Annotated in this window: 55 protein-coding genes (1 of these 55 cut by a window edge); 27 read left to right on the top strand and 28 right to left on the bottom strand. The window is 54.1% G+C overall.

Going from position 1 to position 55,653, the window contains the following annotated elements; all coding sequences use genetic code 11:
* The first annotated feature begins 30 nt into the window (after positions 1-30).
* Positions 31-1,008: a universal stress protein gene (locus JMJ04_RS26145; protein ID WP_201373356.1), complete on the top strand. Its 978-nt coding sequence runs from the start codon at positions 31-33 to the stop codon at positions 1,006-1,008.
* A 99-nt stretch (positions 1,009-1,107) separates the two neighbouring features.
* Here the strand turns inward: JMJ04_RS26145 and JMJ04_RS26140 are convergent, their stop codons facing one another.
* Together JMJ04_RS26140 and JMJ04_RS26135 are read right to left on the bottom strand one after the other, a co-directional pair.
* Positions 1,108-1,449 carry a hypothetical protein gene (locus JMJ04_RS26140; protein WP_201373355.1) on the bottom strand — a complete coding sequence of 114 codons (342 nt, stop codon included), beginning with the start codon at positions 1,447-1,449 and terminating at the stop codon, positions 1,108-1,110.
* 4 nt (positions 1,450-1,453) lie between these two features.
* Positions 1,454-1,855: a hypothetical protein gene (locus tag JMJ04_RS26135; protein ID WP_201373354.1), complete on the bottom strand. Its 402-nt coding sequence runs from the start codon at positions 1,853-1,855 to the stop codon at positions 1,454-1,456.
* A gap of 487 nt (positions 1,856-2,342) precedes the next feature.
* Between JMJ04_RS26135 and JMJ04_RS26130 the strand changes: the two genes are divergently transcribed.
* Positions 2,343-3,035: a response regulator transcription factor gene (locus JMJ04_RS26130; RefSeq protein ID WP_201373353.1), complete on the top strand. Its 693-nt coding sequence runs from the start codon at positions 2,343-2,345 to the stop codon at positions 3,033-3,035.
* Positions 3,032-4,528, top strand: a complete 1,497-nt coding sequence (locus tag JMJ04_RS26125; protein WP_201373352.1) for a sensor histidine kinase — start codon at positions 3,032-3,034, stop codon at positions 4,526-4,528. The genes JMJ04_RS26130 and JMJ04_RS26125 overlap by 4 nt, the downstream gene beginning before the upstream one ends.
* On the opposite strand, the gene JMJ04_RS48875 is transcribed toward JMJ04_RS26125, so the two are convergent.
* The gene (locus tag JMJ04_RS48875; RefSeq protein ID WP_201374491.1) at positions 4,525-4,692 is read right to left on the bottom strand and encodes an SDR family oxidoreductase; all 168 of its coding nucleotides are present in this window, start codon (positions 4,690-4,692) and stop codon (positions 4,525-4,527) included. The two genes, JMJ04_RS26125 and JMJ04_RS48875, sit on opposite strands and share 4 nt — an antisense overlap.
* Positions 4,626-5,243: an SDR family oxidoreductase gene (locus JMJ04_RS26115; protein ID WP_201373351.1), complete on the bottom strand. Its 618-nt coding sequence runs from the start codon at positions 5,241-5,243 to the stop codon at positions 4,626-4,628. The genes JMJ04_RS48875 and JMJ04_RS26115 overlap by 67 nt, the downstream gene beginning before the upstream one ends.
* A 163-nt stretch (positions 5,244-5,406) precedes the next feature.
* On the opposite strand from JMJ04_RS26115, the gene JMJ04_RS26110 reads away from it, so the two are divergent.
* Positions 5,407-5,988, top strand: coding sequence for a TetR/AcrR family transcriptional regulator (locus tag JMJ04_RS26110; protein ID WP_201373350.1), 582 nt, complete (start codon positions 5,407-5,409; stop codon positions 5,986-5,988).
* A 68-nt stretch (positions 5,989-6,056) separates the two neighbouring features.
* On the opposite strand, the gene JMJ04_RS26105 is transcribed toward JMJ04_RS26110, so the two are convergent.
* The 3 genes from JMJ04_RS26105 to JMJ04_RS26095 all read right to left on the bottom strand — a co-directional run bounded on the left by JMJ04_RS26105 (position 6,057) and on the right by JMJ04_RS26095 (position 7,692).
* Positions 6,057-6,491, bottom strand: coding sequence for a hypothetical protein (locus JMJ04_RS26105; protein WP_201373349.1), 435 nt, complete (start codon positions 6,489-6,491; stop codon positions 6,057-6,059).
* Positions 6,492-6,663: 172 nt separating this feature from the next.
* Positions 6,664-7,209 carry a DUF6036 family nucleotidyltransferase gene (locus JMJ04_RS26100; RefSeq protein WP_201373348.1) on the bottom strand — a complete coding sequence of 182 codons (546 nt, stop codon included), beginning with the start codon at positions 7,207-7,209 and terminating at the stop codon, positions 6,664-6,666.
* Between the two features lie 111 nt (positions 7,210-7,320).
* On the bottom strand, positions 7,321-7,692 hold the full coding sequence (locus tag JMJ04_RS26095; RefSeq protein ID WP_201373347.1) for a DoxX family protein: 372 nt from the start codon (positions 7,690-7,692) through the stop codon (positions 7,321-7,323).
* Between the two features lie 187 nt (positions 7,693-7,879).
* Between JMJ04_RS26095 and JMJ04_RS26090 the strand changes: the two genes are divergently transcribed.
* Both JMJ04_RS26090 and JMJ04_RS26085 read left to right on the top strand, forming a co-directional pair.
* Positions 7,880-8,455: a TetR/AcrR family transcriptional regulator gene (locus JMJ04_RS26090; protein ID WP_201373346.1), complete on the top strand. Its 576-nt coding sequence runs from the start codon at positions 7,880-7,882 to the stop codon at positions 8,453-8,455.
* 462 nt (positions 8,456-8,917) lie between these two features.
* Positions 8,918-9,832, top strand: a complete 915-nt coding sequence (locus tag JMJ04_RS26085) for a DMT family transporter (RefSeq protein WP_201373345.1) — start codon at positions 8,918-8,920, stop codon at positions 9,830-9,832.
* Positions 9,833-10,054: 222 nt separating this feature from the next.
* Here the strand turns inward: JMJ04_RS26085 and JMJ04_RS26080 are convergent, their stop codons facing one another.
* On the bottom strand, positions 10,055-11,299 hold the full coding sequence (locus tag JMJ04_RS26080; protein WP_201373344.1) for an MFS transporter: 1,245 nt from the start codon (positions 11,297-11,299) through the stop codon (positions 10,055-10,057).
* Between the two features lie 133 nt (positions 11,300-11,432).
* On the bottom strand, positions 11,433-13,274 hold the full coding sequence (locus JMJ04_RS26075; protein ID WP_201373343.1) for a PAS domain-containing sensor histidine kinase: 1,842 nt from the start codon (positions 13,272-13,274) through the stop codon (positions 11,433-11,435).
* Positions 13,275-13,727: 453 nt separating this feature from the next.
* On the opposite strand from JMJ04_RS26075, the gene JMJ04_RS26070 reads away from it, so the two are divergent.
* A complete protein-coding gene (locus JMJ04_RS26070; RefSeq protein ID WP_236038405.1) occupies positions 13,728-14,324 on the top strand; it encodes a dihydrofolate reductase family protein in 597 nt (198 codons plus the stop codon).
* Between the two features lie 134 nt (positions 14,325-14,458).
* Here the strand turns inward: JMJ04_RS26070 and JMJ04_RS26065 are convergent, their stop codons facing one another.
* Positions 14,459-15,010: a dihydrofolate reductase family protein gene (locus tag JMJ04_RS26065; protein WP_201373342.1), complete on the bottom strand. Its 552-nt coding sequence runs from the start codon at positions 15,008-15,010 to the stop codon at positions 14,459-14,461.
* Between the two features lie 574 nt (positions 15,011-15,584).
* Between JMJ04_RS26065 and JMJ04_RS26060 the strand changes: the two genes are divergently transcribed.
* Complete coding sequence (locus JMJ04_RS26060) at positions 15,585-16,079, top strand: GNAT family N-acetyltransferase (RefSeq protein ID WP_201373341.1); 495 nt, start codon at positions 15,585-15,587, stop codon at positions 16,077-16,079.
* Between the two features lie 127 nt (positions 16,080-16,206).
* On the opposite strand, the gene JMJ04_RS26055 is transcribed toward JMJ04_RS26060, so the two are convergent.
* Both JMJ04_RS26055 and JMJ04_RS26050 read right to left on the bottom strand, forming a co-directional pair.
* Positions 16,207-17,664 carry an RNA-guided endonuclease InsQ/TnpB family protein gene (locus tag JMJ04_RS26055; RefSeq protein WP_236038489.1) on the bottom strand — a complete coding sequence of 486 codons (1,458 nt, stop codon included), beginning with the start codon at positions 17,662-17,664 and terminating at the stop codon, positions 16,207-16,209.
* The gene (locus JMJ04_RS26050; RefSeq protein ID WP_201373339.1) at positions 17,633-18,241 is read right to left on the bottom strand and encodes an IS607 family transposase; all 609 of its coding nucleotides are present in this window, start codon (positions 18,239-18,241) and stop codon (positions 17,633-17,635) included. Before JMJ04_RS26050 ends, JMJ04_RS26055 begins: the two co-directional genes overlap by 32 nt.
* A 616-nt stretch (positions 18,242-18,857) precedes the next feature.
* Between JMJ04_RS26050 and nagB the strand changes: the two genes are divergently transcribed.
* Entirely contained in the window at positions 18,858-19,634 is a 777-nt protein-coding gene (nagB, locus tag JMJ04_RS26045; RefSeq protein WP_236038403.1) for a glucosamine-6-phosphate deaminase, read from the top strand.
* Positions 19,635-19,814: 180 nt separating this feature from the next.
* Here the strand turns inward: nagB and JMJ04_RS26040 are convergent, their stop codons facing one another.
* Positions 19,815-20,249, bottom strand: a complete 435-nt coding sequence (locus JMJ04_RS26040; protein ID WP_201373338.1) for a pyridoxamine 5'-phosphate oxidase family protein — start codon at positions 20,247-20,249, stop codon at positions 19,815-19,817.
* 228 nt (positions 20,250-20,477) lie between these two features.
* On the opposite strand from JMJ04_RS26040, the gene JMJ04_RS26035 reads away from it, so the two are divergent.
* Positions 20,478-21,074: a TetR/AcrR family transcriptional regulator gene (locus JMJ04_RS26035; RefSeq protein ID WP_201373337.1), complete on the top strand. Its 597-nt coding sequence runs from the start codon at positions 20,478-20,480 to the stop codon at positions 21,072-21,074.
* A gap of 8 nt (positions 21,075-21,082) precedes the next feature.
* Here JMJ04_RS26035 and JMJ04_RS26030 read toward each other — a convergent pair whose 3' ends face one another.
* Positions 21,083-21,787, bottom strand: coding sequence for an MBL fold metallo-hydrolase (locus JMJ04_RS26030; protein ID WP_201373336.1), 705 nt, complete (start codon positions 21,785-21,787; stop codon positions 21,083-21,085).
* A 200-nt stretch (positions 21,788-21,987) separates the two neighbouring features.
* Between JMJ04_RS26030 and JMJ04_RS26025 the strand changes: the two genes are divergently transcribed.
* The 3 genes from JMJ04_RS26025 (at position 21,988) to JMJ04_RS26015 (ending at position 27,677) form a co-directional block, all read left to right on the top strand.
* Positions 21,988-22,611, top strand: a complete 624-nt coding sequence (locus JMJ04_RS26025; protein ID WP_201373335.1) for an HAD family hydrolase — start codon at positions 21,988-21,990, stop codon at positions 22,609-22,611.
* 324 nt (positions 22,612-22,935) lie between these two features.
* A complete protein-coding gene (locus JMJ04_RS26020; RefSeq protein ID WP_201373334.1) occupies positions 22,936-26,295 on the top strand; it encodes an NACHT domain-containing protein in 3,360 nt (1,119 codons plus the stop codon).
* Positions 26,296-26,369: 74 nt separating this feature from the next.
* Positions 26,370-27,677 (top strand): phosphotransferase, encoded by a 1,308-nt coding sequence (locus tag JMJ04_RS26015; protein ID WP_201373333.1) that lies wholly within the window; start codon positions 26,370-26,372, stop codon positions 27,675-27,677.
* A gap of 43 nt (positions 27,678-27,720) precedes the next feature.
* Here the strand turns inward: JMJ04_RS26015 and JMJ04_RS26010 are convergent, their stop codons facing one another.
* Together JMJ04_RS26010 and JMJ04_RS26005 are read right to left on the bottom strand one after the other, a co-directional pair.
* Positions 27,721-28,182 carry a GNAT family N-acetyltransferase gene (locus JMJ04_RS26010; protein WP_201373332.1) on the bottom strand — a complete coding sequence of 154 codons (462 nt, stop codon included), beginning with the start codon at positions 28,180-28,182 and terminating at the stop codon, positions 27,721-27,723.
* A gap of 113 nt (positions 28,183-28,295) precedes the next feature.
* A complete protein-coding gene (locus tag JMJ04_RS26005) occupies positions 28,296-28,931 on the bottom strand; it encodes a class I SAM-dependent methyltransferase (RefSeq protein ID WP_201373331.1) in 636 nt (211 codons plus the stop codon).
* 950 nt (positions 28,932-29,881) lie between these two features.
* Here JMJ04_RS26005 and JMJ04_RS26000 point away from each other — a divergent pair.
* The 4 genes from JMJ04_RS26000 to JMJ04_RS25985 all read left to right on the top strand — a co-directional run bounded on the left by JMJ04_RS26000 (position 29,882) and on the right by JMJ04_RS25985 (position 34,882).
* Positions 29,882-32,182 carry a hypothetical protein gene (locus JMJ04_RS26000; protein ID WP_201373330.1) on the top strand — a complete coding sequence of 767 codons (2,301 nt, stop codon included), beginning with the start codon at positions 29,882-29,884 and terminating at the stop codon, positions 32,180-32,182.
* Between the two features lie 157 nt (positions 32,183-32,339).
* The gene (locus JMJ04_RS25995; RefSeq protein ID WP_201373329.1) at positions 32,340-33,287 is read left to right on the top strand and encodes an alpha/beta hydrolase; all 948 of its coding nucleotides are present in this window, start codon (positions 32,340-32,342) and stop codon (positions 33,285-33,287) included.
* A gap of 115 nt (positions 33,288-33,402) precedes the next feature.
* Positions 33,403-34,167, top strand: coding sequence for a phytanoyl-CoA dioxygenase family protein (locus JMJ04_RS25990; RefSeq protein ID WP_201373328.1), 765 nt, complete (start codon positions 33,403-33,405; stop codon positions 34,165-34,167).
* Positions 34,168-34,258: 91 nt separating this feature from the next.
* Complete coding sequence (locus tag JMJ04_RS25985; protein ID WP_201373327.1) at positions 34,259-34,882, top strand: type 1 glutamine amidotransferase family protein; 624 nt, start codon at positions 34,259-34,261, stop codon at positions 34,880-34,882.
* A gap of 100 nt (positions 34,883-34,982) precedes the next feature.
* On the opposite strand, the gene JMJ04_RS25980 is transcribed toward JMJ04_RS25985, so the two are convergent.
* Together JMJ04_RS25980 and JMJ04_RS25975 are read right to left on the bottom strand one after the other, a co-directional pair.
* Positions 34,983-35,381, bottom strand: a complete 399-nt coding sequence (locus JMJ04_RS25980; protein WP_201373326.1) for a PPOX class F420-dependent oxidoreductase — start codon at positions 35,379-35,381, stop codon at positions 34,983-34,985.
* Between the two features lie 406 nt (positions 35,382-35,787).
* On the bottom strand, positions 35,788-36,669 hold the full coding sequence (locus JMJ04_RS25975) for a sigma-70 family RNA polymerase sigma factor (RefSeq protein ID WP_201373325.1): 882 nt from the start codon (positions 36,667-36,669) through the stop codon (positions 35,788-35,790).
* A gap of 325 nt (positions 36,670-36,994) precedes the next feature.
* On the opposite strand from JMJ04_RS25975, the gene JMJ04_RS25970 reads away from it, so the two are divergent.
* The 4 genes from JMJ04_RS25970 to JMJ04_RS25955 all read left to right on the top strand — a co-directional run bounded on the left by JMJ04_RS25970 (position 36,995) and on the right by JMJ04_RS25955 (position 41,344).
* A complete protein-coding gene (locus tag JMJ04_RS25970; protein ID WP_201373324.1) occupies positions 36,995-38,563 on the top strand; it encodes an FAD-dependent oxidoreductase in 1,569 nt (522 codons plus the stop codon).
* Between the two features lie 87 nt (positions 38,564-38,650).
* Complete coding sequence (locus tag JMJ04_RS25965) at positions 38,651-39,556, top strand: SDR family oxidoreductase (RefSeq protein ID WP_201373323.1); 906 nt, start codon at positions 38,651-38,653, stop codon at positions 39,554-39,556.
* A gap of 92 nt (positions 39,557-39,648) precedes the next feature.
* On the top strand, positions 39,649-40,278 hold the full coding sequence (locus JMJ04_RS25960; RefSeq protein ID WP_201373322.1) for an LUD domain-containing protein: 630 nt from the start codon (positions 39,649-39,651) through the stop codon (positions 40,276-40,278).
* A gap of 82 nt (positions 40,279-40,360) precedes the next feature.
* Positions 40,361-41,344 carry an NAD-dependent epimerase/dehydratase family protein gene (locus tag JMJ04_RS25955; protein ID WP_201373321.1) on the top strand — a complete coding sequence of 328 codons (984 nt, stop codon included), beginning with the start codon at positions 40,361-40,363 and terminating at the stop codon, positions 41,342-41,344.
* An 81-nt stretch (positions 41,345-41,425) separates the two neighbouring features.
* Here JMJ04_RS25955 and JMJ04_RS25950 read toward each other — a convergent pair whose 3' ends face one another.
* Positions 41,426-41,656 carry a hypothetical protein gene (locus tag JMJ04_RS25950; RefSeq protein ID WP_201373320.1) on the bottom strand — a complete coding sequence of 77 codons (231 nt, stop codon included), beginning with the start codon at positions 41,654-41,656 and terminating at the stop codon, positions 41,426-41,428.
* Positions 41,647-42,246, bottom strand: a complete 600-nt coding sequence (locus tag JMJ04_RS25945; RefSeq protein ID WP_201373319.1) for a TetR/AcrR family transcriptional regulator — start codon at positions 42,244-42,246, stop codon at positions 41,647-41,649. The genes JMJ04_RS25950 and JMJ04_RS25945 overlap by 10 nt, the downstream gene beginning before the upstream one ends.
* 181 nt (positions 42,247-42,427) lie before the next feature.
* On the opposite strand from JMJ04_RS25945, the gene JMJ04_RS25940 reads away from it, so the two are divergent.
* Positions 42,428-43,123: a class I SAM-dependent methyltransferase gene (locus JMJ04_RS25940; RefSeq protein ID WP_201373318.1), complete on the top strand. Its 696-nt coding sequence runs from the start codon at positions 42,428-42,430 to the stop codon at positions 43,121-43,123.
* 97 nt (positions 43,124-43,220) lie between these two features.
* On the opposite strand, the gene pdxR is transcribed toward JMJ04_RS25940, so the two are convergent.
* Complete coding sequence (gene pdxR / locus JMJ04_RS25935) at positions 43,221-44,684, bottom strand: MocR-like pyridoxine biosynthesis transcription factor PdxR (protein WP_201373317.1); 1,464 nt, start codon at positions 44,682-44,684, stop codon at positions 43,221-43,223.
* A 133-nt stretch (positions 44,685-44,817) separates the two neighbouring features.
* Here pdxR and JMJ04_RS25930 point away from each other — a divergent pair, with 133 nt between their 5' ends.
* Positions 44,818-45,120, top strand: a complete 303-nt coding sequence (locus JMJ04_RS25930; RefSeq protein ID WP_201373316.1) for a YciI family protein — start codon at positions 44,818-44,820, stop codon at positions 45,118-45,120.
* A 124-nt stretch (positions 45,121-45,244) separates the two neighbouring features.
* Positions 45,245-45,751, top strand: a complete 507-nt coding sequence (locus tag JMJ04_RS25925; protein ID WP_201373315.1) for a hypothetical protein — start codon at positions 45,245-45,247, stop codon at positions 45,749-45,751.
* Between the two features lie 111 nt (positions 45,752-45,862).
* Here the strand turns inward: JMJ04_RS25925 and JMJ04_RS25920 are convergent, their stop codons facing one another.
* Complete coding sequence (locus JMJ04_RS25920) at positions 45,863-46,462, bottom strand: dihydrofolate reductase family protein (RefSeq protein WP_201373314.1); 600 nt, start codon at positions 46,460-46,462, stop codon at positions 45,863-45,865.
* A 286-nt stretch (positions 46,463-46,748) separates the two neighbouring features.
* On the bottom strand, positions 46,749-47,093 hold the full coding sequence (locus JMJ04_RS25915) for a DoxX family protein (RefSeq protein ID WP_201373313.1): 345 nt from the start codon (positions 47,091-47,093) through the stop codon (positions 46,749-46,751).
* 159 nt (positions 47,094-47,252) lie between these two features.
* Here JMJ04_RS25915 and JMJ04_RS25910 point away from each other — a divergent pair, with 159 nt between their 5' ends.
* Complete coding sequence (locus tag JMJ04_RS25910) at positions 47,253-47,834, top strand: TetR/AcrR family transcriptional regulator (protein ID WP_201373312.1); 582 nt, start codon at positions 47,253-47,255, stop codon at positions 47,832-47,834.
* Between the two features lie 226 nt (positions 47,835-48,060).
* Here the strand turns inward: JMJ04_RS25910 and JMJ04_RS25905 are convergent, their stop codons facing one another.
* Positions 48,061-49,551, bottom strand: a complete 1,491-nt coding sequence (locus tag JMJ04_RS25905; protein ID WP_201373311.1) for an MDR family MFS transporter — start codon at positions 49,549-49,551, stop codon at positions 48,061-48,063.
* A 275-nt stretch (positions 49,552-49,826) separates the two neighbouring features.
* On the opposite strand from JMJ04_RS25905, the gene JMJ04_RS25900 reads away from it, so the two are divergent.
* On the top strand, positions 49,827-50,891 hold the full coding sequence (locus JMJ04_RS25900) for a LacI family DNA-binding transcriptional regulator (protein ID WP_201373310.1): 1,065 nt from the start codon (positions 49,827-49,829) through the stop codon (positions 50,889-50,891).
* Between the two features lie 63 nt (positions 50,892-50,954).
* On the opposite strand, the gene JMJ04_RS25895 is transcribed toward JMJ04_RS25900, so the two are convergent.
* Together JMJ04_RS25895 and JMJ04_RS25890 are read right to left on the bottom strand one after the other, a co-directional pair.
* Positions 50,955-51,332, bottom strand: a complete 378-nt coding sequence (locus JMJ04_RS25895; RefSeq protein WP_201373309.1) for a DUF4180 domain-containing protein — start codon at positions 51,330-51,332, stop codon at positions 50,955-50,957.
* Between the two features lie 61 nt (positions 51,333-51,393).
* Positions 51,394-52,299 carry a GNAT family N-acetyltransferase gene (locus JMJ04_RS25890; protein ID WP_236038400.1) on the bottom strand — a complete coding sequence of 302 codons (906 nt, stop codon included), beginning with the start codon at positions 52,297-52,299 and terminating at the stop codon, positions 51,394-51,396.
* A gap of 117 nt (positions 52,300-52,416) precedes the next feature.
* Here JMJ04_RS25890 and JMJ04_RS25885 point away from each other — a divergent pair, with 117 nt between their 5' ends.
* The gene (locus JMJ04_RS25885) at positions 52,417-53,028 is read left to right on the top strand and encodes a Uma2 family endonuclease (RefSeq protein ID WP_201373308.1); all 612 of its coding nucleotides are present in this window, start codon (positions 52,417-52,419) and stop codon (positions 53,026-53,028) included.
* On the opposite strand, the gene JMJ04_RS25880 is transcribed toward JMJ04_RS25885, so the two are convergent.
* Entirely contained in the window at positions 52,989-55,376 is a 2,388-nt protein-coding gene (locus JMJ04_RS25880; RefSeq protein ID WP_201373307.1) for a glycoside hydrolase family 65 protein, read from the bottom strand. The genes JMJ04_RS25885 and JMJ04_RS25880 overlap by 40 nt on opposite strands.
* A gap of 129 nt (positions 55,377-55,505) precedes the next feature.
* Positions 55,506-55,653, bottom strand: the final stretch of a protein-coding gene (locus JMJ04_RS25875) for a hypothetical protein (RefSeq protein WP_201373306.1). Its footprint extends 263 nt past the window's final position; 148 of the gene's 411 nt are visible here — the last part of the coding sequence; its start codon lies off the right edge, out of view — the gene reads right to left on this strand; it ends in the stop codon at positions 55,506-55,508.

Genomic DNA, 55,653 nt, shown 5'->3' with positions numbered 1-55,653 from the left:
AAGTGGTTTGTTTATGAAGGGGAATTGGTTATGATCGAGCGCATGCTTGTCCCGCTTGATGGGTCGGCTAGATCAGAAGAGGCACTGGCTATTGCCGGGCGCCTGGCACGAGCTACGGGCGCCTCGCTACTCCTGATGCGCGTCATCACGCCGGAGCAGTTCCATATGCATCTGCATACGGACGTCTCGGAGTATGTGCTGGAGGAGGCGCGCAAGATGTATCTTGAGGAGGCCGAGACATATCTGAAGCAGGTCATGGCGTCCTCGCGCCTCCAGGGCGTGAGGGCGAGCAGCAAAGTCGTAGTTGGGCTGCCAGGCGATTGCATTTTACGCCAGACTCAGGAGTATGATGCTCAGTTGATTGTCATGTGTAGTCATGGGGAGAGAGCGGAGGGCGTGCGCTGGCTTATGGGCAGCGTGGCGCAGTATGTTCAGCGGCAGAGTCCAGTCCCCGTGCTGCTTGTGCGAGATGAGCGATTTTTCACGGGCCTGAGGCAGGGAGAGGCACCAGGAATTCTATGTGCCCTCGATGGCTCGCCCTATGCAGAGACCGTGCTTCAGCCCGCCGCTGAACTTGCGCAGGCCCTTGCTCAGCCTGAGCCTGGACGTATACATCTCATGTACGCGGTTAAGGTTTCCTCAGCTACAGAAGAGCCCGGAGAGGCGCAAGAGGAGGCGGCGATCTACCTGAAAGCCTGTCAGGAGCGCTTCCAGACTGGCGATCTCAAGCAATATGGGTTGAAGATCGTCTCCTCCATTGTCACCTACAGGCCCGGCGAGCCGCTCTGGCAGAAGATTCTCGCCGCCTCCTGTTATGACACGCAACGTGAGATTATCGCCATGGCGACGCATGGACGCGAGGGCCTGCCACGCCTACGCCAGGGGAGCATCACCGAGGATGTCCTGCAAGCCTCAAGCCAGCCCCTACTGATTGTGCGTCCCCAGCCCGTCGACATGGAGCATGTCACGCAGGCAAGCAAAGCAAAGTACCAGCAGGAGGCACCATAAAAACTGGAGTCTATGCCCGAGGCTGGGACGACGCTGCTAAAGCACGCGTCTACATATGCGCGTCATATGTAGACGCGTGCTTTAGCAGCGTCGGACTATCTACGTGGCAGCGCTACGCAAGCGGCGAACAGCGCCTTCTAGCCAGCTGTGCTCGGCCTCTAACAAGGTATATGTGTGATCTTGAATGAGCAGGTTTAGCAATTCTCCATCATCATTCTGCTTGTGTATGCTTAGCCACTCCTGAGAGCGCTCAATGAGATTCTGGCGCTCCTGAAGGACCGTCAGGGCCTCGGCGGGCGTGAGATGCGAGAGAAACGCCAGCCCCAGGTCTACCTCGTTAAACTCCTGGGGTGGGTGGACAAATTGTCCATAGAGGTTAAGAAAACGTAGTCGCTCACTCTCAGGCATTGTAGGGGGGCAAAGACAGATGGTTTGCCACATGCAGCTATCCTTTCTCGGAAGAGAGAGACGCCTTCAGGGTCGGGTTGCGCTTAAGGGCTCGATAGCGTGCGCCAATAAGGCCGATGAGCACGAGGGCACCGATGCCAACGAGCATATGCGCGACGCGAATAAGCCAGTGAAGGTCGCCGATAAGCAGCCTGTCCTGAGTCATGCCAAAGATCGGCAGGATCGGTGCATAGATGATACTGATTATGCCTAGCAGGCGTAGACCTCGGGAGAAGAGCATGGCGATGCCCAGGCCCAGCAGCGAGAGTGTCACGATAAATCCAAACAGCATGTGTACATTAAGCAGATCGATATGGAAGAGCCAGAAGGCCAGGCCCAGTAAGAGCGCCCCCAGACCAATGATACTGGCTACCCAGCGTGTAATTTGTACCGCAATCATTTAAGAAGACTCCTTTCATATACCGTCTTTAGTGGTAGCCATAGTGTACTCAGCTTGAATGACAGCGGCGTGAACTTTCGCGCCTTTTTTTGTCATCGTTTTGTCATGTATATATGCGATAATTGAACCTGATGGGCATGTGACTTCTCGCGCCTGCGCGCTCACTAAAATTTTGTCCGGACAAGTTTCCGAGCGCGAAAAGGTATCCAGAGGCTTTAAAGATCGGTAGGGACCCGGTTTACCGCGTCCAAGCGCCATTTATGGCCTGTGGGCGCAGCCCGAAAGATGCTGAAAAAGACCTTTCATGTCACCATGCACTTGCCACATCACAAAAGCACGGCTCGCCGACAGGCCATAAATGGCGCTTGGACGCCATAAATCGGGTCCCTACCAACAATTGGGGCACCTCTTGAAAACGTGTTCGGACCGTTTGACAAAATTTGCCAGCGGAACTATAAATGGGGCGCCTATTGGATGGAAGGTTACGATGCGTATTCTTGTGATAGAAGATAATTACCGCCTCAGCGAATCATTGAAGACGAATCTCGTCAATGAGAGATATAGCGTGGATGCAGCCTATGATGGCCAGGAGGGGCAGGACCTGGCCGAGCTAGCTCCCTATGACCTGATCATCCTGGATATCCTTTTGCCCAAGAAGGATGGCCTGGAGGTATGTCGTGAGCTGCGCCGGCGCCGTGTGCAAACGCCCATTTTGCTCCTGACCGCGCGCGATAGCATCGATGACCGTGTGCGGGGTTTGGATTGTGGCGCCGATGATTACCTGGTCAAGCCCTTCGCCATGAATGAATTGCTGGCGCGTTTGCGAGCTTTGTTGAGACGTCAGCAGCCCTACAAAAGCGCGCGCCTGGAGATAGGAAGTCTTGTTGTTGACCCGGCTACGCATACCGTGGAACGCGAAGGGGAGGCCATTGAACTTACACCCAGGGAGTACGCATTACTGGAATACTTCATGTATCATCCCGGACAGGTAGTAACGCGAGATATGATTGAACAGCATATCTGGAACTATGATTTTGAGTGCAGCTCGAATGTCATTGATGTCTATGTGCGCAGGCTGCGCCGCAAGATCGATGCCCCCTTTACTACGAAGCTCCTGACAACTATTCGCGGCGTGGGCTACTGCCTCTCGTCGCCGGACAGCAAGCAGGAAGCGCAATGAAAAAACGCCAACCTGCCCGCGTGTCCTTTCTCTCCAGCGTGCGTGTGCGCCTGACGCTGTGGTACCTGGCCATTATTGCCTTCATCCTCTTCCTTTTTGGTGGTAGCTTGTATGCGACCCAGACATTTCTGAGTCCTGATGCGGCTGAAAGCAAGCTGGAGACGCAGCTATACCAGGACACGCAGCACCTGCGCGATACCTATAAACAGGCCCTCTTGCAGAAAGCCGCTCCTTCTTCACAGCGATTCTCTCTCTCCCAAAATGAGGTCGTGCTCCTGCTACGACCGGATCACACAGTTCTGGACGCGCGAGGAACACTCCCGGCTGACAGTATACAGCAGCTTCAGGAACGTGCTGATAGCAACCAGGCATTATTTGATATAACCATCTCTCAGTCGCAGCATTCATCAAACTGGCGAGGAGCAAACAGTACTTATCGCTTCCTGGTCACGCCTCTTCTGGAGCAGGATGCGCGGGTCGCGACGCTCATGGTGGGCCAGGCAAAAGCATATCCTGTGCAGTTATTGTCCATCTGGCTCTTCCATGCCGCCATGGGGCTGCTGGTCGCGGCCATAGGAGGATACTGGCTGGCTGGCAAGGCTCTCCAGCCAGTCAAGATGATCACGCGTACCGCCAACGAGATCAATGCGACCGACCTGCGCCGACGCCTGCATCTCCGGCGCAAAGATGAATTTGGTGAGCTGGCCGCGACCTTTGACCAGATGTTAGCGCGCCTGGAGGCTGCGTTCAAACGCCAGAACCAGTTTGCCGCAGACGCCAGCCATGAACTGCGCACGCCGCTCACCATTATCAACCTGGAGATCAATCAAGCATTAACGCAATCACAAACCCCCGAGAACTACCGTGAGACGCTGGAGCGTATCCAGGTCGAGAATGAGCAGATGACGACTATCGTCAACAGCCTGCTCCTCCTGGCGCGGGCGGACACGGGCCAGTTTACTTTGCACAAGGAAGAGGTCGATTTGAGTGATATCGCCCTTGCCAGCGTTGAGCGCCTGTTGCCCCTGGCGCAGCAGCATCAGATAAGCCTGGCCACGGGTGAATTACCCGAACTTCTGATCGAGGGAGATGCCCAGCATTTGAGCCGGATGCTCATGAACCTGGTGGAGAACGCTATCAAGTATACCAGTGGCGTGGGGAAACATGTCTGCGTAGAGCTAACGGTTGAAAAATCCTGGGGTATTATTCGCATCCAGGACGATGGTCCTGGTATAGCGGACAACCACCTCCCCTACCTGTTTGATCGCTTTTACCGAGTGGATAAAGCGCGCACACGCAGGCAGGGAGAGGCCCAACCCGAGGACACCCAACCCGGTGGCACGGGCCTCGGCCTCTCTATTGCCCAGTGGATCGCCCACAGCCATGGAGGGGAGATACGCGTCCAGAGCACGATTGGGGCAGGCTCACTCTTTGAAGTTCGCCTGCCGTTGAAGGAGACGGGGGAGTCGGGCCGCTTCCCGTGTATATGCTAGCCCAGGCGCAGGCCGCCATCGCATTCAATGATGGAGCCAGTTGTGAAGCCGTTGCTGAGCAGGAAGGTGATAGCATGGGCCACATCCTCGGGTTGGCCTACGCGTCCAACAGCCGACGTGGTGGCTGATTGGTCGAAGAGCGCCTGGCGCTGGTTCTCGGGCAGGTTATCCCACCAGGGGTAGCGATGACGCCGGGGGAGACCGCGTTGACGCGCAAGGGTTTAAGCTCGGCGGCGAGTGGCGCGATCATGGCCTCCAGGGCGCCATTGATCGCCGCGAGGCCCGCGACCCCAGGCATGGACGAGCGAGCCGAAATGGCCGTGACAAAGGTGAGCGAGCCATCTCTGCGCAGCGTCTCCAGCCCAAGCTGGGCCGCCTGGACCTGTGGCCAGAACTTGGCCGCGAAACCCTCGCGAAGCTCGTTCAAGTCAAGTGAGGCGAAGGCGCCGCCGCCCTTGCCACCGCTTAGCGTGAGCACCAGGTGATCAAACGTGCCCACACGCTTGAAGAAGGTTCGAAGCTGCTCCGCATCTGTAGCATCGATTGCCTCTCCAGTCACATTACTGCCAGCGACCGCCATGGCTTGTTGTACCTTCTCCGCCTGGCGTCCGCCAATGATAACCTGCGCGCCCGCCTGCGCGAGCATCTGCGCTGTTGCCAGTCCAACACCCGAGGTGCCACCAAGAATAATAATCCGCTGCTGATCGAGGTTCATATGTGATCCCTTCTATATTCGAAATGCTAGTATTATGAGCTTGCTTTCCCATTTACAATTTACTACAATGGAACGAGACGTTGCGTCTTGTTGGTATTATATAGCGAGACGTTGCGTCTCGTCAAGGGGATTGTATCGCAAATTGAAAAGAGGGGACAAACGTATGGAAGAGCCAGGAAAAGAATCGAAAGCGCCTGTGCGTCGGCGGAGTAAGGAGTCACACGAAGCAATTTTGCAGGCGGCGCTCGACTTGCTGGAGCGCGATGGATATAAAGCCTTGACGGTCGAGGCTATCGCTGCCCTGGCGGGCGTGGGAAAGCAGACCATCTATCGCTGGTGGCCTTCAAAGGGGGCAGTGGTTTTCGAGGCCTTCGCCACCCGGGCTGCGTTAGATGTTCCGCTTCCCAATCTTGGCACTGTGCGTGAAGATGTGCTAGCTTTTATCGAGAATACCTTTCGCAGCCTGAACGAGGGGATGGAGAAGACGGTTCGCAGCCTGATGGCCGAGGCACAATTCGACGCTGAGTTTGGGAAGGAGTTTCGTCAGACCTTCATAGAGGCTCGCCGCAAGGCCCTCAAGACTCTCCTGGAGCGAGGCATACAGCAAGGGGATCTGCCGCCCGATGCCGACCTGGATTTCCTCCTGGATATGATCTACGGCCCAATGTGGTATCGCTTGCTCAACCAACATGCGCCCCTCGATGCTCATTTCGCGCGCCAGCTCATCAATTTCGTTTTGAAGTAATGGTGTAAGGGTATGTGTGGCCGGGCTAGCTTTGCTAGCCCGGCCACACATACCCTTACACCATGATGTTATGCGCGGTGCTGGGCGGTGAGTTCGTATTTGTTGGCGAACATGCGGTTGCCGCAGTAGATGTTGCGGCGGGTGAACTCGCTGGGGGTGCGCAGGCGCAGGCGTTCTCGTATGTTCTCCTTGTGCGCGCCAGGGGCATAGTACCAGGGTTCATCAAGGGTATAGGCGGGATTGAGCGCCCAGGCGGGGCAAGCGAGCGCGTACTGTTGGCAGAGGTACTCGACCGAGGCGGCGCAGAAGACCGCCCAGTGCCACTGCTCAGGGTTTGCATCCGCAGGGAGCTGAATGGGATCTTGCACGAGTTCTAAGCGCTGCTCAGTGAAATTGCCAAAGAAGTCATTCATGAAGTTCCCCAGCGCGATCCAGGGATCTTCACCCGCGCAGATCTCTTGATAGGATACGCTCATCGTCTGCAATTCGTGCAGCAGCTTCACTCGCTCACCTCATATGGGATGTTACAATATTTCGCCCTTGCGAATATTGTAACATACGCCATTTGTATGTGGTTGGTTTGACTTTTCGCGCCTGCGGCGCTTAGGGATAGGGGGGTGTGGGCATGGATGGCGGGCGGAGCCCGCCATCCATGCCCACACCCCCCTATCCCTATCAAAATAGCGCCTCTAGCGTCTCTTCGAGGAGGTATTCTTCCTGCCAGCGGGGATCGGGGATGAAGCGGTCGACGATGGCCTGGGCCTGTTCGCGGGTCGTGACCTTGAGTTCTGTGAGCAAGGCCTGGACATCATTCATATCTTTCTGGCGGAAGACCATCAGTTTGAGTGCCAGGATGTATTCCCTGGGTGGTAGATAGACATGCAGCATATTGTATTTGCGCCAGAGCGTGGGCTGGGGATCGGGCGCCATATCCTTGATAAAATAGGCCACGTCGTCGTTCATCCATTTGCGCTTGAGATGGTGCTTGCTCGCCACGGCGCGGACAGCCGTCTGAAAGGCCTTTGCCTGAGGCGTGACATTGGTTGTATCGGGTATATCGAGCAGCACGACATCCACATCGTCGGTGGCCTTCCGGTTCTTAATCGTCAGCAGCATAAACGCGCCCCCCACGAGGAAGATGCGCAATGGCTCCTTGAAGCGGCGCCGCTCCAACTCATCGCCCAGGTCCTGCAAATACAGCTCGATCTCCTGACTCTCCATGTCCGATCCTTTCCGCTGGCTTGGTTTGGTTCATTGTAAGATAGGGATGCATGAGGCGTGAGCACGGCGTCAGCCGTGCTCACGCCTCATGCATCCCTATCTTACAATAGATTATAGCGGACTGAGAAGCAGGCGCCCAACGGCCAGGAAGATGGTGAGAGCGAAAAGGACGACATTGACGGGGATATTGGAGAATTCCTTACGCGTAAAGTGGAAGATACCAGCATAGATCATCACAAGCGCCAGGCCGAAGGCCGCGACAATCGTCAGGTCAGATATGGAATGGATAAAGGCGGGCAGGATCAGCCCCAGGCCCCCGAGAAGTTCGCATGTACCGATGTAGCGCACCGTAATCGAGGTCACGTCACCTACCCAGGGCAGGCTCTTTTGCAGACCCGCGATTGGCATAAAAAGTTTCATGATGCCAATCATAATAAATAGCAGCGCGAGAATAACCTGTATAATCCAGAGCGCGATGTTCATCTTCTTTTCCTTAATAATACTAACTAAGCGAGTGTTGTATAAACAACAGGTGTCGTTTATAATAGTACCATGCCTGATCAAGGGACAAATAAAAGAATTTGTTGTCTAAGCAACAAACATGGAAATGTGTTGTGATGTTGTAGCTCAGTGCATGGAAAAATGGGTTCTGGCTTGAAAGGATTGGCGCATGAGGAATCTAACCAAAGGTCTTGATCCGCGTGTAAAGCGTACGCGTACTCTCTTACAGCAGGCATTTCTGGATCTCATGCGCGAAAAGAGTTTCTCCACGATCACGGTGCAGGATATTACCGAGCGCGCCACGGTGAACCGGGCGACCTTCTATGCCCATTTCGAGGATAAATATGCCTTGCTCAATGCCCTGGTACATAGCCGCTTTCAGCAGATGTTAGGTGAGAGGCTGCCGGGAGGCTTCAAATGGGAGCGTCATTCGCTCCAGGTCCTTATCCACATTATCTTTGAATTCCTGGGAGAGGTACAACGGCGTTGGGAGGAGGGGAACCGCCCCTTTGAACCCCTGGTCGCGCGCGCGGTCCAGCAAGAATTATATGAACTGCTGCTGCGAGGTATCAAGCAGCGCAAGGCCAGTGGCGAGCCGCATAATGATCCCGAGACGGCGGCCACCGTGGCGAGTTGGTCCATCTTCGGCGCGGCCGTCGAGTGGAGTCGTGGCGAGCGTCATCTACCAATTGAGCAGGTATGCGAGCATGTCCTGACCGTTATCACCCGAGGCATTGCCTTGTAGAATGTCTATTGCAAGGCCCGCCGCCCATGCAGGAGGGACCTGGTAGAGCTTCTAAATGCCCTCGTTATGGTATAATAGTAGAGTTACATCGAACAAAATCAACGCTCTGAGACCGTCAAGGAACGGCCCAAAACGAAAAAGACATCCAAACACGTCACCCATGGGTGGATAAATGCTTGACATGACTCCCCTTCACCCTGGTAAAATAGAAGAGCAAATGTATTGCTTCTAGTGTCGTCATAGACAAGGACGCATTTAAAATGATTGATCGTACCGTTTCTTATTCCCATCCCTTGTGCTCCCCTCCTCCCTTCTCCACCCATTAGGGCAGGGAGAACGGTTTTATCCGCCTCTTTAACACATTCTCTGAAGAGTTTGTGTCTTTTTCTTGCGATCTCACCCTGCCCTCTGTGCATTCTTGTTTTTTGATTCTCCGTGTGCATCAAGAGGAAGGGATACTTCATGTTCTCGCAACCTTCATCTCGTCGTGATTTCTTGCTCGTCGTCTGCGCCTCGATTTCCTGGGGTACGGTTGGCATCGCGAACCAGGCTATGTATACCTATGGCGCGACCAATGCTCTCTCATTGACTTTTTTGCGCCTGGCAATTGCCGCTCCTCTGTTTTTGCTCGTAGGCTGGATACGCCTTGGTCGCCGCCTCTTTCACATCAAGTCTCGTGACCTGTGTGTAATGATGCTTATGGGAAGCTTGATCGCCCTCTCCCAGGCCTGTTATATTGCGGCCATTGCTTCTGCGGGCGTCGGCGTCTCAACACTGATTGCCATTTGTGCGGCTCCCGTGATTATCGCTGTCTGCTCTACCCTTATAACACGAGAGCGCCTGACCCTGATGACCCTCATCGCCCTGGTAGCTGCTTTAAGCGGAACTATTCTTCTCATCGGGACACGTTCTCTCGCAGGCAAAGAAGCGGTCTCACTCGCGGGAATAGGGCTGGCGTTTCTCTCGGCTTGTGGCTATGCTGGCTTCATTCTGTGTGGACGCTTGCTGACCAACAAGTATCACCCGGTCCAGATAAGTGCTGTGGCGTTTGGGACTGGTGCGCTCATGTTGTTCGTCTGTGCTTCGGCAACGGATTTAGTGCTCGTGTATCCAGCGTGGGGATGGTTGATATTGCTCTACCTGGGGAGTATTCCAACCGCACTTGGCTATGGACTCTTTCAAATGGGCATCCGGTCCCTGTCGGCAACGGTGGCAAGTATTGTGACAATGTGCGAACCGCTAACTGCTGCGCTCCTCGCATGGCTCCTTTTCCGGGAGGAGCTAGGGTCTCTCGGCCTCCTTGGTGCAGGTTGCTTATTGGGAGCAATGGCGCTGATTTTGCTCGTTCCAACAAAATCTTTCACAAAGGAAGGATAAAGACTTGCAGGCTCCCTCGGACTTTGCGCGAAAAATGAGCGGGTGCTGTATCAGTTATGCAAAGTCCGAGAATGCCATTTTCGGACTACAAAAGAGAAATAGGAGTAGCCTGATACATAGGCTACTCTCATTGTGTTATAAGGTAGGTGCGCAGGCGTTCGCAGAGGGCGGCAATCTCAGCTTCGCCGCCGTGTGGGGCCTGGGGTCAGTCTTCGACGCTTCTTATGTGCGTCCGGCATGGATGACGTGTTTGTTGACAGACGTCAGGATCGCCAGGAGCAATGCGCAGGCTGATAGAAACAGAATTGCTGGAATTACTTGAAACCATTGGATCAACAGACCAGTCAAGGCAAAGCCGAACGGCTGGAAGCCAAAGGCCAGCAGGCGAAAAACACTGTTGACGCGTCCCTGGAGTTCGTCGGGAATCAGCGAGATTCGATAGCTAAACTGGACCACGTTATAGATGGGGCCTGCCACAAAGAGGCACGCGGAGATTACTCCTAGCAGGAGCGGGTTAGGAGCTATGGCGTAGAGCGGAAAGCACAAAGCCTCAAACCAGATGAGGCAAATAATGACCGGACCAAAGCGGTAGCGCTTCTGAATTGGCGCGCCCAACAAAGAGCCGATAATCGCCCCGACTCCACCAATAGTCAAGATCGTTCCATAGGCCAGCGAAGAGCCGTGCTGCTGTTTGACTAGAACCAGGAGAACTGGGAGTAAACCCGCGCCGATAAAGTTGCAGCCGCCTGTGAGAAAGGCTATAAAGCGAATGAGTGGCTGATGCCAGAGCCAGGCGAGGCCCTCACGAATTTCGGCCAGCAGTTTGCGCTGCTGACCCTCCTGACGTTTCCCCTGAAAAGGCACTCTGATAAAGCTCAGTGTGATTACAGAGATCACGTAGGAGATCGCGTCAGCCAGAAATGGCACAGATTGGCTCAGTGTGTAGAGGGCGCCGCCGAGTGCCGGACCGACGAGTACTGTGGTACCCGTCGTCGCCTCATTCTGTGACGTGGCCAACGGAATTTGTTCTTTGCTGACAACCTGAGGTAGACAGGAGACTTCAGCCAGGTTAAAGAAGACGTAGAATGTCCCTTCAATCAGCGTATTGGCGCAGATCTGGGCGACGGTCAGGCGTCCCAGCCACATCACGACAAGCACACTTGCCAGATTGATGGCCCGACCAGTATCACAGACGATCATCAGGCGTTTGCGATCCCAACGATCAATCAACGCGCCTACGATCAGGCTGAGAAAGATATAGGGCAATGTGCCGAGGCCGCCCACCAGGCCAACTAACGCCGCTGAATGCGATAGGTCCCAGACCAGGAGCGGGTAGGCGGTCTGGGTAACCGTCGTGCCAAGGGACGAGAACGCCTGGCCACTCCACAGCAGCATAAAATCACGGTTGCGCCAGAGGGCCATGCGGCCTCCCCTATTCGTCCCTTCCCTGGTGACAGTTGACTTCATGAATCCTCTCCAGCAAACGGTGGCACCCCGACGGCGGGCCATCTGCTACCCAATACTTCCTGCATATTGAATTAGAACAGGAGTTTGATGGCAAGTATATAGATGCGCTCCACTCCTGTCAAGCCATCCTGTTTTAGGTCTGCTGTGCAAAGGGGAGGCAGACGGTAAAGGTGGAGCCCTTGCCCTCCTCGCTCTCGACGGTAATCGAGCCGTGGTAATGCGTGACGATCTCGTAAGTGATGTAAAGGCCCATGCCCAGGCCGGGGAAGGCCTTCTCGCTTGTCCCATACGCGCCACGGTTGAAGCGCTCAAAGATCTTCTCGCGTTGGGGTGCTGGTATACCCACGCCATGATCGCATACTTTAATACAAACCCATCGCTCGCTTTCTGAGAGAAAGATATCCACCTCATGGGCCTCGGGAGAGTATTTTACCGCATTTGTTACCAGGTTGTTCACGACCTGAGTGAAGCGTTGCGGGTCGCACACCAGGACGTGGTGTAGGTGTCCATGTAAGATGAGCACATGGTCGGAAAGCGTAGGTTGAAGTATCTCAATGGTTTCGTGAAGCACTTTGTCTGGGTCGAGAATTTCGTCTTCATAACTGAACAAGCCCATCTGGATTTTTGAGACGTTCAGCAGGTCGTCAATGAGACGCTTTAAGGCATCAACCTGCAATTCCATGCGCATAAGATCATAGTTTGTGCGTTTATCGCCCTCTCTCTGGACTCTGCGCCGCAGGAATTGGACCAGCATTTTCAACGAGGTAACGGGGGTCTTTAGCTCATGACTGGCGAGGCTGATAAACTCATCTTTACGCTTTTCAAGCTCTTTCCGTGCGGTGATATCCACAAAAAAGCTGATGGCTTTTCCACTCTCTTTATCAAGCAACGCTGCCCCTACTACCACAGGGACACGTTTCCCATCAGGATGTTGATACTCCTTTTCATAAGGATAGCAGGTACCACTCTCCCGCAATTCCTGGATCGCTTTCTCATCTCGCTCAAGATACTCTGGTGCCGTCAATTGGTCCCACCGCACCTCGCCTCTATTCATATCTTCGCGTGTGCTCCCCAACATCTGTAAATATGCGTCATTTGCTTCCCACACATGCCCATAAATATCAGTGATACCGATACCAATGATGTTGGCATCAAAGAGGGTGCGAAATTGCAACTGTCTCATACGTAGAGCAAACTCAGTCATCTTTTTGTCGTGGTTATCTGTGCAGGTGCCACACCAGCCAACAATGTTTCCTTGCACATCACGTATGGGCACAGTGTAAACCAGGAACCAGCGATATTCACCGGTAATCCCATTCCGTAAGCGATACTCATTCTCGCCGGGTTCTCCCGTATGAACCATATTGTACCAATTTGCCAGCGCCTTCTGGCGATCATCGGGATGCACACACTCACTCCAGCCGTCCCCACGCGATTGTTCAATCGATGTCAGGGTATAATTACTCCACTGTTTATTCAAGTAATCAATATAACCATCGGGTCGAGCGGTCCAGATAATGGTTGGAATGGCGTCGATCAAAAAATGCTTTTCATCCTCTAAGCGTTTGCGCTCGGTCACGTCAAACCCGGTCCAGATAAGATACTCACCCTGCCTTGTGCTATCAAGAAATGGCATGATCGTTACATCGACATCGCGGTAAAAATCGGAACGAGGGAACACACGTATATCAAAACGTACTGTCTCGCCTCTCATAGCCCGTTCCATGACCTCGCGGATCTGGAGTCGCGTTTCGAGGGAGTGCGACCACCAGGGCATCTCCACAACATATTTACCTACAAGATCATTCAGGCTCATGCCGGTGTCTTCTAAAATGGCGTGATTCACTTCCAGGAAGCGGCCATCGCGTGTCATGACAATAAGGCCAAACCGGGTGCCATAATTGACAACTTCGCGATATTTTACAATATGTTTCACTCTCGCCGAGATATTATCAATTTGCGGCTCCTGACCCATAATGCCAGCCCCTTTTAACCTGCAAAGCCAGGGCTATCCTTTCCCTACAGCAAGAGCAAAGATCCTTTTTGTTCGTTCCTGGTCACATTTCTACTTTTACTCTTCAATCAATTAGTTCTGCTTTAAATAGCTCAACACTTATAATGCCCTCTACAATACTACACATATATCATAGACAAAAATACAAGGCAAGCAATTTATCGCAGTAGGGGGCGCCTTGCTGGGGAAAGGTCATGTTGGGCGCGGTGCCCGAATAATAAGCCTTGCCGGATACGGCCAGGACAGAAAGAATAGATGGGCAGAAATGCATAATTGGGTAGACCTGGGTGCTTCTTAATTGGTGTTGTAACATTAGAGAGATGAGAAACAGAGGCTTGAGCATTGCTTGAGTTACCATATGCATGTTCTTGCATAACGATAATTACAGCTAGAGGAATATGAAAGGAAATAGATATGGGAAAGGTCTCCACGGGCTTCTCGATGTCACTGGATGGTTTTGTTGCTGGACCAAACGAAGACTTCCAACACCTCTTTGCCTGGATGATGGGCGGCGATACCGATTACACAATCAAAATTGGCGATAGAGAGCAAACGCTCAAGCTCTCGGCGGCGAGCATCGAGATGTATGATGAAGCCATCAACACCGCAGGGGCTCTCGTGGCTGGGCGCAGATTGTACGAACTTACTCATGGATGGGGAGGGCACCATCCCATAACAGCCCCGGTCGTCGTCGTGACGCATCGCCCCGCACCAGAATGGGTTCAGGAGGAATGGCCGGTAACCTTCGTCACAGATGGCATCGAGAGCGCCATTGAGCAGGCCCAGAAGATCGCAGGCAACAAAAAGGTTGTTATTGCCTCCACGACTATCGTGCAGCAGTGCCTCAATGCTGGCCTGCTCGACGAAATTCACATCGACCTAGTTCCCGTCCTGTTGGGCGAGGGCGTGCGTCTCTTTGAGCACCTCAAGGTGGCCCCCGTCCAACTCGATGGCCCTCACGTAAGTATCGGCAAAGGGGTCACCCACCTCACATATAGCGTCAAGAAGTAGGAGGCGCGTTACTTGATGTATGCGCCTACCCGCTTCGCGGCGTTGGGGGAGTCAACGAAGTGAAAGGATATAGGTGTTAAACTATCCGTTCATCAAGCCACAACCGCGTAGGCGCGTACGTCAGTGGCGCTTGTTCACTTGACGATGCGGAACCAGAGATCGGTTCTCGTGGGAGACTCGAAGACTCTTATTTTCTCCAGTTGTAGCTGCTCATTGACGAGAGGATCGAAAAATCGTAGGCCTTCACCAAAAAGGACAGGGACGACGCCCATATGGATCTCATCGGCCAGCCCGGCTCGTAGGCATTGCTGAGCAGTATTCGCGCCTCCTACCACCGTGACTTGCTTCTCGCCCGCGGCGTTTTTAGCCTGCTCAAAAGCGCTTTCAATGCCATCGGTGACGAATGTCACTGTCAACTTATCATTTTGCCCCTTAATTTCCCCTTCTGGAATGGTATGCGTCAGGACGAAGATTGGCACTTGATACTCGTAACCCGTTAAATCTCCCTCTGCCATGTCGTAGGAACGTCGACCCATTACCACCGCGCCTGTCGTCCGTATTTCCTCCTGTAACATCTCTGTGCTTCGCAACGCTTCAAAATCAGGATATAGGCGGCTGATATCATTATGACGGTCATTCATAAACCCATCCAGTGAGATGGTAGCGCCGATAATAACTTTTCCCATAACACCTCCAGAGTATGCATAAAATGTTTTCTTTGCTACCATCTTACGTGCTACCAGCGAAAAAAACTTCTCCGATCTTGCTGAAAGTCTTGGTAAGTAGCGCTACTTATTTTCAGAGTTGTTCGAAGATTTCGTCCAGGGTGAGGACTTTCGCGAAGCCTTTACGCAAGACCTGCAATTCAGCTTCTTGCATGGTGGGATCGTCTGTTGCGGGAAAAAGTCGTTACCTTATCTACAATTTTAGGACTACACTCACTAGACAAGGTGCCAGGTAGTAGATGCAAGACAATAGATTGTCTTGTTTGCTTGCATAGTATACAATTATTCAAATCAATGTGTTTTGCAAGTGAAAGAAACACTTATGACCTTGTTACCTCTGGACTTATCAGGCAAAGAAAAACCTCGCCAGATACAGGAAAACTTGATAGCTTATATGCGCTTGTTTGCTGGACTGCCCGGTATAACTATGTATGACGCGGAGTCGTTCTGGTTCGTAAGCAACAAACCGGCCCCTGGTAACTACATTTTGCGCACAAGCTTCGAAGATTCTCGTACAGAGGAGCGAATAAATGACATGCTCGAACAGGTTGGCCAATGTATTGAGCATATTGATTGGTTTGTGTTTCCTGACGATCAGCCAGGGGACCTTGGCAAGCGTTTGGAAGCACGCGGAATGCCAGGCGGACCAGGTGGCAACTGGTTATTAGCCGATCTAACATCTCTTGGCGCTGCCCCCACTGTGACGGATAACTTTCGTATCGAACAGGTTCACAACGATCAGATGCTCTCAGAGTGGGTTTACGTCTCCGAGGCAGGTTTTGGCTCAGATCTATCAATATTCTACGATGCCTATATGCGGCATGGGTATGGGTTGGACGCCTTCTCACTGCACTATATTGGGTATCTGAACAATATGCCAGTAACTGCTGGTACCCTGTTGGATGCTGGGGGCTGTGCCACAATCTATGATATATCGACACCACCAGCCTTTCGCCATAGAGGGTTTGGAGGCGCGATCACGCATGCTTTGATGCAAGAGATTCGTAACCGGGGCTATGCTGATAGTTGATCAAAGGATAACCATCTATTGCAATGATTATCCTTCTCACTTTAACCTACGCCTGTTTACCAAACAGCGGACTAGGCGGGAGGATGCACTACGAGCATCCTATGCACCCCTCTCTACTGAGAGATGTTCACTCGTGAGATGATTCCAGGAACATCTCTGGGGGATCCCAGAAGCTCAACTGGACGGGAGGCCCGGCATCCTGGATCCTCTGCTGATTCTGCTGTTTCCACGCTTCATGCCGCGTCATGAGGAGCGCCTTGACCTCCGAGGTCGAGCGACATGCCGCCAGTTTCCGATCCCCCCAGCGTCCCGCGAGCGTCTGTGCGGCTTTGCGGTCGGCCTGGTCTGCGTAACCACAGACCAGGCACTTGAAGGTTTTCTGGTTCGGCCGATTAGCGCGATCGACATAATGGCAGCGGGGGCATTCCTGAGAGGAATAGGCGGCTCGGACCGTGTGGGCTGCCATGCCCTGTTTGGCGGCGGCCCAGGCCAGCTGCTCTGGGATATGCCCCAGGTGAGAAGCATACAGATAACTGTTCATCACCCTTGCTTTGAAGCGCATCGAGGCCACATTGAGGTCCTCATAAATGAGTCTGGCATCTGGATGATCTTTGACCAACTCATTGACCGCCCGGTTGATCTCTTGCTTGACGTGACGGCTCAAGCGTTGCGACGTTTCAGAACGTGTCGAAGGAAGCTTGCCCTTTGGGACGCCTTTCTTTTCCAGACAGGCTCGCAGTTTCGCCTTGCGGCGACGCTTTTCCCGATCGTGCTTGTGCTGTCGGGCCATCTTGCCATGAAAACTGCCATACTCTTTATTGGTGGAGGTCGTGAGGAAATGGGCAATGCCCACATCGACGCCTACTGTAGGGGCGTCAGGCTTGGTTTGAAGAGGAACGTCCTCGTCAAAGGAGAGCGTCAGCCACCAGACTCCATTGCGCTTGTGAAGTGTTGTGGATGCATTGAGCGTGCGGCCTTCGAGTGCTCGTTTGTGATAGGAGGCGAGTTTGACTGGGACTCGAAGCGGATTCCCGAAATCTAAGGTGGACACGCGCAGCCAGTAGTCGAACGTGGAGTCCTCCGACTTCTCGACCACCACCACGTTGACATTGGCTTGGATGACTGGCACACGCAGCACAGGGAGATCCCATTCGGTCCAGGTCGGTTCGCGGCGTTTGAAGGCGGGCATCCGGCCTTCCGCCTGAGCTTTGGCCTTGGCCTGAGCGTAATCAGCCACATCTTCCAGGTACGCCTGATAGGCGTTCGCTCGATTAGTGCGAAAGCTTTTGGCAATGCCTGCGGCTTGCTGTATCGCCACTCGATGCAAGCGGTCGGAAAGATCGGTTTTGAAGACGGTTTCTTGGTACTTGTCCGGGCTTGTCTCGGCCTCGCAAAACAGGGTGGTGTACTGTTGGCACAGCGGCAAGTAAACCGCCACAAGCTGATCGAGCGCCTCAAGTTTGCCAGGATTGGCCTCAATGAGAGGGATATGGGTCACCGCTCGAGTGATGGTCTGCTTCGTCTTCTTTTTGCGCTTGCGCTTTTTTTTCTCATCAAGCGAGGCTTTTTGGGGCTTCTTGCTCACGGGCGGGTCCATTCTGCTGCAAAGCCGCTAGCACTTGTTCCGTCTTGCGTTTGGCTCGTCTGCGACCATAAAGACGAGCGCAAAACGAGGTAATGATGCTGATAAAATCGCCCATGAGATCATCTTCGGCGGTATCAGCTGTGTTGACGATGACCAGTTTCCGTCCTTGCATAGCCAACAAGGTCTGAATATAGGCCACGCCAAAGCGAGAAGCGCGATCTTTGTGTTCAACCACGATCTGCCCGATTTTGGGATCTGCCAGCAGCGCCAGAAACTTGGGCCGCTGATCGTTGATGCCACTGCCGCACTCTTTGACGACTTTGCTGACCGACCAGCCTTGGGCATTGCACCAGGTCACCAGCCGCTCGGCTTGCCTTTCCAGGTTGTCTTTGTTTTCGCTGCTTGAAACACGAGCATACACAGCGACGGCGTGGACCGGAACCGAGCGAAGCTCCGGCGGATCAATGATCACGGTGCCGGTGGGCAATTGATAGCCGGGAATCTGGCCGCGTTTCCACATACGCCAGGCGCTGTTATAACTGATCCCAATCTTCTTGGCATAACTCGATAACTTCATACATCCAAGTTTACTCTATCTGCTTGAGATATGCAAGAGATGATGATACTTTGTGATGGTTGCTTATACAAAATGGATACCTGGATATGGGCTTCAAATATGGGCAAAAGCGTCTATCAGAAGCTCGGTTATATCGATGTTGATTTTGGTCTGCGCGAACATGTGTGGCACAGACCTTCACGATAAGGTATGAAGCAAGCAGAAGCTAGACAGGCTTAGATGCGGGCCATAAGTGACACGCTTTACCAGTGCAAATGGGTTGAGCGATTCTACTATCATCCGTGAGTCCGCGTATTTCCGTCGAGGACTTCGTCAAGGGTCTGGGATCGTCGCCAACAGCCGAAGATGTTGTCGATGCGGTCGTTGAGCTGGCATCCTACTCTGGAAGCAGAGAAGGAAAGGCCTTTTTGCTTTCCAGGAAAGGTTTGGAGATGCTGGCATAGACTGGGTAGAACGATTGACTCCCCGTTTGCTGGTTTTTCTGCGTTGGGAATTGTCCCCTAACTCTGCCTGAAAATGTTACTTCATATTCTTATGAGACGTCTCAAATGAGAGAACAATAGGTATAGACATCTATACCTATAAGCGCAACTAAGCTTTATAGAGGTCAGGAAGTATGCATATAGTAACTCAGAAAAAACCAGAGGTTGTGATCGCAGAAAGCGACAGGGCTATTGCGCGCATGGCAGCGGCAGAAATTGCCAACTTGATTCAGACGCGCAATGCCGCAGATTTACCTACCGTGCTTGGTTTAGCTACGGGAAAAACACCGATCTTACTCTATCATGAGTTTATTCGCATCGCTCGCGAGAAAGCATTGGATTTTTCACGGGTCATTACCTTCAATCTTGATGAATACTATCCTATGAACACTCATTCTCCCCAAAGTTATCATCACTTTATGCGTGCAAATCTCTTTGATCACATTGACATACATCCTGCTCATATCCACATTCCCGATGGTACACTCTCCCGAAAGGACATAGCAAACTATTGCGCTGAATATGAGGAAAAAATTCAGCAGGCAGGAGGGATAAACTTGCAGCTTCTGGGGATAGGTGAGAATGGCCACATTGGGTTTAACGAGCCTGGATCAGACGTGGATACGCGCACGCGATTGGTAACGCTTGATCCGATCACTCGGCAGAACGCTGCCGCCGAATTTGGTGGCGAAAAGAACACTCCAAGTGAAGCTATTACGATGGGAGTTGCGACCATCTTGGAGGCCCAGAGAATTATCTTAATCGCTTCAGGGAGCAAGAAGGCGCATACTGTCCAACAAGCGATCAATGGCCCCGTCAGTGCGAATGTTCCCGCAACATATCTCCGCTCACATAGCAATGTAACGATATATCTGGACCCTGCTGCGGCAAAACATATCAAATCTGTGTAAGGGTTTTTCATCTGTGCGGGGGCATGACGCTACTGAAGTACGCGTCTACATATTCAGGTACGGGGCATCTCGTCCTTGATATGTAGACGCGTACTTCAGTAGCGTCGGCTGGAGCAGGAGCCAGGCCTGAAGAAGACGGTGCAGTAATTGACCCTGCCAGGCACACGGAGCAATACTTTATTAGCTCAGTATACTCCCGGCGCTCATAGCGGAAAACTCGGTGACCTTTTCTGGTAGGAAATGCAGAGCCACAGGAGCTCGCTGGAGTAAGTTCGTTACTACTTGCGGTCGTATGCCTGCCTCTTTCACATAGCGTTCTATCAGGCGTTCGAGATCCTGCCGGACGAGCGTCTGATCTTCGATGATGGAAACGCGTCCATAGAGGCTGACAGAGCGACCCGCACCTCCCACACAAAGCGCGATGCGAGGATCACGACGCAGATTCTTGATTTTTTGGCTGCGGCCCGGGGTAGTTATGACCAGTGTCCCATCATCTGCCAGCAGATACCAGATTGTGGTGACGTGGGAACTCCCATCTTTGTTTAAAGTACTGACCACTGCTACATGGTCTTCACGGAGAAATTCCCTGGCCTCATTGGAAAGCATATTTGTCATCGATCTCTCTCTCCTTTTCCTCTTTCAACAGTGCTCATCGAATATGCAACATTGTTGTATAAGCAACAGTTTAGTGTATACTACACTGTTGTACTGTTGGAAGTGTAAGAGAAATCACGGCTTTCGGCAATCAGCAAACAGACCAGATCGTTGTGTAGACAACATCAAAGGGAAAGTGTTGGTTTCTACGACGTGTGAATAAGAGCGCGCAGATCGCGAGGAGAAAAGATGTCTGGAGCGGTGAACACAAACGACCCACGAGTGCAGCGCACCCGTCAGTTGCTGCTGCAAGCATTCATGGTGTTACTGGAAGAAAGGCACAACATTCACTCCATCTCTGTGCAAGAGATTACGAAGTTGGCCACGGTGAATCGGGCCACGTTTTATGCCCATTTTGAAGACAAATATGCCCTTTTGGAGAGCTGGATGCGCGAGAAGTTTCACCGGGCGCTTTTGAGTGAGCTCCCTGCTTCATCCACTTTGCGGATCGACACGCTCCGCTTGCTTATTTTGGCCGTGTTTCATTTTCTTGCTCGCTTTCGTGATCAGCTCAAGCCTGCCGATAGACAGTTTGAGCCGCTTTTCGAGATTGCTTTGCAACAAGAACTCTATCAGGTTCTCCTGGCCTGGCTCACGCCTGTTGTCTCAAGAGATCCTAACCAAAGGGAAACCGTAGAAACGACAGCATTGGTCATCAGTTGGGCGATCTTTGGTCCAGCCGCTCAATGGAGCCGGGGAGAACGCATCATCCTGGCAGAGGAGATGGTCCATCACGTCTTGACAGTCGTAATTGCTGGCTTGTCCCCCCTCATCACTGTTATGTGACCGATGTTCTAGATGCGCGCCATGAGCGATATGCTTAGCCGTTTGAGGAACTCGGCTCCCTTGAGGGGATTGCTGTGACCATCAACAAAGATCTCAAAGCCTGGTTCCTTGATGAAGGATGCGAGCATGGACCAGTTGGTCTTCCGCTTGTCGCTCTGCTGATAAGCGGGCGGGGGATAATAGCAATCGCCCAGAAACATCACGCCACGCTCTTTGATGCGTACGACGATTGAGTCAGCGGCGTGCACGCCCCCAACATGTTCCAGCTCTAAGGTCAGTCCATCCAGCGGCAAAGTCATAGTCCGCGCAAAGGTGGTGCTGGGGAGGATATAGCGGAATGTGCTCTCTCGCTCAATGGCCTGGGCGAGCGGGTTATGCTGTGCCGACTCTTGCTGCTTGCTCAATTGCGCCGCTGAATGTGTGAGCAGTTCCTGGCAGAGATCATGTGCGATAACCGACGCGCCAAAGACGCAGGCGCCAAAGGTGTGATCCCAATGATGATGTGTGTAGATGATACGGCTGACCGGGGGCGCCTGGATGCTCTCCAGCGCGGCTTGGATGCGCCGCGCGTGCGAGGGACTATTGCCGCTATCTATTAATACCGTCTGCGTCGCGGTGCAGATAATACCAACATTTGGCCGCACCTTGTTGGCATCTCGATCCCGAGGAAAGATCCAGATATTCTCGGCCAGTTGTTGTAAGCTTTCAGACATCACCATTTCCCTGCTTTCTATTCCCATGTGGATGCCTCTGATTGTATCATCATCACAAAAATTGGTACAGCTAGTTTCCTCTCCAAAGCTTTACATCCACCTTGACATATGGATTTGTGGAGGTTATTATGTCCATGGCAGATATATCTGTAACGGATGTAATAATGGACAGAGAATTCTACTAAAAAAGGAATGGACACATGGCTATTAGTACCGTGGTTTTTGATATTGGGGGTGTGTTGGAACTGGATGTGATTGAACTGGTGGATATTGGCCTCGATGCTCGATGGGAGCAACGTCTGGGCCTGCAACCTGGAGAGTTGAATCAACGCATGGAACCGATATGGTTGGCTGGCTCTCTGGGTGAGTGTACTGAGGAGCATGTGCATCAGGAGATGGGTAAACGCCTGAGCATGAATCAGGAGCAGATAGAGGAGTATATGCGTGAGATGTGGGACTGGTATTGTGGCCGGTTGAATGTGCCCATGGCTGACTTCTTTCGCAGTTTGCGCCCACGCTATCAGACGGCCATCCTGAGCAATAGCTTTGTAGGTGCTCGGCGCGAAGAGCAGCAGCGCTACCATTTTGCGGAGATGTGCGATCTGATCATCTATACTCACGAGGAGGGCATTGCCAAGCCTGACCCACGCATCTATGAATTGACATGTAGGCGTCTAGGCGTGCGACCCGAGGAGATGCTGTTTCTGGATGATAACCAGAAGAATATTGCAGCGGCGCAGGCGCTGGGCATCCATGCCATCCACTGTGGCGAGACCGAGCAGGCCATCGCCGATGTACAGGCCTGCTTGCAGGCAAATATGTGAACCTGGCACGACGCTACTAAAGTACGCGTCTACATATAGAGGTACGGAGCGTATCGCGCCATGATATGTAGGCGCGTGCTTCAGCAGCGCGCCACTCTCTGTTTGACAGGAGCCTGAAATTTTTATAAAATCGAAGTGCTTCTATTTCATTTCAAGAGTGTGAAATTATGGGATGTAGAAACTGATCGACGCTGTTGCCGACGCTGCTAAAGCACGCGTCTATATATAAAGGCGCGATAGCCTGGTATCTCCATATGTAGACGCGTGCTTTAGCAGCGTCGTCTTCCGCTCTCCCCACACTCTGTACAGAGAGGTTGCCGCGCTATGCCGCTTTTAGAGATATTGATGCTTGATGTTGGAGGCGCGATAGCCAAGGGATTGCTCACGCGCTGGCTCAGTAGCAATGCCCTGGTCTCAGATGCCGCGTCGAGCCTGGCGGACGTGCTGAAGGCGCGTATCAGTGATCGCCTGGCACAACAGCGTGCACGTCAGCAGTTCGAGACCATTGGGGAGAAGGTGGGTGAGAGCCTGGCCCCTATCTTCGAGATAGAGGGAGCCGCCCTGGATGAGAGCTCACGCGCAGCCATCGCCAACGCCGTAGCCGATACACTGAACACGGCTAATAGCGCCCTCCTGGCGCGGCATAACCTGGAGCCGGTCGAGATCGCGCGCGAGTTACTGAAAGAGTATCCCGCAAGTTCCTATCATTTCTCGCAGAGCGAGGGGTATCTCTATGAGCGGATCGTCAATGAATCCTGTCAGTATATTGTGGATATCGCCTCGCAGCTTCCCCAATTTACCGAGCGCACGCTCTCCGAGGTACTTCTCCGCGAGCGCCAGCTCGTGAAGACCGCCGAGCGTATTGTGGACGAGGTCACGCGTCTGCGCCAGCAGCTCAATCCCCAGGTAGAGGCGAAGCGCTTTGAGCTGGACTATTGCCGGACGGTGATCCGCAAGCTGGATGAGCTAGAACTCTTTGGTTCCGGGATGTCGGTCACGGCCCGCAAATACTCCTTGAGTCTATCCTATGTCGCGCCCTCGCTTGAGTACGAGGTACTCAGGCCTTCACAGGAACATGAGAAGTTTCGTCGCCTCGATTCCGGCCTGGCGGGAAAGTCGCATCTGGTGCGTACGGTGGTGGAGGCTCCTAAGCTGCTGGCGGAGTCTTCCTATCTCTTGCTGCGTGGGGATGCCGGATCGGGGAAAACTACCTTGATGCGCTGGATTGCTGTACAGGCCGCCTCGCTGTGCTTCCCGCCAGAGCTGGCCTCCTGGAATGGGCTGGTACCCTTTTTTATTCGCTTGCGCCGGCATGTGCATCTTGAAGGTGGGGGTGTGCCGCGCTGGCCTGCGCCTGAAGACTTTCCAGGCCTGGTCGCGCCGGCCATCGCGGGCGCGATGCCCCAGGGATGGGTCCACAGGCAATTGCAGGATGGGCGCGCCATTGTATTGATCGATGGTATCGACGAGGTGCCGGGGGTCATGCGCGAGAGCGTCTACACCTGGCTGGCGGATCTGCTTGAAAGCTATCCCGCGTCTCGCTTTATCGCCACCTCGCGTCCCTACGCAGCGAGCAAGAATGATCTTCCTGCTCAGGAGCGCCTCACGGAAGCGCAGGTGCTTCCTAGGAGCCCGGCGGCCATCGAGGACTTTATTACCCACTGGCACGATGCCATTGCGGCCAATCTCCAGGATGCGCAGGAGAAGCAAGGCCTGCGTGTATCCGCGACGCGCCTCGTCGCCGAGATCCGTGGCAACCGCGCCCTCCAGCAGCTAGCCACCAGTCCCATACTCTGCGCCATGCTCTGCGCGCTCAACCGCGAGTGGCGTCAGCAGCTCCCCTCCAACCGGGTCACTCTCTACGAGGCTTGCTGTGAGCTGCTCATCGAGCGACGCGACCGGGTCAGGCGTATCTCGCTGGTGGACTACCCCGCCGCTGTGCTCTCCTACGAGCAAAAGAGCCTGCTGCTCTCCGACCTGGCCTACTGGCTCGTGCGCAACGGGCAGACCGAGGTCTCCATAGAGACTGTTGACGAGAGACTGACGCGCCGCCTTGGCCATATGCTAGGCGTGTCGGGCAATCTGCAAGGAGCGGATGCGCGTCAGCTCTTTATTGAGCGCTCAGGCATCCTGCGCGAGCCAGTCAAGGACGCGCTCGACTTTACGCACCGTACCTTCCAGGAGTATCTCGCTGCCAAAGCCGTGGTCGATGAGAACGACATTCCCTTGCTCGTAGAGCATGCCCACGACGACCAGTGGCGCGAGGTCGTCCTGCTCACCGTCGGTCTTGCCCCGCGCACCGTCCGCGAAAACCTTGTTGAGCGTCTCCTGAAGCGAGCTGAAACCAGAAAGCGCGTCCGCGAGAAGCTCTATCTCCTGGCCGCAGCCTGCACCCAGGTTGCACACGAAGAGATGAAGCCAGAGATCCAGGCGCGGATCTCGCGGGGCCTCGCCAACCTCGTCCCCTTCCAGAGCGTCGAAGAGGTTGAGGCCATGAGCGCTGCCGGAGCGCTTGCCATCCCTCACCTGGCCCCCCGCTTTGAGTATAGCTCATATATAGTCGCAGCCTGCGTTCGCGCCCTTCTCCAGATAGGGACTGAAGCGGCATATGAGGCGCTCATGGCCTACACTACAGACGATACTAATAGGGTGATAGAAGCGCTGGTTCTGGGACTTAAAGACGCTATCGATAAGCCTGCCTACGCCCAACGCTTCCTTGCTCATGTCAAGAGTATTGTCGCCTCATCAGAAACATTTGAACTTTTGCCCCGGCTTCCTCATCTTACCTCTTTGGAGTTGTTATGGGACTTAACCGTACTGGAGAGATTGCCGGGATTGACCTCCCTGGAGCTGTTTGACCTGGACGAGGTAAGGGACCTGACCGCGCTGGAGAGATTACCGGGACTGACCTCCCTGAAGTTGTCATCCTTGCCTGGGTTAAGGGACTTAACGGTGTTAGAGAGATTGCCAGGATTGACCTCCCTGGAGTTGTTTGATCTGCGTGAGGTAAGGGACCTGAGCGTGTTGGAGAGTCTACCAGGACTGACCTCTCTGAAGTTGTCAGTCCTGCGCGAGGTAAGAGATATAACCGTGTTGGAGAGATTACCAGAACTGACCTCTCTGGAGTTGTCAGGTCTGCCCCAGGTAAGGGACCTAACCGTGCTGGAGAGGTTGCCAGGACTGATCTCTTTGGAGTTGTCAGCCCTGCGCGAGGTAAGGGACCTGAGCGTGTTGGAGAAGTTTTCGGGATTGACATCCTTGAAGTTGTCATATCTGGACGAGATAGAGGACTTAACAGTGCTAGAGAGGTTACCGGGACTGACCTCTCTGGAGTTGTCATATCTGGACGAGATAGAGGACTTAACAGTGCTAGAGAGGTTACCGGGACTGACCTCTCTGGAATTGTCAGGTCTGGGAGAGATAAGAGGTCTGACAATGTTGGAGAAGTTGCCATTTCTGACTTCACTCTCATTATCTGATTTTCCTGAACTGGCAGATCTTTCTGGGTTGGAGAGGTTGCCCGGACTCACATCCCTAGATTTGTACAATCTACCCAAGGTAAACGATTTTACAGTGCTGGAGCGGCTTGAAAAGCTGGAGTCTATTACTATTGGCTTGCTGAATAGTAGGAGTGTTTTTCCGCAAGGGGTGTTGAAGCAGGTACGCATTAAAAGATTGAGATAGTAGCACCCTGGCGCACATCCTCAGTCCTCATGCATGGGCAGCGTACTATGTCTTTTGAATAGAAAGAAGGTATCATGAGCGATCTCTTGCTGACGGCTGGGAAGAGAACCGAGAGCACTCTCTCAGAGCGATTTGGTGGGCGGGTAAAGTTGGGTGAGGGGGAGGAATTGCAGGGGAATGCGCGCTCGCGCGTGTTGCGCTTCCCGGTGCAGGAGGGGCCAGGATCGGCGCCTGAGAGCGTGATAGTGAAGCATACCAATAGCGAGACATTCGCTCGCGAGGCGAGTAATGGCGCGGCTTGGCGTCTGTTTAATGATTGGGCTAGCTTACAATTTCTAAGCCAGGTGGAAGCACCAGAGCCGTTTGCTCCTGCCTTTTATGGCGGAGATGCGCAGGTGGGGCTGTATGTCATGGAGGATCTCAAGGCAGGGACGCGCCTGGATCATCTGCTGCTATTGCAGGATCCTCAGACGGATCGAAGAAATAGTCCGTTAGCTCAGCAATCGCGTCCCACATCCTGCCTGGATCTGCAAGAAGAGTATAACAAGGAAAAGCCAAATACGTCAAGTGTTTTTGCACTGGGAAGCAATTCAGAGGCCGCCGAGGACGGGCTGATGGCCTACGCCAGGCTGCATGGTCGCCTGCATGCTTTGACCGCCGGGCGCGAGGCAGAGTATTTGCGGATACGCAAGCGCCTGGGGCCAGTCGCGAGCAGTGATAGCTACTATAACTACGAATGGCTTTCGGCGGCGCTGTATGAGATCACTGGCTTGCTGGATGTGCCGGTCAAGCTGGGTGCGGATGAGGAACTACAAGACCTGCGCGCTAGCCTGCTTGCTCCTGGTCCCTTCAATGTCTTTGTGCAGTCAGATGCCGCGCCGGATAACTTCCTCTTCGATGGCACGCACTGGCGCTTGCTGGACTTTGAGGGCGCTCGCTATACGCACGCGCTCCTAGAAGCCTCTTATTGTCGCATGCCCTTCCCAACGTGCTGGTGCGTCTATCGCATGCCGGAGCCGCTGATAGAGCGTATGGAGACTGTCTACCGGGCCGAGCTGGTAAAGGGCTGTCCCGAGGCAGCGGATGACGCGCTCTTCTACCGTGGGTTGGTTGGAGCCTGCATCACCTGGGCTTTGAGCTTCCACGCCATGATGCGCACCCTGGAAAAGATGTTGGAGCAGGATCGCCTGCTGATTGCGCTCACCGACCGCCAGCGCTTCCTGCTTTATCTCAACTCAGCTGTCCAGGCCTGCGCATCCTTTGGCTACCTCCACGCTGTGGGCGATACCCTGCACGCTTGCGCCAAACAGCTCACCCAACGCTGGCCCGAGGCCGCCAACCCGCCTTACTATCCCGCCTTCAGTAGCCGCGTACGCCAGTAGCGGGCGCCCGCTACTGGCGTACGCGGCTACTTGCGAGGAGCCTCTAGCTTATTTGCTTCTCGTATAGGATAACTTCCAGGCCCTGGTAGTTATCGCGGCCAACTTCGCGGAAGCCGTTCTTCTCGTAGAGCCTCTGGGCGGGAAGCTGGAGGATGGAGGTGTCGAGGTGCAGGGTTCGATAGCCGAGGGCGTGGGCACGGGCTTCGAGTTCGGTCAGGATGAGCTGGCCGTAGCCGTGCCCCTGGTGATCGGGATGGACACGCATGCGTTTGATCTCGGCGCGCTCCGGACTTGTGCGCTTGAAGGCGCCCATCGCCACGAACTGACCATCGCATTCACCAATCAGAAACTCTCCTTGATTCTGGAGATACACCTCCTCGATGGCATAGACATCATCATCCCAGGGACCACGCCCCAGGTAGGCCCCGGTCTGCTGAATGGCATGCACATGTAAGTGTTCAACTGCCTCTCGATCAGCAGGCTCATAACGGCGCAAGGTGAACATGGAATGTATCCTCACAATTACTCGCAGATAGCGCCACAGGCCAGCGGCGCTATCGGTTGCTTGTTACTGTTAAGGATCATATGCGCTGGAACAAACCACTGTCAAGCCAATTATCATCTCTCGCCAATCAAGGCCACGTTGTTGTATTGGCGGGAGAAGGGGCCACGCTCCAGGCGCGCCACTTTGAAGCCGTTGCGCAGCATGTCTGGCACGACTTGTTCCTCAAGGGTGGCCTGGAGGGGCCATAGTTCTTCCACTCCCTGGGCGTTGAGCATGCCCGTCGCCAGCGTGACAATCATTTTGCCACCGGGTCTGAGAACACGCCTTAGTTCCTGGACTATCTGTGAAGGTTCGGGCCAGAAATAAAAGGTGTGGATGGTCATGACCTTGTCGAATTGCTGATCCTCGAAGGGGAGGGTTGCGAGGTCTCCCTGCTTTAAGACGACGCGTCCGGCCTGGATGGCCTGTGCGTTCCGCTTTGTCGCTACCTGCACCATAGTTTCGGAGAGGTCAATACCCATGACGCGCCCTGCCGAGGCCTTCGCTGCAGCTAGCATAATGCCCCGGCCCGCACCAAAGCCTACCTCTAAAACTGTATCCGTTGGCTGAATGTCCAGCAATTCAAGCGTCCAGTCAGTTTCTGGCTGGTGCTGTTGTATCATCCTCTCGCCAACCACGCGCCCAAGTTGGCCCCTTGGCCGCTGGTGCTGCTCATGCCACTTACCCGCGAGGCGTTGCTTTACCTTCATCAGGTCCCTCTATGAAAATATGTTCTATTTGGCGTATTATATCATCATAGCGCTCTGGAAGCCAGATCTTTGTGTGGAAAGGGCGCGATTCACATTTTTGCATCCCATAGTCGCCCCATTTATGACTTTGCTGGAAAATTCTGTACGGACAAGTTACCATGCGCGGAAAGGTATCCAGAGGCTTTCAAGACCGGTAGGGACCCGGTTTACCGCGTCCGAAGGCGATTAATCGCCTGTGGGCGCAGCCTGAAAGATGCTGAAAAAGACATTTCACGTCATCATGCGCTTGCCACATCGCAATAAAACACGGCTGCGCCGACAGGCCATAAATGGCGTTTGGACGCGATTTATCGCGTCCAAACCAACAATTGGGGCGCCTCTTGAAAACGTGTTCGGACAATTTGACAAAATTTCCCAGCAAAACCATAAATTGGGGCCTATGGCTGATATGGCCTAGCAAATAATGGCGGTATTCTTTATGTATCTGCAAGCACTATTTTGGCTGTGAGGTATTACCACAAATTCGTGCTTAGAATATTTGGATAAAGGCTGTACAATAGATGGGTTTATGTGGTATGATTGGAAGTAAGAACAAATGCACCAATATACAAGATATGCGAGAGGGTAGCTTCATCTTCTTTGCATGTGTACGCGGCGGTTGATAGGTGGAAGGGACAACAACACTATGACCACGAGTCAAACACGCAGATATGCCCATGGCGCTTGTCCACACTTCTCACTGTTACGCAGGTGCATACCGTAATTTTATAGAAAGGAAAACGGAACCACCTTTTGTGTGAGAAGTGCCGATTAGCCGTCAGCAGCTTTCTCAGGTGATTCCGTCCCATAAGCATATGGGTATAATACAGCCATTCTTTGTGCTTGTCAACGAATTAAATATCAATATAAGTGCCTCTTGTAGCGTAGTACCACAGTCTGGAAAGGTCTCTATGCCGCACCAAAAGCCGGTGCAGGGAAGCCACCAGGGCGAGGATACGCCAGCAGTAGCATCAATAACCTCAAAAAAAGTCTTTAAAAGTGAATCTCCTGAAAGTACTAACTTCCAATATGGCTATCGCGAGTTTGAGGGTTTTAAGGGCAAACGCCTCCTGAAACGCCTGATGAAATATATCCTACCGGGAGCGCTCTGTTCCCTCTGGGAAGCGATCATCGAGTTTCAAAAGCAATCTCAAGAGGCCTATATCGGGGTCGATGCTCTGGCAGAGTATATGAACCGCTGTGAACGTACGATACGTAATGGCTTGAGGGCGTTGCAAGACCTGGGGTTGCTGGTACTGCAAAAAGAGCGCATCCTCCTCAGGCAAAGCGATGGGAGCTTTCAAGCTCGTAAGGTAACGTGCAAAAAATTTGACCCACTCCATGACCTGGCCTTTCGCTATATGCATTGGGAGAAGTCCCCGGAATATGTGCCACCCACCTGGGATCATGCTGAGTTTATTCTCAACCACGAGGAAATTCTCTTTCAGGTGCGCGATTTCGCAAACTATCGGCGCCTCTTCAAAAAGAAGCCGGGACCCAAGAAACGCCACCAGGGGGAGGAACAAGAACATCTACCCGCTATCCGTTGCTCCAATACTCAGTGCTGTTATTGCTATGATCAAGCGGATGCAATCAAATCTGAGCTTCATATGCGCTTTATGGCGCTCCATAATGTGGAAGATATGCTAGAGTGTGATAAAGGCAGGATAAGCACACTTTGGAATAAATATCTCCAAGGATATTCCCCGTATAGTATAGATACTAAAGTTAATACTGAGAGTCCGAATTCGAAGTCGGATTTTTTGCAAAAATGGTTAGAGATTTTTCTTCGAGAAGAAAAGGATCTTCGCCAGAAGTATAGCTGCGAGCATTGTGGGCACATGACCCTTACTCAGAGTCACCTGTGTGGGCAACATTCTCGGGCTGAGATGCTGCTCAGCCCGCCTGCTTTTGGAGAAATTGGCCTGGAGCAGGCGAGCGAGTGCGAAGCAAGCGTACAGGCTGAAGAGCCAGTGACAGAGGCGAGCGGGCAGGCGAAACAGGCGCTAGTTGCCCAGGTCGCTGTGCTGACTGGGGGAGGCGGTGACTGGCAGGAGCGCTATCAGCCCCTGGCGCAGGGACCGCTCACACACGAGGAGCTAGCCCGGCGCAAGGCTGGAGGCGGGAAAACCAGGCCAACAGGCAAGAAAGACGTGGCGAAACAGTATCGCCCGCAGCGCCTGCCTAGCATCAAGGAGCAGCAGCGTATGCAGCCTCGCCAGCCCTTGACGCACCGCCTGATGTTGCTGGGCTACAGGGCCTCGGAGAAGCTGCGCGATGCCAATCCGTACTCGACGCAGAGCAACCTGGTGAACCACATGCAGCGCCTCCTGCACTTCGCCGCCGAGGCCCGCCTGGAGAACCATGCCAGCATCGTCGAAGACTGGTTTTATCGGACCATAGAGTATTACCTGGACGCTGCCTATGGCCTGGCTGGTATGCGTAGCCGTACCGACCAGGGGCATATCAAGCGCATGCCCTGGTTTATTACAGCCCTGAAAAACGCCGTCGTCGATGCCTGCAAGGCACTCTCACGCGGTGAACCTCTGCCAGAACCTGCCAATCAGGCGAGGAATGAAGAAATGGATAAAGAGGCTATCACACCAATGTTGGAGTCTTGTGAGGAGGATTCTATGCAGCCAGCCGAGCCAGCTGAAATCAACGCGCGAACACCTGATGAGCAGCCAAGCGTATGGCATGAAGTCACTATGCTATCATACGAAGAGCACCATATACCCATGCAGCCAGGTAAGCCAGTCGAGGCCTGGTCAGCTAGTGAGGCACAATGTGTGGTTCAGCAACCAACTGATACACCGACTAATACTAATTGCGAATCCCAGAGATATTCTTATAGTCATGAGGCAAGCAGCGATAGCTTACCAGGAGAAGGGCAGCCTGGGTTCTCTGTAGAGCAGGGGGAGGCGATCCCTGTAGCGAGGCAGCCAGAGGTGGACCCTTTTCCCTATCCGGCGCGTCAAAAGGTCAGACGCTTGCTGGAGCGCCTGGGAGTGCAGGAGCAGCTTGAGTTGAAAAATACCTGCCCAGCCTGCAGCTGCCGCTTTGCGTATATCGAACCGCGAGGCGATGGCGGGAACGACTATTACTGCTGTCGCTGTGCACCCTCCCTGGCATGGTCCGATGAGCTCTACGAGCGCGTCTTAGAGGTGTTGAGCCTTCCCGTTGAAGAGGTCAAGAACTGGGGCTGGCGGTAAACGCAAGAGGCTTCTGCTCGCTTGTTATAGTAGAGGTGTGATGATAAGATATGCGCGTGCTGTTTCGGTGGTATGGTGGTCCTGGCAGGCGCAACCTGCCAGGACCACCATACCACCGAAACAAGAAAAAATCTTAAGCAACAAGGATTTGTAACGCGTGTCGACAATTTTTGTGATTATACTCGCAATTCTCGGTATTGTTCTGCTGGTGTTGCTGACCACAACGCTGTACTTCTATCGCCTGGGGCTTGTACGGCAAGCAAGCAAGGAGATGCTGGCGACGAGCCCCGACCTGCCTAATTACCAGGAGGGGGATGTTCCGGTCGAGGAGACGCCCTGGATCGAGCGGCAGCCCTTTGAGGACATCGACATGATGTCTTTGGATGGGCTGAAATTGCGCGGCTATTACCTGCCCGCGCCGTGGGAGACGGCGCAGACTGCCATCCTGGCACATGGCTATGCCGGTCACGCCAAGAAAGATATGGCCTTGCTGGCTCAGCTCTATCATGAAGAGTTTGGCTATAATGTGCTTATGCCCGATGATCGTGGACATGGCGCCAGCGAAGGTGGCTATATTGGCTTTGGATGGCCCGACCGCCTGGACTACATCAAGTGGATCCACTCTATTATCCAGCGCGTTGGCCCAGAGAGCGAAATCGTCCTGCATGGCATCTCGATGGGGGGCGCGACGGTCCTGATGACGGGCGGAGAGCGCTTGCCGGAGCAGGTAAAGTGCGTGATTGCCGATTGCGCCTATACCTCAGTGAAGGACATTCTCTCTTATCAACTGGGGCGCATGTTTAAGCTACCACCCTTCCCCCTGGTCTACCTGACGAGCCTGGCCTGCAAGCTGCACGCTGGCTACTTCTTTGGCGAGGCCTCGGCCCTCAAGCAGGTGCGCAAGACCCGGCTCCCGACCCTCTTTATCCACGGCGCGGACGACACCTTCGTCCCCACTTCGATGGTCTACCCTCTCTACGAGGCCTGCCCCGTCGATAAAGAACTCCTGATCATTCCTGAGGCGACCCATGGCATGGCCTATTCGACTGACCCTCAAATGTATGCCGCCAAAACGCGAGCCTTTTTAAAACGCTACATGAAGTAATTTTAAATAAAGGGCCTGGCCAGGCGTTTGACGATCTTTCTCAAAAACTGATACTATAAAAAAACGCGTAGAAACATGTAAATGCTGTGTTTACCCATGGAAGGAGATTTCTGTCATGGAATTGACACCTACACAGAAGCAAGCGCTTTACGAACAAGGGTATGTGGCGCTGCCTGGTATTGTGCCGCAGGAACTGGTTGAGAAGGCCTTGCATGCGATAAACGCCTCGTTGGGTTCTGAGGGGATGGATCCCGAGCGCCTACCTACCTTGCGGGCGCAAACATATTGTCCAGAAATTACGGCATCGCCAGAAATTACCGGTTTACTCACTGAGTCGCCGCTCTGGAGCTTGAGCGAGTCGGTTATTGGACAGGGGAGTATCAGTCCTGTAAAAAGTGGCCAGATTGCTCTGCGCTTTCCCGCGCCCGGTCCTGCCCGCCCGCCTCGTCCCCACCTGGATGGCATGCATTCGTCAAACAATGGGGTCAAAGAGGGAACGATAGCCAATTTTACGGCACTTATCGGTGTCTTCCTGAGCGCTATTCCTCATGATTTTATGGGGAACCTGGCGGTCTGGCCCGGAACGCATCGGTTATATGAGGACTATTTTCGCAAGCACACGCCACAGTCCCTCCTCAAGGGTCTGCCCGAGGTAAATTTGCCTGAGCTACAGCAGATTACCGCCCAGCCCGGCGATGCCGTCCTCTGCCATTATCAATTGGGGCATGGAATCACCATAAATACTTCGCCCTATATCCGCTACGCTATCTTCTTCCGCCTGCGCCACGTCAACCACGAACAGTGGCAATGGGAATGCATGACCAATATCTGGCGCGAATGGGCAGGCATGCACGATTTTGTGAATAGCAGGGTGGGCTAAGAGGTCCGATTCTGTCCTGTAAATGTGCTACAGTAGCCGTGTGAGCGCAAATAGTGCTCTGTGCGCATGAGAAAGGATAGGGTGAGTACGTATGGACTCAAGAATTGTCCACTTGTTTGTGTGTGATGGCCTCTCCGATTGGGAGATAGGCTATGTGCTGCCCATGCTGAATAATCCAGCTATAGGCTATAGCGTGCGAACTGTTGGGGTGAGCCGGGAGCCAGTCAGGACGGCTGGCGGCCTGGCCATCCTGCCTGACCTCCAACTTGCTGAGCTAGAACCAGCGCAGAGCGCGATGTTGATTTTACCTGGTAGTGGTGCCTGGGAGCAGAGCGGCTATCCTGAAGCGATCGATAAAGCCAGGAAGTTTTTAGCGGCAGATGTGCCTGTAGCGGCTATCTGTGGTGCGACAGCAGGCCTGGCGCTGGCAGGCCTGCTGGATGATAGACCCCATACGAGCAATGCTCGCGAGTACCTACAAGCGCTGGACTATCGTGGCGAGGCTTTCTATCAAGAGCAGCCAGTGGTGACCGATGGCAACCTGATTACGGCGAGCGCGACCGCCTCTCTTGCCTTCGCATACCATATTTTGCAGAAGTTACAGGCCTATAGCCCACGTGTGCTTGAGGCCTGGTATGGTCTCTTTACCTCTGGAGACAAGGCATATTTCTACGCCTGGCAACAGGCAGCCGCTGAGGAGAACGCAGGCGTGTAGTTTGCGCCATAGAGCGTTCCATCTTTTCGCCCTTCGCTTGTAGGAGTTTACCATTGGCCTGGTTCTATGCTGGCTGATAGTGATGTGTGGGTCAGGTCAGTTACTCAACGTCGCGCCGGGAGCCACTGTCGGGGTCGGTGGAATCAAAGTAGATGATGCGTGATGGTTTTAGACGTATGACCTCGGAGCTAAACTGAGGCATTACCGCCTGCCCACCTTCTCCGAGCGCCTCGGCGCGTCCGCGAATCTCCAGGCAGCGTGGTTTCCAGGGTGGCAGAACATCGTCAATGACGAAGGAGGCCCGGCCATTGCGCGCGATATTGCGGAACTTCTGCGACTGCCCCATATTATGGCCACCAATATCGATGGTATCAAGCTCTGGATTGTAGCGGAAGGATACAGGAGCTACCTGCGGCTCCCCTTTCGCGTTCACCGTCGCCAGCCTGCCCAGACGCTGAGACTGCATGTATTTCAACTCTGCTTCCGTAAAGACGCTCATGTTCATCACTCCTTACAATTAGCTTTGAACTTTCTTCTCAATAGATACTTACATTTTGTTTGCTGAAAAATAATAGCATTCTTCTTATGGAAGCACACTGTCCTTTAGGGTAGCTCCTGCCTGTTCCAAAGGTCAGGAGGACAATCATCTCCCACACATCTCTAGAAGGTTTTGCTGGTGGAGATGGCGATGTAGCCGGGAACGTGCCAATACCTCTCCGCATTGTGCTGGCGGGCGATGGCCTCATCGAGCTGAGGCTCGATGACGTTCCGGCTTGTGTCAGAAAAGGGTCGATTTTGCAACCCATCAAAAGGAATGTGGGCCTCTTGGTCTCCCTCTGTTGATGAAGACGAGCATGGGCTTGATCGTCGAACAAGGACGCGGCGTTTTGACGGGCGACGGCTCGTTAGTCAGGAAGCACCGCCAGGCGCAACTGGTGCAGGTGTGCAGGATCGACGACCGCATCCATGGCGACGATCTTGCCGCCCCTGATGGTGAGACGCAGCAGGAGCCATCCACGCGGGGCCATAACGATTCCCACCGCTCCGTCCACGAGTACCGGCTGTGCGAAGGGGATGCGTCCCAGGAGACGGCTGGCTCCCCTGGCGACGGCCTGCGCACCACGGACCTCCCTTACCGCGCCTCGGGACACGGCTGCGTGGTCGGCTCGGAACACGATATCTGGGTCGAGCACTGCCAGCAGCGCGTCGAAGGAACCTTCGCGCGAGGCGGCGAGGAAGGCATCAACGACATCTCGGCTTGCGGCCAGATCGGCGTCTTTCACCATTGCCGACCCGCGCACGCGACGGCGGGCGCGGCTGGCAAGCTGCCTTGTCGCCGTGGGAGAACGTTCCACAATAGGAGCAATCTCATCGAAGGGCACGGCGAAGATGTCGTGCAGGACGAAGGCGAGGCGCTCGGCGGGAGCAAGCGTGTCGAGTACCACCAGCAGCGCCAGACCCACGGAATCGGCAAGCTCCGCTTCTTCCTCGGGGTCAATCCCGCCCTCGCGGCTTGTGATGGGCGCGGACACGGACGCTTCCAGAGACTCCTCACGCCGTGACGCACGCGCATGGAGCATGTTGAGGCAGACTCGCGCCACCACCGTCGTCAGCCACCCGCCCAGGTTCGAGACAGTACTCGTATCGGAACGACTCAGATGCAGCCAGGCCTCCTGGACGGCATCCTCCGCCTCGGCGAGTGAGCCGAGCATGCGGTAGGCCATCGCTCGTAGGCGAGGACGCTCTGCCTCGAATTGCTCCGCCAGCCAGTTGTGTGTCTCTATCATCGGTCACATTTCCTCGTTTCGTTTTGTCATAGAAATAACGAAGGAAATCTGTCCGATGTAGTCGGAACGGCTCAGATGCAGCCAGCCAGTTGTGTGTCCCCTTCATCGGTCACATTTCCTCGTTTCGTTTTGTCATAGTAATGACAAAGGAAACCTGGCCGATGTGACAGGGAGACGCACTTTCGCTTCTCGCGTCGACCGGGCGATCCGTCAAGATCAACCCGAAACGTCAAACAACGGATGAGGTCCATCAACATATGTCGCCATACCTGCGACCAGAATGCTCGCAGAAAAAGAAATAGAAGTACAAGAGAGGTCCGATAGTATGCAGGATGAAACAACAGGAACGCAAGAAAAACAACGGCAGGCAGTGGTGATTGGTGCGGGCATCGCTGGCCTGCTGGCGGCACGAGTTCTTGCGGAGCATTATGAGCAGGTGCTGGTGGTAGAACGAGACGCGTTGCCCGTCCAGCCCCAACCACGTGCAGGCACGCCTCAGTCACATCATCTCCATCGGCTGTTGCCACGTGGCAAGATGATCCTGGAACGCCTGTTTCCTGGTTTCCTTGATGGCTTGCTCGAGCACGGAGCCTTCTCTCTGGAGCATACCAAAAGTCTTCTGATTGCCAAGGATGGACGCACCACACTCAGCACTCCAAACCTGGCGGGCAAGGATGCATCGTGTAGCCGGGCCCTGCTGGAGTGGGAAATACGGAAGCGCGTGCAGGCGCGTGCAGGCGTGCGTTTTCTGACCCATCAGGACGTGATTGGCCTCGTCGCGTCATCTGACCGCAAACGCATCACGGGTATCTGCGTGCGTGAGCATGGACAAATCGCCGAGCGGACAACCATAGCAGCGGATCTGATCATTGATGCCAGTGGACGTTCCTCCAAACTTCCCCACTGGCTCCAGGAACTGGGCTACCATCTGCCTGAGGATGAGCAGGTCCATTCCGCCATTGGCTATAGCACACGCTATTACCAGTTCCCGGCAGATGCACATCACGAGTGGAGTAACGCGCTCAAACCTTTCTCTCAGAGCGATGGGGTCGCGTTCTCGCTCCTTGAGAACCACACCTGCGCCGTGATCATCGGCAATATCGGAGGCCATTATCCTCCTACCGATGCCGCGGCGTTTGAGCAACGACTCGCCGCCGTCATTGGGGCACACCTCCCCTCACTGTTGCAAGACGCTCGGCCACTGGACGATCCGCGCGGCTACCGCATCCCAGTATGTGTGCGCCATCACTTTGAGCAGATGGAGGATTGGCCCACTGGTCTGCTGGTCATGGGAGACGCCTTCTGCAATTTTGACCCCATTTACGGACAAGGCATGAGCGTGGCCGCGATTGAGGCGGAGACCCTGGCGCGTTGTTTGCACGAGCAACAGAGCCATCCCCAACCCATATTCGAACGGCACGTGCTCCAGCGCATGCAGGAGGCCATCGCCCCGGCCTGGTGGCTCAGTAGTGTCTCTGATCTCAGCGTGCCAGGCGTCACCTATACGGGTCCTTCGCCATTGCGCGGCGTCAGGTTGATCCAATTGTATCTCGACCTGTATCTCAAATATGCTCCGGTACATGATCGGGAATTGATGCAAAAAGGAATGCTGGGGCAAACGTACATGCTCAAAAATTTCTTGATGAATGGACTGCTGATCTCACCGCGTGCGGTGTTCAATGCCCCTGCGTTTGCCACCTTACTCGCTGTGGGAGAAGCTTCAGAAGCTTCAGCAGAACAGCAACTGCTGGCAGTGCTTCTCCAGGGCTATCCTCAACGCTTCGAGGCGATCCTCGATGAGATCATTCCTGACTTCTCCTTGTCGTTTGAGGATCTGCAAGCATTCGCACCAGGGGAAGAAGTTCTGATGCCTCAGGAGTCTCATCCTGTGTGAAATGAGACTCCCTGCAAGGGGCTTCTCAGAAGCATGATACGGTCAATGGTTATTGAGAGAGTTTCCAAGATTGGAGGGACATCTATCATGGCAGCAATAAACATGCAAGGAAAAGTGTGTCTGGTAACAGGCAGCAGTTCGGGGATTGGGAAGGCGACGGCCAGAGAACTGGCCAGGATGGGTGCGACGGTGGTGATGGTCTGCCGCAATCGCGCCAAAGGTGAAGCCACACAGGCAGAGATCAAAGAGGCGAGTGCAAACGCGCAGGTGGACCTGATTGTCGCCGACCTCTCTGAGCTTTCCCAGGTGCGCCGCGCCGCCAGTGAGTTTACGCAAAAATACCCGCAGCTTCACGTGTTGATCAATAACGCAGGGGGATTGAAGAGTGAACGGGAAGTGACAACTGACGGCTTGGAGTACGCCTTTGCCACCAATTACCTGGCTCCCTTCCTGCTCACCCAACTACTGCTGGATACGCTCAAGGCCAGTGTCCCGGCACGTATCATCAGTGTCAGTTCCGCCGGGCATACCCTTGGGAGAATCGATTTTGCAAATTTGCAAGGCGAACAACGGTATAGCCCCTCAAGAGCCTATGCTGATACCAAGCTAGCACAACTCTATTACACGTACGAACTGGCCGAACAGCTCAAAGGGACGGGCATCACCGTGAATGCGCTTCATCCAGGAGCGGTAGCCACCAACTTCAATGACAACCTGAGAGGCTTGGTGGGTTTGATTGGAGCGTTCAACAATTTGGTGGGAACAAGTGCAGAAAAAGGAGCGCAGACGACGCTCTACCTGGCAACCTCGCCTGAGGTAGAGGGAGTAAGTGGGAAGTACTTCTCCAAGTGCAAGCAGACACCTTCCTCCAAGCGTTCCTATGACGTAGCAGTGCGCAAACGTCTCTGGCAAGTGTCAGAGGAGTTGATTCGGCCATATGCTCAATCAGCAGCGAATGAAGTACGACCTCGTGGAGAGATAAGGACCATGTAAGGAGATGGGCATTTCTCTAAACAACCTCGAAAGTAGGCTAGAACACGGTTAATTTCAAGATTTACAAAAGACAAGAAAGGAAAACAATCGCAATGACTACCAATCTATCACATTCCGAATTCACGCAACTGGCATCAGAGAAGCAGATCGAGAAGACCGTCCAGGCACTGCAAGCGCACGGCATACGCGTTGTCGTCTTTGAGACCGGCGAAGAAGCAAGAACGTATGTGCTTGACCAGATCCCCGATGGCGCAGAGGTCTATGATGGGCCCTCGCGTACCCTTGAATTGATTGGCCTGACAGAGCAGATCGAACACGCAAACCACTTTCAATCGGTGCGCGCTCGTTTATCTACGCTTGATTACGCGACCCAGCGCCACGAGATGCGCAAACTGGTCGCAGCCCCCGATGTACTGCTGGGCAGCATCCACGCGATCACCGAACAGGGCGAGGTGCTCATTGCATCAGCCGCTGGCAGCCAGTTAGGTGCCGCCGTCTTTGGCGCGGACACAGTGATCTGGGTGGTTGGCACACAAAAGCTCGTGCGCACGCTGGAAGATGGACTTCGCCGCATCCGCGAATATAGCCTTCCCTTAGAAAATGAACGTGCTCAGCAAGTCTACGGCCAGGCCAGCGCCATCAATAAACTGCTGGTCATCAATGCAGAGCACGAGCCCGGTCGTATCACGATGGTCCTGGTCAAGCAGCAGCTTGGCTTCTAGAAGATCTGGGAAAGCAAAATGTACAATATTGTCAATGTTTATTGATAGAGTTTCGTAGTTAGTCAGCAGAAGGGAGACTATCATGAAAGTGCTGATTGCTGGAGCGAGTGGAGCTCTGGGCACCCCCTTGACCCGTGCCCTCATCGTAGCAGGACACGAAGTTTTTGGGTTGGCCCGTTCCCCTGAGAGTAGAGATCACCTCTCTCACCTTGGCGCTCACCCGATCCAGGCAAATGTGATGGATCGCGACGACCTGCTCAGAGCAGTCTCGGGGGTGCAAGCCGACGCAGTCATTCATGCGCTGACCGCGCTCAAGAAGACGCCTCTGCGTCATCAGGATATGTATGCCACCAACGCGCTGCGCGATGCTGGGACCACGAATCTGCTCGCTGCCGCCAGGGAGGTAGGAGCACGCAGGTTCGTAGCGGAGTCGATGACGTTGGGCTACGGCTACGGTGACTGGGGCGAAAAGGTCATCACTGAAGACAGTCCGTTCGCACCTGCTGGAAGTTCTTCCCAACTAGAACGGCACGTGGCCGGGTTCCGCTCATTGGAGCGGCAGCTCTGGGAAGCGACCCAGGAGGGCTGGATCGAGGGGATCTCGCTCCGCTATGGATACTTTTATGGGCCAGCCTCTCTCGTCCCTATTCTGGAGACCCTGCGCCGCCGAAGCCTTCCTCTGCCTGATGGGGGCCGCGCGGTCACCTCCTGGATTTACCTGGAAGATGCGGCAGCCGCCACGGTCGCAGCCCTCGAACGGGGCAAGGCAGGAGAAGCGTATAACATCGTCGATGACGAACCGGTACACAATACAGACTTCTTCACGTTCCTCTGCCAGCAGGCTCACCTGCCGAGGCCCTTTTCACTCCCAAGCTGGATGATGCGTCCACTCGCGCCCCTGGCGACCGACTTCTTCGCGACCTCCATGCGCGTCTCCAACGCGAAGGCGGTGCGTGAGCTTGGTTGGAAACCAGTGGCTGCCCCGACCTATCGGCAGGGCATCCAACAGGCGCTTCTTGTGCTCGACCAGCAAGAGAGTATGAGCAGCGCGGGCAAAAGGCGATAAACCGTCCTTCCAACTGCTTTTCGCCTGCCCTCATATGACAACGAGGGGTCTCACCTCTCTCCCCAATCCACCTGTTTTATCTCACTTTTTCCCTGCGATCAGCGCATGGCGGAGGTGCAGAGGCAAACAGGTGGCGGGCAATCCTGCACGTCTCAGCCAGTCCAAATGCTCTTCAAGAGAGGCTGGATAATCTTCTTTGCCTTGCAATCGCTCAAGGAAGTCAGAGGCGCAGGAAGAGCGATTGGAGAGCTTATTTTGCGAGATATATCCATGATGTTGACGGCAGCTGAAGCTGGTCCCTATCAGTGCCATGTGCTCACTTCCTTGAAGAGTGCAGATACCAACAGGGTACAGCGTGTGGCGATCTCTCTGGAAGTGGATGGTCTTCCCTGTTCAAGCCACCAGGTAATAGCCTCCACAAGCATCGTGGACACCAGGTCTGGCACCAACCCATCGGAGAATGAGAGGATGGGCTGGTCTGTTGTGGCTGACCTGGCTAGCCTATGTCCCTGCCCATGCTCCTCGACCAGGTCAGCTAGAGCCATACGCATCTTTCTTACAAACCAGGGGCTTCCCTTGCTGCCCAGCAGGGCTCGATAGAGTCGCTCGTATTTTGCGATATGCTCGAAGAATGTTACCCAGACCTCTGGGGGATGCTGCCCTGGACCCATCTCTCCGACCGCATTGAGCAAGGCGCTCATGGCTTCCTCAAAGATCTGCTCCACCAGGTCATATTTATCTTGATAATTGCGATAGAATGCGGCCCGGCTCACCATCGCCCGCTCGGTCAATTCGCCGATAGTGAGTGCTTCGAAGCCTCGCTCCTCGATCAACTCAACTAACGCCTCCCGCAACAGTTTCTGCGTCCGTCTCACGCGTAGATTGCTTGCCGATTGAGTCATTTTACGCTCCTTGTCTCATCTGAGACATATTCCCCTGATTGAGCCTTGTCTCTTAGCTCTCGCCCAATTACACTTAGAAAAAGACCACAAAGGTTCATCTGAAACAGTATGTCTCAAACGTGTCTGCCTGTCAACAGACACTTTTTCAAAAGAGAAGTTTTCTCTTAAAGGAGCAAGATCTATGCATTCGTTTTCACAGCATCGCCACCGCACTGCGGGCGAGGCATCGGACAAAGAGACAAAAGGACTGGTTGGGAGCGGAGGGTGGCGCTACGATCTGCACGAATGGCTCACCGACATCTTCATGTTTCGGGGCAAAGTGCGGGAGCTGAGGCAAAAAATCGTCAACCTGGCCCGCATTCAGCCTGGAGAGACGGTGCTGGATGTGGGCTGCGGCACGGGAACGCTGGTGATGGAAGTGGCCCGCCGCGTGGACCGTGTAGGCCGTGTTGTGGGTGTTGACCCCGGACATCAGCAGATTGTCCGGGCTCGCGCGAAAGCGGCTCGGCGCGACATACCCATCGAGTTCCAGATCGGGGTGATCGAGCAACTCGCCTTTCCCGATCAATCATTTGATGTGGTGTTCTCGACCTTGATGATGCACCATTTGCCTGCTCCTCTCAAACGCCAGGGGCTCGCGGAAATCGCCCGGGTACTCAAACCTGGGGGGCGGCTGGTCATGGCCGATTTCACTCACAAGAAGGAACGCCAGGGCCAGCCTGCGCGCTTTCACGCCGGGGGGAGCCGCACGCACGATTTGACCGTCCTCGTCTCGGAGTCCAGTTTCTCGCAGATAGAAACTGAGGAGATGCGGCCTTCACGCTTCTCAGCTTTCCCAGGCGCAGGCTTTGTCCTGGCCCACAAAAGCTCAAACTGAGTGCGTACAGGCACGGGAGTCGTGACCCTGACAGGACCTTACGCGAAGATTTACATGTTGGGAATGAGAGCACCTGAAGATCAGGTGGTAGAGCGCTTCAAAGGCCTGCAACGTGTGCAATGATTTCCCTCAGGATCGCCATGCCCTGAAGAATCTCAGGGATCTCCAGGCTTGCATAGCCCAAAAGCAGACCAGAACGGTCAGGGGGACCAAGATAGTAGGAGTCAAGAGGGGTGACGATGACATTGCGCTGCCGAGCCAGATGCGCGACGCGCGTGGCCGAAATTGAGGATTCCAGTTCAAGATAAACATGCAGGCCAGCTTCCAGCCCACGTAAGCGCGCGAGATGGGCGATGGGTGCAAGAGTTTGCGCCACGATGCGTCGCTTTTGCGCATACTGATACCGCATGCGTCGAATATGTCGATCCAGATGCCCCCGAGCGATGAAGTCAGCGAGCATCTGTTGCAGCGGCCAGGAAACCTGCTCATCCGTCAGATACGTGAGTTGCCTGATCCGTTCACACAGCTGGGGAGGAGCTACCAGATAGCCAACGCGCAAGGCAGGGGTCAGCACTTTGGAGAATGTTCCGATGTAGGCGACGCGCCCGACCTCATCAAGGCTGGCCAGGGCCGGAAGCGGGAGGGCATCGAAACGGAACTCGCTATCGTAATCATCCTCGATAATCAGGCTATCGTTGGCCTGTGCCCAGGCCAGCAACGCCAGGCGTCGGTCAACGGCGAGCCGGGTTCCAAGTGGATACTGGTGCGATGGGGTGGTATAGACCAGTAGTGGAGCGGCAGGTCCATGTGGGAGCCGTTCGACTTGCATCCCATTCTCGTCAACCGGCACCAGCAAGAGGCGTCCTCCCCGGGCCAACACGGTCTGCTGGGCAGAAGGATAGCCCGGCTCCTCCATTCCGACGTCATCACCGACGGAGAGCGTTGCGCGCACGATGAGGTCAAGCGCATGCGTGGCTCCCGCTGTGATAAGAATGTTCTCTGGGGTACAGGCCAGGCCGCGAGATCGCCCAAGGTAGGCGGCAAGCTCTGCTCGCAGCGTCGGGTCCCCATCGGTGGGACTGTGGCTGTTCGGTGGCAAACGAGCAGTGACCGTTCCCCAGGTCTCGCGCCAGACACGGAGAGGAAGAGATGAGAGGGAAGGTATCCCCAGGCGAAACGCGATAGCCTGCGGGGGAATGGATGCTTCGTACCCCAGCGGGGGAGCTTTCTCAAGCCAGCGCGGAAGAGTATTCGGCAGCGAAGGAGTCTGACGTGGCAGCGGAGGAAGATCCGTTCTGACATAGGTCCCCGATCCGTGCCGCCCTTCCAGATACCCTTCGGCAAAAAGCTCATCATAGGCGGAGCTCGTGACCGTCCGTGAGACGCCAAGAGCCTGTGCTAAGGTGCGCGTCGAGGGGAGTCGCGCACCTCCTGAGACGCGCCCATCGAGAATAGCTCGCCGTAATTGCTCACAGAGTTGTCGATAGATCGATGTTGGTGCGGTACGATCAAGCGTAATGGGCAGATCGAGGCCGGGTGCGAATTTTTTTCCAGGCATCATTGCTCCTTCAAGTGGCATCTGCCATGCTGCAAAATGTGGCCCTTTTGGGAATGCCATCCTCAGGCTATAGTATTGTACGTGAGGTACGCAAAGGGAAGCAAGCAGCAACTACTACCAAAACAAGGAAAAGAGCATGAACAACACCTTCGTTCTTCTTTGGATGCCTGGGTCGGCCTGGATGAAGGGCAAAACGGTGCGCGAACAGTCATATTGGGCGCAACATGCCGACTTCATGGACCAGCTTTTTGAAAGCGGGATGGTGGTTCTCGGTGGCCCCTTCGCCGATGCCACAGGATCACTGGTCGTCGTTGAGGCTGAAAGCAAACAAGCAGTCGTTGACTTGTTTGCGCGCGATCCGTTTGTAGTGCATGACATTTTTGCCCTGAGCCTGCTTAAACAATGGCAGCTTTTTCTGGATGCGCGAAGCACTGCATAAAGGCATGTTTGAACAGAGCGCGCTCGCGTTGCGTCGCGAGCCATTGCAGTTTTACAAAGGAGACCGTCGTGTATGAATTACACGACCCAACGTGAAAATGGTCGTTTGATAGAGGAGAAACACAATGACCGCGTCACATGGAGCATCCCAGGATGGACGGACTGATTTTGATTTCATCATTGGACGGTGGAATATCCACCATCGACGGCTACGGGAGTGGCTCAAGGGTTCCACATCCTGGGAAGATTTTGAGGGGACAGCGGTGGATCACAAGATCCTGGCGGGGTGGGGCAGTGTCAGCGAGGTCAACATGTATCGAGCAACGGGTATGGCGGAAGCTTTTTCGACGCGCCTCTTTGACCCCGAGTCAGGGGAGTGGAGCATCTATTATGCAGGAGGAACGGCAGAAGGAGCCCAGGGGACCTATACTCTCCCAATGATTGGCGGGTTTCACCAAGGGCGTGGAGCATTCTATGCGCACGAAACCTTTGGGGGCAAGCACGTCTTGTGTCGGTGGCTCTGGTCGGACATCACCCCTACGTCGTGCCATTGGGAGCAAGCGTTTTCTGTGGATGGAGGAAACACCTGGGAGACAAACTGGGTAATGGATCTCAGCAGGCAGGAGAAGTAGATAAAACGTTCAGTAGACCCATAAGTATTTTTTCGATCACTGAATACAATGTGCGATATAAGTAACGTTATATCACACGTTGTATTCTACAAAAATACACTGAGAAGTTGATTATTTCTTAACGACACGGTACCTGATATGCGTTACCAATTTTGTGCCACTTATTTCAAAAGGTTCAAGTTCGATATCGGGAACGCCCTCAAAGAGACGCGCTCCAGAACCTATGGTTACGGGTACTATGTGTAGCCACAAATCATCAATAAGCCCTGCTGATAAATATTGATTGATGGTATTTGCTCCACCCGCTATCGCAATAGTTCTCTCCCCGGCCACTTCTTTTGCTCGAGACAGTGCTGCTTCAACACCGTCTGGAATGAAGATGAATGTTGTGCCACCATCCATAGCAATAGGGTCTCTCCGATTTTCAGACAATACAAAGACAGGAGCATGGTAGGGTGGATTCTCTCCCCACCAGCCCTTCCAGCCGGTGCTCCCTCGCTTTTCTTTTGGGCCAAACATGTTGCTCCCCATAATGAACGCACCCGCATCTTGTGATGCATCCAATTCAGCCTGGTGTTTTTCTGGCTCATCGAACATCCAGTGGTGAAGTAAATTTTCAGGGATGTCCCCAAAAGGTTTTTCAAAACTCTGATTGGGTCCTGCAACGAAAGCATCTAATGACATTGCAATTGAGCAGGTAACTTTATTCATGCGATTTTCTCCTATCGGTGACAGTTACAGCCCTCAAATCCCAGTGGAGCAAGAACATTTGCATATCTATCAGTCCCCTGCATATTTTTGCTCCCTCTTTTTAGAATCATCTTCCCTCAATCTCTTACGGATGAAGCTGGTGACGGTTGCGTCAGATCTTTGTTGGTGAGCATGGCCAGGGCGGCAGGGCCTGGATTCTGACGTAATCTGGATGATGACTTCTGATTGCGTCATACGGGTGAGATATGCTCCTTGCCCGCAGGATCAGAACCATGCTTGATTTCCGTCAAGGACGGGCGAGCCACATCAACAAGAGAAGCAAAGCCGTCGTGGTCACTGGCAGAATGATCGTTTTGGCCTTGACATGATGCCAGGGATGAAGAGAAACGCAGAGAATCAGCACTATCTGTAACAGAGCCGCCGCGAATCGCAGTGGGGGCAAGATGAGCCCGATGCCGGAAATGACTTCTACGACGGCAGAAACGTAGTAGACCCAAAGGGGAAAGTGTTCGAGATAGCTCTTTTTTGCCCATTCCCATCCATACAGTTTCCTTGCCCCAGCAAACAGGAAGAAGATGCCAAGGACAATGCCGAGCAGGTTGACCACGAGCGATGTTGTTTCAAAAGACATATTTTCTCCTCAAAACCAGATGGAGGGTAAGCAGTAGAGGCAACATGTTGTCGCAAAATACGATATACTGTCGCTGAATGGAGTATAGGGCGACAGCCGAGCACAAGCAAGCATCAAAGATGGAACGCTGTCGCATTTGACGACACAAAGGGAAAATTGATGCGCAAACACCAGGATATCCGAGCCAGGTTTACACGCAAACTCCTTCAGGAGACGTTGATTGCTTTACTGGCCGAAAAACGTTTTGAGATGATTACCGTGGGGGAAATTGCCGAGCGGGCGATGGTGAATCGGGCCACCTTCTATCGCCATTATCAGGATAAATATGCGTTAGGCAACAGCCTGTTTCAAGAAGCGATTGATCAACTTACCTGCGATCTGCGCTCTCCACTTAAGTCCCCCTCCGCCTCCGAAGTCGAGGGGGCGACCCTCCTCCTGGCTGCCTCTTTCACACACATTGCTGAGTATTCGAGATTGTATCGGGTGATGGTGAGGAATGTATGGTTCACCGCAAAGATGTATGACACCCTGGCGGAACTGCTGGGCAAGCGTCTCCATCTGCCCCCTAGAAGTTCGCAGAACGCTCTCGAACGAATGCCAGAAGAGCTAGCCGTTGCTTCTCTGACGAACTGGTTAATCAGTATGATCCGTTGGTGGCTCGAAAATGGAATGCCCTATCCCCCCAGCAAATGGCGCTTTGGTGCACCACCTTTGTTTCCTCTGGGCTTTTTCAAGCTATAGGCATTCTAAACTGATGAAGCGGGACGCTGGACTCTCGTTGCGCATCCCGTGGGCATTGGGAGGACACACTTCAAAGGTTCCTCTTCTATAAAGGGTTACATCTCATAAGGTGACAAACAGCGGAAGGCACTGGCATGATGCCAGGGCCTTCCGCTGTTTACTTATCTCTTCTTTTTCATGGTCTAGCATGAATTCATCTACACTGAAGCGCAATCCTCGCTGCTTCTTATCCTGGCGATTGTATGACTGGAGGATCTTTCAGGAAGCAGGCCGCCAGCAGAGCGATAGCGCAGAAGACCAGTACAGCTAGGAAGCCATGCTGGAGAGCAATCACGAATGTCGCAGTTGTTTGTTTGCCAGAACTGATGAGAGACTGGTTGACTACAGCGCCTATTAGAGCTACTCCTAGCGTTGAACCAACTTGACCGAGATAGCGTATGACCGCGCTGCCCACGCCTAGTTGTGTCAATGGCAACACGTTCTGGGCCGCGAGATAGAGTACGGAGAAAATCGAGCCAATGCCAAGTCCAGCCAAAACCATACAGATGATCAGCGCCAGGAGATTAGTTGGAGGCGCTATGCGTGTCAGGAAAAAGACCCCACAGGCCATAATGCTTATGCCCACAATAAGTATGGCCTGGTAACGTTTGCGTATAGCAATCAGCCAGCCAGCGAGGGTGGCTCCCCCAGTGATGGAGAGGAGAAAGGGCGTGATGCTTATTCCCGCGCTAGTGGCTGATAGACCCCATATTACTTGCAGGGAGAGTGGTAGATAGATCGCCAGGCCAAGCAGGATCATATATACCAGCAGCGCCAGGGTGGCGTCTGCTGCAAAGACCTGGTTGCGGAAAAGATGTAGGGGCAGAATTGGTTCTGACGCGCGATGTTCAGCGTACAAGAAGAACAATAAAAGCATGGCAGCGGCAACTAGCATGCCATCCACTTGCGGCGAAGTCCAGGCCGAGGGCTGGCTGCTCCCCCAGGTAAGTCCCAGCAGCAGGCATGTGGTGGCGCTCATACATAGGAGTGAGCCAGTAATATCGATGCGCTTGAATATTGAGCGCCCATCGGGATTGGGACTGCGTTCCGAGATGTCTGAGGGCAATAACAGGAGCAATGTAGTCAGGGCAATAATGCCGAGTGGGAGATTTAAGTAGAAGATCCAACGCCACCGTGTCATATTTGTGACGAACGGAGTAAGCAAGGGGCCGTGATCGGTAAACCAGCCGCCCAGTCCTGGTCCGAGCAGGTTGGCAAGCGCATAGACGATGTTGACGCTCATCTGCCACTTGGCCCGTTCTTCGGGCGGAAAGATGTCGCCGATGAGTGTCGCCACCAGGGTAATTCCCATACCAGCTCCCAGGCCCTGCAAGGCGCGAAAAGCAATGAGTTGATCCATCGTTTGCGAAATTCCGCAGAGGAGCGACCCCAGGAGGAAGAGACAGGCTCCACCAAGCAAAAGCCACTTGCGCCCAAACTGATCTGAGAATTTCCCAACAACAGGAATTACGATAGTAGAGGAGAGGAGATAGGCTGTTGCAACCCAGCTATATCGATCAGCACCTTGAAACTGATGAATGATCTGTGGCAGCGCCGGGCCAACCATTGTATTATCGAGTGCTTCAAGAAAGAGAGTTGAGAGTAGAGCTGCGAGTATGCTAAATAGCATCAAGCCCTGCAAGCGACGCTTAGGTAGTGTAGATGGCGTGCTATCCATGAAAGATGCTTCCTCTTGCTTAAATGTGTACCGAAATCCATTGCGATAATTTTAAGGTTTTTTAGAGCATAGCATGGAGAAAATTGGCTGTCAAGGAGAATGCCCTGCCCCTCTTCACCATAGGCGCGCGATAAATCGCGCGCCTATGGTGAAGAGGGGCAGGGCATTGCAAAAATTTGCTGCATATCCGTCAGGTGGAACTCGTTTGACAGTCCTGGAGGTAGTGCGCTACACTGTCGAATATACTGTCGAAATGGTTATCGAAAAGGTGTGAGATGGCGAAATCTCCAGAAGAGCCGCCGCTGACAATGGCACAGATTGCTGCTGTGGCTGGCGTTTCGGTTGCGACGGTCTCGAAAGTGATTAATCAGCGCACGGATGTGGCCCCAACTACTCGTGAACGTGTGGAGCGGGTGATGGCGGAACGAGGCTACATGCTTAATAAAGCAGCCCGCTCGCTAAGAAAAGGAAACAGCGGGCAGATCGATTTTCTCGTTGGGCAAGAACTGAACAGTTACTATGCGTTCGAGATCTTGCGCGGCGTCGAAGAGGCCCTCTTGCCTACAGAGGTACGCATGGTGCTTGCCTCAACCCATGCCCTTAGAGAACGTGAGCAGCAGTGGCGGCAGAGACTATCCGAAGGAGCGATCGATGGAGCAGTCCTGGTTCTCGCTGACAAGCGGTCTCTCTATCTACAAGAACTAACCCGTCGTGGTATTCCCTTCGTTGTTGTGGATCCCTTTGGAGAATTGGGACCAGAAGATCTTTCGGTGAGCGCGACGAACTGGTCTGGCGGAAAACTAGCGACCGCGTATTTGTTATCTCTGGGCCATCGTCGTATCGCGGCTCTGATGGGTCTGCCTGACCATCCTTGCACACAAGATCGGATTGCTGGATATCGTCACGCCCTACAAGAGGCAGGTGTCCCTGTTGATCCAGCCCTGATCCATTTTGCTAATTTTCATGCCGAGCAGGCATATCAAGAGATGATGCAGATCCTTGCGTTGCCAGAAATGCCTACAGCCATCTTTGTAGGGAGTGATGAACAGTGTCTCGGTGTGTATAGAGCATTATTTGAGCGTGGCATAGCGGTCCCAGGAGCAATGAGTGTGATTGGATTTGACAATATGCCTTACGCGGAATGGGTGACGCCTGCTTTGACGACTATCCACCAGCCCCTCTTAGAAATGGGGCGTGTCGCGACCAAGTTGTTGTTGCGCTTGATAGCTGGTGAGCCGGTCGAGAGCGTTCGTATTGAACTTGCCACCCCCCTCATCAAACGCGCGTCCTGTGCGCCACCGCAGGGAAACCTCATCTCCAATCCAGCAAGCCTTCCTTGATTGGAGGTGAGTAGATCTGTCCCCTTCTTAATAATCTTTGTTTACCTCGGCTTTGTTCACGTATCAACCTTGCTGTATGCGCTTTAGCCGGTCTTCGAGTGCTTGCATATTGGGCAGAAACCATACGTCGTTGCCACGATTCGTTTCGTAGACATAATCGTTGAATGCGCGGCTCTGAGCTATGTATCCAGAGATATCACCCAGGATCACGAGGTGGCGCCTGTATGTGACGAATTTCTGAATGAAGTGACCTGCAAGTCGGGTCTTGAGCTGGAAGAAATCATCTTCAAGGCGCTCTACTGGTACAATGATCCACTCTACCCCTTGCTGAAAGGTCTCACCAATCAGTTCCACAGCATTCTGTTCGCTTCGTAGTTTCTCTCCCTCTGGCGCGCAGATGAGAACCTGAACGCCGTGAATTGTCTTAAGTGTATCGGACATCGTACCTCCAATGCCTGTTTGTAGCAGCCGTTAAGTTGTAGGGTTTATGCTAGCACGAACCCTACACATTTGTCATCCATTTGCCCTGACGGTAGACAATGTGGCCCTGGGAGAAGCCAACCGACTCGTAGGCCTTGCGGGCGGCGGTGCGCTCAAGGTTGGTCTCAACGAGGCCCTTTTCTGCTCCATGTGCCTGGAAACGGTGCAGCATCTCCAGCAGGAGGACGCGCCCGAGGCCCAGGTGCTGATAGCGTGGATGGACGCCCAGTGGCTCGATCTGGGCAATGCCGCGCTCAGGCGCCAGCCAGCCAACGCAGAAGCCCACCAGCTCGCCACCGGGCGCACTGACTACTATGTCGAGTTCGGGCCGGTACTGGGACATCTGGAGCGTGCGCGCGCGCCATTCTGGCGTCATGGAGGTGCTCTCGAAGGCCGCCCGGTGAAGCTCAGCATAGGCCGCGACCTCCTGCTCGCCCGCGAGTGGTCGCAGGGTAAAGCCCTCGGGTAGGGCCGGGATCGGTGGGAGATCTGTCAGCGGATGCTCAAGCGCCACATAGTGATCCCCTTCGTCCAGCAGATAGCCACGTGCCTCGACTAGCTCGCGCCGTGCCAGGTCGTCATCGCGAAACTCGACCCAGTAGGGGAGAGGTCGTCCGCGCTCCGCGTCCAGCTCGCGAAAGCGCTCCTCAGCCCAGGCAAAAATATCTTGCTCAACCTGCTGTGCCGTGGGTCCCGGCAAGATAAAGAAGTCGAGCGCGGCCCAGTAATACTGCCAGGCCGCGAAGCCTACAACCTGTCCCTGCGTGTCCTCCCACAGAACGGCGTCGTGCTCCTCTTGCATACGCGGAGTACTCAAGCGCCAGGGCAGGTCAACCACGTGGCGAGAGGAGAGTGGCATCGCGGCGACCAGGGGCAGGATGCGCGGCACATCAACCATGCCGCGAAAGGGAGAGCGTGTAATAGACACGAAATTACTCCTTTTTAATACTCCGTAGGCTCGCGCTGCTAAAGCACGCGGTAGCCATCATATTATCATACCATATGTTATACTTGATGCAGTATTGTGTATGAGGAGGAGGATCGTATGGCGATAAACCCCGAGAGGCAAGCGTTGCCCCGATATGGCTCGCCTATCAGCGAGCAAGAGTATGAAGCGCTGGAGCGCGCTTACCCTGAGCTTCGCCTGGAGCTCATCGGCGGCAGGTTGTATTATAATCTGGCTGGTGGCTCACGCGCACATGCAACGATCTGCTTGAATATATCGGCAGAGTTACGAAGCCAGCTCAAAAGAGGCTCAGGCCCTTGCTTTGTCGTTGGCTCAGATATGCAGGTGCTTGCTAATGGTGAAAAAGTCTATCCAGATGTTACTATCTCATGTGATGTGTCAGACCACAAACAAGACATTAAGATCATACAATCGCCGCATATAGTGGTAGAAGTCCATTCCCCATCAACTGAGTACAAGGATAAGAACCATAAGCTCCAGGCCTATATGGCATGTAGCACTATCGAAGAGATCATGTTTGTGAACCAATTCGCTCCCGAAGTCCGGGTCTGCTCTAGATCAGGAGGCGAATGGCGCTCCCAGGACTACCAACGCGGGCAGCTTCTGCATTTGGCGAGCCTGGACCTGCAGCTAAGCATGGATGAGATTTACTACGACATTGAATTTGAAGAGCCGCTAGAAGAATCGTAAACTGACTCGCGGTGGGCTGGCGCGCGTCCCGCCGGCTGCCTGGGTGGTGCCCCAGCCTTGATGGGTAGGATGGGCCGGGTTGTGGTTTCTTTGGTAGAGAGTGTTATCTTCTGGCCGTGATGCCAGGTTTGCAGGGGGTCTCCGTCCAGCAGGCGGTAACTGGCCTCGTCCGGCTTGATTTCGATGAGCAGGCAGCGACCCTTGAAGCAGATGCGGAAGACCAGGCGTGTAATCCCCTTAGACAGGCGGGGCGCGAAGGTGAGCGAGCCATCCTGACAGCGCAGGCCGCCCAGGCCCGCGACGAGGGCGGTCCAGCTTCCAGCCAGTGAAGCCATGTGCAGCCCGTCCTGGGTGTTATGCTCCAGGTTATACAGGTCCATAAGCGCGGCCTCGCCCAGGTAGTCATAGGCGAGCTGGAGATGACCAACCTCGGCGGCGAGCACGGCCTGGGTGCTTGCTGAGAGCGAGGAATCGCGCACGGTGAGCGGCTCGTAATATGCGAAGTTTCGTGCCTTGAGTTCGGCAGAAAAGGCACTGCTGAAGAGCTGCATGGCGAGCACGAGATCGGCCTGCTTCACGACCTGCTTACGGTAGAGATGGACATAGTGGTAGTGGAGAAAGAGAGGATAGTCATCTTTTTTCGTCTGTGAGAAGTCCCATACCTCGTGTTCCGTAAAGTTCTCGTCCTGTGGCGTCACCTTGAGGCGCTTATCGTATGGCAAAAGCATGTTTTCAGCGGCACTAAGCCAGCTCTTGACCTCCTCATCCTTGACGTTGAGCTTATGCGCGGCCTTCGGGTGGCGTTCGACCGCCTCGGCGGCGGCGCGCAAGTTGAGCTGTGCCATGAGATTCGTATAGACATTATTGTCGGCCAGGGCGCTATACTCGTCTGGCCCGGTCACGCCATCTATGCGAAACTTGCCTTCAGCATCTTCGCAGCCAAGCGAGCGCCAGAGCCGGGCAGTCTCCACGAGCAGGGGCAGGCCAACCTCTTGCTCAAATTTGAGGTCATTGGTGGCCCCTACATAGTGCACGACCGCGTAGGCGATATCGGCGTTGATATGGAAGGCGGCGACGCTCGCGGGCCAGTAGCCAGAGCACTCTTCGCCCGCGATGGTGCGCCAGGGGAAGGTCGCACCCTTCAGACCAAGAAGCCTTGCGCGCTCACAGGCCTGATCCAGAATAGAGTAGCGCCAGTAGAGGGCATCAGCTACCGCTGAGGGCTGAGTGAGCGTCAGGACTGGTAGGACGAAGATCTCGGTATCCCAGAAGGTATGCCCGTCGTAGCCGGGACCAGTCAGGCCCTTGGCGGGAATGGGGCGGCGCTCGCCCCTGGCAGCGGCTTGCAGGACGTGGAAGAGCGCGAAGCGTACCGCCTGCTGAATCTGGGGATCGCCCTCGATCTCGACATCGGCATGGCCCCAGAAGGTATCCAGGTAGGCGCGTTGCTCCGCCAGCAGGCCCTCCCAGCCCGTCATGCGCGCCGCCGAGAGCGCGGCAATGACCTGGTCGTGGATGGCAGGCCGAGAGCGCAGGCTCGACCAGCCGTAGGCGATGTACTTGGTGAGGCGGATCTTCTCGCCCGGTTTCACCTTGGTTGTGACGCTTATACGCGCAATGTCAGGCGAGCTTTCGGCATCAACGGCCATTTCCTCTGGCCCCTCGATCACATGGTCCATTGCCGCCCCTATGCGCAGGCCACTATCCTGGGTGTGGTGTACCAGCAGCCCAAGCATTCCTCTGGCATAGTTCTCCTCGCTTGCCAGCTGCTTGGTAACCGTGCTTGCCGCGCGTGGATCGTCCTGTTTTGAGGATATTTCTTCGTTGGCGACCAGCTCGGACTGGAGCACGAGGCGCATGGGTATATCTATTGGCTCGACCTCGTAGTTGATCGCCGCTATGGCACGTTGGGTAAAGGAGACCAGCCGGGTGGAGGTCACCTTTACCGTTTGCCCGGCTGGCGAGGTCCAGCATACGCTGCGGCGCAGGACGCCATTTCTTAAGTCTAGTTCGCGCTCATGGCTATGAATGGTACCATAGCGGATGTCAAATGGCTCATCCTCAACATTCAGGCGGATCAGTTTGCCATTGGTGACATTGATGATTGTCTGCCCGGACTCAGGGTTGCCGTAAGCGCTCTCCGCGTAGGGGAGGGGATGCAGTTCGTAGACAGAGTTTAGATAGCTGCCGGGCAGCCCGTGAGGCTCGCCCTCATCCAGGTTGCCGCGTAGCCCGATATGTCCATTTGAGAGCGCGAAAATAGACTCCGTCTGTGCCAGGACATCCAAATGCAGCTTTGTCTCGCGTACGCTCCACTCCTCCACTTTGAAGGCAGGATGCTGAATCATCTCCTCTTCCTCTCTTGCGCCAGAGTCCATGCTTGCATGGACTCAACAATGTTATGTGCAAACACTCAAGTACATCACGGACGAGGAATGAAAAACGATGAGGCCTGGAGATGTGCTACTATTGCCACTCTAAGCTAGTTGTGCGTGGTGCCTCTTTTCCATGAGCACGGCAAATAATAAAGTTAGAAATAAAATCGTAATCAAGCTCGCTCCAATACCAAGGGAGAGCAGTAAGCGATGCGTAAAGAGGAGAGCGGCCAGGACAGTCGTAATACCT

The organism is Ktedonobacter robiniae (assembly GCF_016587375.1).
Lineage (GTDB): Bacteria > Chloroflexota > Ktedonobacteria > Ktedonobacterales > Ktedonobacteraceae > Ktedonobacter > Ktedonobacter robiniae.
The sequence above is the reverse complement of the archived record's forward strand: the minus strand, read 5'-3'. Positions and strand labels throughout refer to the sequence as shown.

Excerpts from the sequence above, each read along its gene's own strand:
- JMJ04_RS26145 (WP_201373356.1), top strand. The coding sequence starts at position 31 with ATGATCGAGCGCATGCTTGTCCCGCTTGATGGGTCGGCTAGATCAGAA.
- JMJ04_RS26140 (WP_201373355.1), bottom strand. The coding sequence starts at position 1,449 with ATGTGGCAAACCATCTGTCTTTGCCCCCCTACAATGCCTGAGAGTGAG.
- JMJ04_RS26135 (WP_201373354.1), bottom strand. The coding sequence starts at position 1,855 with ATGATTGCGGTACAAATTACACGCTGGGTAGCCAGTATCATTGGTCTG.
- JMJ04_RS26130 (WP_201373353.1), top strand. The coding sequence starts at position 2,343 with ATGCGTATTCTTGTGATAGAAGATAATTACCGCCTCAGCGAATCATTG.
- JMJ04_RS26125 (WP_201373352.1), top strand. The coding sequence starts at position 3,032 with ATGAAAAAACGCCAACCTGCCCGCGTGTCCTTTCTCTCCAGCGTGCGT.
- JMJ04_RS26115 (WP_201373351.1), bottom strand. The coding sequence starts at position 5,243 with ATGAACCTCGATCAGCAGCGGATTATTATTCTTGGTGGCACCTCGGGT.
- JMJ04_RS26110 (WP_201373350.1), top strand. The coding sequence starts at position 5,407 with ATGGAAGAGCCAGGAAAAGAATCGAAAGCGCCTGTGCGTCGGCGGAGT.
- JMJ04_RS26100 (WP_201373348.1), bottom strand. The coding sequence starts at position 7,209 with ATGGAGAGTCAGGAGATCGAGCTGTATTTGCAGGACCTGGGCGATGAG.
- JMJ04_RS26095 (WP_201373347.1), bottom strand. The coding sequence starts at position 7,692 with ATGAACATCGCGCTCTGGATTATACAGGTTATTCTCGCGCTGCTATTT.
- JMJ04_RS26090 (WP_201373346.1), top strand. The coding sequence starts at position 7,880 with ATGAGGAATCTAACCAAAGGTCTTGATCCGCGTGTAAAGCGTACGCGT.
- JMJ04_RS26085 (WP_201373345.1), top strand. The coding sequence starts at position 8,918 with ATGTTCTCGCAACCTTCATCTCGTCGTGATTTCTTGCTCGTCGTCTGC.
- JMJ04_RS26080 (WP_201373344.1), bottom strand. The coding sequence starts at position 11,299 with ATGAAGTCAACTGTCACCAGGGAAGGGACGAATAGGGGAGGCCGCATG.
- JMJ04_RS26075 (WP_201373343.1), bottom strand. The coding sequence starts at position 13,274 with ATGGGTCAGGAGCCGCAAATTGATAATATCTCGGCGAGAGTGAAACAT.
- JMJ04_RS26070 (WP_236038405.1), top strand. The coding sequence starts at position 13,728 with ATGGGAAAGGTCTCCACGGGCTTCTCGATGTCACTGGATGGTTTTGTT.
- JMJ04_RS26065 (WP_201373342.1), bottom strand. The coding sequence starts at position 15,010 with ATGGGAAAAGTTATTATCGGCGCTACCATCTCACTGGATGGGTTTATG.
- JMJ04_RS26060 (WP_201373341.1), top strand. The coding sequence starts at position 15,585 with ATGCTCGAACAGGTTGGCCAATGTATTGAGCATATTGATTGGTTTGTG.
- JMJ04_RS26050 (WP_201373339.1), bottom strand. The coding sequence starts at position 18,241 with ATGAAGTTATCGAGTTATGCCAAGAAGATTGGGATCAGTTATAACAGC.
- nagB (WP_236038403.1), top strand. The coding sequence starts at position 18,858 with ATGCATATAGTAACTCAGAAAAAACCAGAGGTTGTGATCGCAGAAAGC.
- JMJ04_RS26040 (WP_201373338.1), bottom strand. The coding sequence starts at position 20,249 with ATGACAAATATGCTTTCCAATGAGGCCAGGGAATTTCTCCGTGAAGAC.
- JMJ04_RS26035 (WP_201373337.1), top strand. The coding sequence starts at position 20,478 with ATGTCTGGAGCGGTGAACACAAACGACCCACGAGTGCAGCGCACCCGT.
- JMJ04_RS26030 (WP_201373336.1), bottom strand. The coding sequence starts at position 21,787 with ATGTCTGAAAGCTTACAACAACTGGCCGAGAATATCTGGATCTTTCCT.
- JMJ04_RS26025 (WP_201373335.1), top strand. The coding sequence starts at position 21,988 with ATGGCTATTAGTACCGTGGTTTTTGATATTGGGGGTGTGTTGGAACTG.
- JMJ04_RS26020 (WP_201373334.1), top strand. The coding sequence starts at position 22,936 with ATGCCGCTTTTAGAGATATTGATGCTTGATGTTGGAGGCGCGATAGCC.
- JMJ04_RS26015 (WP_201373333.1), top strand. The coding sequence starts at position 26,370 with ATGAGCGATCTCTTGCTGACGGCTGGGAAGAGAACCGAGAGCACTCTC.
- JMJ04_RS26010 (WP_201373332.1), bottom strand. The coding sequence starts at position 28,182 with ATGTTCACCTTGCGCCGTTATGAGCCTGCTGATCGAGAGGCAGTTGAA.
- JMJ04_RS26005 (WP_201373331.1), bottom strand. The coding sequence starts at position 28,931 with ATGAAGGTAAAGCAACGCCTCGCGGGTAAGTGGCATGAGCAGCACCAG.
- JMJ04_RS26000 (WP_201373330.1), top strand. The coding sequence starts at position 29,882 with ATGCCGCACCAAAAGCCGGTGCAGGGAAGCCACCAGGGCGAGGATACG.
- JMJ04_RS25990 (WP_201373328.1), top strand. The coding sequence starts at position 33,403 with ATGGAATTGACACCTACACAGAAGCAAGCGCTTTACGAACAAGGGTAT.
- JMJ04_RS25985 (WP_201373327.1), top strand. The coding sequence starts at position 34,259 with ATGGACTCAAGAATTGTCCACTTGTTTGTGTGTGATGGCCTCTCCGAT.
- JMJ04_RS25980 (WP_201373326.1), bottom strand. The coding sequence starts at position 35,381 with ATGAGCGTCTTTACGGAAGCAGAGTTGAAATACATGCAGTCTCAGCGT.
- JMJ04_RS25975 (WP_201373325.1), bottom strand. The coding sequence starts at position 36,669 with ATGATAGAGACACACAACTGGCTGGCGGAGCAATTCGAGGCAGAGCGT.
- JMJ04_RS25970 (WP_201373324.1), top strand. The coding sequence starts at position 36,995 with ATGCAGGATGAAACAACAGGAACGCAAGAAAAACAACGGCAGGCAGTG.
- JMJ04_RS25965 (WP_201373323.1), top strand. The coding sequence starts at position 38,651 with ATGGCAGCAATAAACATGCAAGGAAAAGTGTGTCTGGTAACAGGCAGC.
- JMJ04_RS25960 (WP_201373322.1), top strand. The coding sequence starts at position 39,649 with ATGACTACCAATCTATCACATTCCGAATTCACGCAACTGGCATCAGAG.
- JMJ04_RS25955 (WP_201373321.1), top strand. The coding sequence starts at position 40,361 with ATGAAAGTGCTGATTGCTGGAGCGAGTGGAGCTCTGGGCACCCCCTTG.
- JMJ04_RS25950 (WP_201373320.1), bottom strand. The coding sequence starts at position 41,656 with ATGGCACTGATAGGGACCAGCTTCAGCTGCCGTCAACATCATGGATAT.
- JMJ04_RS25945 (WP_201373319.1), bottom strand. The coding sequence starts at position 42,246 with ATGACTCAATCGGCAAGCAATCTACGCGTGAGACGGACGCAGAAACTG.
- JMJ04_RS25940 (WP_201373318.1), top strand. The coding sequence starts at position 42,428 with ATGCATTCGTTTTCACAGCATCGCCACCGCACTGCGGGCGAGGCATCG.
- pdxR (WP_201373317.1), bottom strand. The coding sequence starts at position 44,684 with ATGATGCCTGGAAAAAAATTCGCACCCGGCCTCGATCTGCCCATTACG.
- JMJ04_RS25930 (WP_201373316.1), top strand. The coding sequence starts at position 44,818 with ATGAACAACACCTTCGTTCTTCTTTGGATGCCTGGGTCGGCCTGGATG.
- JMJ04_RS25925 (WP_201373315.1), top strand. The coding sequence starts at position 45,245 with ATGACCGCGTCACATGGAGCATCCCAGGATGGACGGACTGATTTTGAT.
- JMJ04_RS25920 (WP_201373314.1), bottom strand. The coding sequence starts at position 46,462 with ATGAATAAAGTTACCTGCTCAATTGCAATGTCATTAGATGCTTTCGTT.
- JMJ04_RS25915 (WP_201373313.1), bottom strand. The coding sequence starts at position 47,093 with ATGTCTTTTGAAACAACATCGCTCGTGGTCAACCTGCTCGGCATTGTC.
- JMJ04_RS25910 (WP_201373312.1), top strand. The coding sequence starts at position 47,253 with ATGCGCAAACACCAGGATATCCGAGCCAGGTTTACACGCAAACTCCTT.
- JMJ04_RS25905 (WP_201373311.1), bottom strand. The coding sequence starts at position 49,551 with ATGGATAGCACGCCATCTACACTACCTAAGCGTCGCTTGCAGGGCTTG.
- JMJ04_RS25900 (WP_201373310.1), top strand. The coding sequence starts at position 49,827 with ATGGCGAAATCTCCAGAAGAGCCGCCGCTGACAATGGCACAGATTGCT.
- JMJ04_RS25895 (WP_201373309.1), bottom strand. The coding sequence starts at position 51,332 with ATGTCCGATACACTTAAGACAATTCACGGCGTTCAGGTTCTCATCTGC.
- JMJ04_RS25885 (WP_201373308.1), top strand. The coding sequence starts at position 52,417 with ATGGCGATAAACCCCGAGAGGCAAGCGTTGCCCCGATATGGCTCGCCT.
- JMJ04_RS25880 (WP_201373307.1), bottom strand. The coding sequence starts at position 55,376 with ATGATTCAGCATCCTGCCTTCAAAGTGGAGGAGTGGAGCGTACGCGAG.